This window comes from Haemophilus haemolyticus, assembly GCF_003493605.1.
GTDB classification, from domain to species: Bacteria; Pseudomonadota; Gammaproteobacteria; order Enterobacterales; family Pasteurellaceae; genus Haemophilus; species Haemophilus haemolyticus_J.
Map to the genome: position 1 here is coordinate 1 of NZ_QQKA01000010.1, position 57,671 is coordinate 57,671.

The window sequence follows — 57,671 nt, forward strand, 5'->3', positions numbered from 1 at the left end:
ACCACCGTAGTGTTTTGCTAATACGGTTGTGATTGCTGCTGTTAAAGTTGTTTTACCGTGGTCAACGTGGCCGATTGTACCCACGTTTACGTGCGGTTTTGTACGTTCAAATTTTTCTTTAGACATTGCTAATGTTTCCTAAGAAGTGCGGTCTAAAACAATCATGTTTTACACCGCTGGTTTACAAAAATTATTTTTTACGCGCTTCAATTACTGCAGCAGCAACACTTGTTGGAGCTTCAGCATATTTTAACGGTTCCATTGAGTATGATGCACGACCTTGAGTTTGTGAACGTAAGTCTGTTGCATAACCGAACATCTCAGAAAGTGGAACTTCTGCATCGATTTTAACAACGAATTCGTTCGCTTCTTGACCGTTAACCATAGCACGACGACGGCTTAAGTCACCAATTACATCACCAACGTATTCAGGTGGAGTTTCAACTTCAACTTTCATAATTGGCTCAAGTAATACTGGGTTTGCTTTTGCGAATGCTGCTTTAAATGCTAAAGATGCAGCAAGTTTAAACGCTAATTCAGATGAGTCAACATCATGGTATGAACCGAAGTGTAAACGTACACCAAGATCAACTACTGGGTAACCAGCTAATGGACCAGATTTAAGTTGTTCTTGAATACCTTTATCAACCGCAGGAATGTATTCACCAGGAATTACACCGCCTTTGATTTCGTTTACAAATTCATAACCCGGACCTTCTGGATCTAATGGATATAAGTCGATAACAACGTGACCATATTGACCGCGACCACCAGATTGTTTTGCGTGTTTACCTTCCACATCATTAACACGAGTGCGGATAGTTTCACGGTAAGATACTTGTGGTTTACCAATGTTTGCTTCCACTTTGAACTCACGTTTCATACGGTCAACGATGATATCTAAGTGTAATTCACCCATACCAGAGATGATGGTTTCACCAGATTCTTCATCAGTGTGAACACGGAATGAAGGGTCTTCTTGTGCTAAACGACCTAATGCTAAGCCCATTTTTTCTTGGTCAGCTTTAGTTTTTGGTTCTACCGCAACAGAGATTACTGGCTCTGGGAATTCCATACGCTCAAGGATAATTGGTGCTTCAATTGCACATAATGTATCACCAGTAGTTACATCTTTTAAGCCGATAGCAGCTGCGATGTCACCTGCACGAACTTCTTTAATTTCTTCACGTTTGTTAGCGTGCATCTGTACGATACGACCAAAACGTTCACGTTTTTGACGTACAGAGTTTAATACTGTATCACCAGAATTAATAACACCAGAATACACACGGAAGAATGTTAAGTTACCTACGAACGGGTCAGTTGCAATTTTAAATGCTAATGAAGAGAATGGTTCTTCATCACTTGCATGACGTTCGCCTTCAGTTTCATCTGGATTGATACCTTTAATAGCTGGAATATCTGTTGGCGCTGGTAAATATTCAACAACGGCATCTAGCATAGCTTGAACACCTTTGTTTTTGAACGCAGAACCACAGGTTACTAAGATAATTTCACTTGCTAATACACGCTGACGTAATGCAGACTTAATTTCTTCTTCAGTTAAGTCTTCACCGCCTAAGTATTTCTCCATTAACTCCTCAGATGCTTCAGCTGCTGCTTCTACAAGGTTTTGACGCCATTCTTCACAGTCCGCTTGCATATTTGCAGGCACATCTTCATAAGTGAAAGTCATACCTTGGTCTGCTTCATTCCAGTTAATCGCTTTCATTTTGATTAGGTCAACGACACCTGTGAAGTTTTCTTCTGCACCAATTGGAAGTTGAAGTGGAACCGCATTAGCACCTAAGCGAGTTTTTAATTGTTCAACAACACGTAAGAAGTTAGCACCAGTACGGTCCATTTTGTTTACGAACGCAATACGCGGAACTTCATATTTGTTAGCTTGACGCCATACGGTTTCAGATTGTGGTTGAACACCACCAACCGCACAGTACACCATTACCGCACCATCAAGAACACGCATAGAACGTTCTACTTCAACAGTAAAGTCCACGTGTCCCGGAGTATCAATAACATTGATACGATGTTGTGGGAATTGTTGTGACATACCAGACCAGAATGCAGTTGTTGCTGCAGAGGTAATGGTGATACCACGCTCTTGTTCTTGTTCCATCCAGTCCATCGTTGCAGCACCATCGTGCACTTCACCGATTTTGTGGCTAACACCAGTATAGAATAAGATACGCTCAGTAGTAGTAGTTTTACCCGCATCAATATGCGCACTGATACCGATATTACGATATCTTTCAATAGGGGTTGTACGAGCCATTATTATAACCTTGTTTATTTAATATCAGTTTATATAAGGGTAAGGCTTCATCAACGATGAAGCCCTTTAAATTCAAAAACTTATTACCAACGGTAGTGAGCAAATGCTTTGTTAGCTTCAGCCATACGGTGAACGTCTTCACGTTTTTTCACTGCTGCACCTTTATTATCTGAAGCATCAGATAATTCGTTTGCAAGGCGTAAAGCCATTGATTTATCACCACGTTTACGTGCTGCTTCAACGATCCAACGCATACCTAATGCGTTACGACGTACAGGGCGCACTTCAACTGGTACTTGGTAAGTAGAACCACCAACACGACGAGATTTAACCTCAACAGTTGGACGTACGTTTTCAAGTGCAACTTCAAACGCTTCTAAAGGCTCTTTACCTGTGCGTTGTGCTAAAGTTTCTAAAGCACCATAAACGATTGATTCAGCAACGGATTTTTTACCGTCTACCATGATTACATTAATAAATTTTGCAAGTAATTCTGAACCGAACTTCGGATCTGGAAGAATCTTGCGTGCTTCAACACTACGACGACGTGGCATTGCGAATTTCTCCGTATTTTAATCTTCAGGATATCCAAAACCCATCAGCAATATTTCTCATTGAGAAAATTTGCAGCGCAAAGCGCTTTTGACTGGAGTTTATGGTTTAAATTGTTTTGCTAATTTAGACGTTTGGCCTTACTTAACGGAGAACCATTAAGCTTTAGGACGTTTAACGCCGTATTTAGAACGACCTTGTTTACGATCTTTAACGCCTGCACAGTCTAATGCACCGCGTACTGTGTGGTAACGCACACCTGGTAAGTCTTTAACACGACCACCACGGATTAATACAACACTGTGTTCTTGAAGGTTGTGACCTTCACCACCAATATAAGAAGTTACTTCAAAACCGTTAGTTAAGCGGATACGACATACTTTACGTAACGCTGAGTTTGGTTTTTTAGGAGTTGTAGTATATACACGGGTACATACACCACGTTTCTGCGGGCAAGCCTCTAATGCAGGAACGTTGCTTTTTACAACCTTTTTCACACGCGGTTTGCGTACTAGCTGGTTGATAGTTGCCATTAAAAAAGCTCCAGTTTAAATGTTATTCAATAATAGAATGTTGTTCAAAAAATCTACTTCCATACAGAAATAGACGGCGAATTTTAATCGTTCTGAGGTTTATTGTCAATAATTAAACAGAGCCAAAGATCCGTGAAAGGATCTTTAGTTGCGTACAAAAAAACTCTTACAAAATTCACCGCACTTTTTATTCAAAATGCCAAACCAATTGCCCCAGCAAAATGACAGTTTTATAATTTCTACTTAATTAGTATTAAATTAATATGATTATGTTACGCTCGCTCAAATTTCACTTACGCTATTTCTTCCATAAAAAGCTACGCCAAACACACAGAATTTCCCACAAAAGTTTAGAATTTATCTGCCTAATTATAGGTGCGACATTTGTCTCACTCTTTTCATTTGGCTTTGCTAAATTGTCCGATCTTGGTCTAGAACTAAACGCTCACTGGTCATCTAAATATCCTATTGCAGTTTGGTTTATGTTACCCCTAGGCATGGCTTGCCTGAGTTGGTTTACGAAAAAATATACTCCCTATGTAGGAGGAAGCGGTATTCCGCAAGTCATTGCATCAATTAATCTTCCTCATAGTAGCTATAAAACCAAATTAGTTGAATTCAACCAAACTATTTGGAAAATTCCTCTTACCTTTCTGGCTATGCTTATCGGTGCCTCTGTTGGGCGTGAAGGTCCATCAGTACAAGTTGGTGCGGCTGTCATGCTTGCATGGGGTAATTATTGTAGAAAACATAATTTAGCGTTTAGAGGATTAAGCACCAATGAATTACTTGCTACAGGTGCAGCGGGTGGGCTTGCTGCTGCCTTTAATGCACCTTTGGCTGGAGTGATATTTGCGATTGAAGAACTTGGACGTGGCGTAATGTTACGTTGGGAACGGCGCGTATTGATGGGGGTATTAGCCGCTGGTTTTATTCTTGTCGCGATTCAAGGAAACAGCCCTTATTTTCCACGTTATCAAGGGGTAACATCTGTTTCTTATCTCTATCTTTGGCTTGCAATTTGTGGGGTGGTTTGTGGCATTCTAGGTGGCATATTCGGACGATTATTAGCAAAAGGTATCGCAGGATTATCACCTGAAAAATGGCGTGGCTGGGTTCGCCAACATCCTATTTGTATTGCTTTATTATTGGGTTTAGCGCTTGCCGCATTCGGCAGTTACACTCGCGGACAAACCTATGGCACTGGCTATGAGGTTGTTGCACGCGTCTTAGAAGGGCAAGCCATAGATCCTGAAATTGGTATCCTTAAACTTTTAGCAACGGTGACCACTTATTGGAATGGTATTGCCGGTGGTATCTTTACCCCATCACTGACAACAGGCGCAGGCATTGGCGCAATGCTATGGGATCTCAGTGGTGGTATGGTCGATCAACGTTTTTTGGTGATTTTATGTATGGCGGCATTTTTAGCTGGCGGCACACAATCACCAGTTACCGCCAGTGTTGTTGTAATGGAAATGACAGGCGCACAACCCGTTCTCATTTGGCTCTTGATTTCCAGCATTATTGCCTCCATAATCTCGCGCCAATTTAGCCCAAAACCATTTTACCACTTTGCTGCAGGCCGTTTTCGCCAGCAAATGCAAGCTCGCCAAGCCGAAGAATTACGCAGCAAAACAGAACAAGAGAAATAAAAATGCCTCAAAATCTACCGCACTTTTACCGCGGCCGTTTTTCTGTTGCGCCAATGTTAGATTGGACAACACGCCATTGTCGTTATTTTCATCGCCAATTTTCAAAGCATGCGTTACTTTACACTGAAATGGTCACCGCACCTGCGATTATTCATGCCAAATACGATCACTTGGATTTTGATTTACAAGAAAATCCCGTTGCGTTACAGTTGGGAGGAAGCGATCCTGAGCAACTCAAACATTGTGCAAAACTTGCTGAGGAACGAGGTTATCACGAAATTAATCTCAATGTAGGATGCCCTTCTGATCGCGTACAAAATGGAATGTTTGGCGCGTGCTTAATGGCGAAAGCAGATTTAGTGGCAGACTGTGTAGCACAAATGCAAAGTGCGGTCAAAATTCCAGTCACTGTGAAAACACGTATTGGTATTGATGAATTAGACAGCTATGAATTTTTATGTGATTTTATTGAAAAAGTTCAAGGAAAAGGTTGCCAAGAGTTTATTATCCATGCACGAAAAGCTTGGCTTTCAGGGTTAAGTCCCAAAGAAAATCGAGAAATTCCGCCATTAGATTATGCTCGTGTGTATCAACTAAAACGTGATTTTCCACATCTAACTATCGCAATTAATGGCGGCATAAAAACCATTGAAGAAATGAAACAACATTTGCAATATGTGGACGGCGTGATGGTTGGGCGAGAGGCCTATCAAAATCCAAGTTTACTTGGGCAAATTGACCAAGCCTTATTTGATCCTAACGCACCAATTGTTACCGCTCATGAAGCGGTACAGTCAATGCTTCCTTATATTGAACAACAACTTAGCCAAGGCATACACCTTAATCATATCGTCCGTCATATGTTAGGTGCATTTCAAAATTGCAAAGGTGCTCGTCAATGGCGACGCTATTTAAGTGAAAATGCGTTTAAACAAGGTGCGGGAGTTGAAGTAATTGAAACCGCCTTAAGCTTTGTAGAACACTAATCACAAAACAAGCCGCAAAAGTGCGGCTTATTTTTAGCTGTTTTTCTTACGCAATACGCATTTGAAAAATCACCAATTCAGCTTGGCAACAGAAAGTGAAATCTGCCTTTAATAAATAACCATCATCCACTTTTGTAATTTCAGATTTAATTTCACAAGGTTCACTTTCTACATCACGCGCTTTCTGAGTAAAAAATGCGAGTGCTTCTTGCGCTTGTTCTTCACTGTCATAAATATATTCAATAACCTGACTACAATCACGATTATCGAAAAGTGATTTCATATCAAATGTGTTACAACCTACACATTCAATCGGTTTTTCAGTTTGAATTGCCATAATATTATCCCTTTTATTCAGATTATTTTGCAGCAACAAAACCCACTGCTTCATACACTTTCGCCAAGGTTTCTTGTGCTTTTGCACGCGCTTTTTCTGCACCTTGTCGTAAGATATTATCTAATAAAGCTTCATCATTACGATATTGATGGAAACGTTCTTGTAAACCAGCAAGTAGGGTTGAGACTTCATCCGCTACAGCTGTTTTTAAATGTCCGTACATTTTACCTTCAAATTCTTTTTCAAGATCAGCAATTGGCTTATCCGTAACCGCAGAAAGAATATCTAAAAGATTGGATACACCCGCTTTATTTTGCACATCATAACGAACAACAGGCGGCTCATCTGAATCTGTTACAGCACGTTTAATTTTCTTCGCCACAGATTTTGGATCTTCCAAAAGTGTCACTACATTGTTGCGGTTATCATCTGATTTTGACATTTTCTTTTCAGGATCTTGCAATGACATAATACGCGCACCTGCTTTTCCAATGAAAATTTCAGGAATGGTGAAAATATTGCCATAAAGCGCATTAAAGCGGTTTGCAATATCACGCGTAATTTCTAAGTGTTGTTTTTGGTCATCGCCAACAGGCACGCTTTTTGCTTGATAAAGTAAAATATCCGCCGCCATTAACACTGGATAATCAAACAAACCCACGTTAATATTTTCTGCATAACGTGCGGATTTATCTTTGAATTGGGTCATTCGGCTCATTTCACCGAAATAGGTGTAGCAGTTTAACACCCAGCTTAATTGTGTGTGTTCTGGAACGTGAGATTGAACAAAAATAGTACTTTTATTTGAATCAATTCCGCATGCCAAATAAAGTGCAAGCACATCAAGCGTTGCTTTACGAAGGGCAACAGGATCTTGACGCACAGTGATCGCATGTAAATCAACTACGCAGAAAATACATTCATAATCCTCTTGCATTTTTACCCAGTTGCGCAACGCGCCCAAATAATTTCCAATAGTTAATTCACCAGAAGGCTGCACGCCACTAAAAACAATTGGTTTTGCCATAATCAATCCTTAATACCTTAAAACTGTTCTCACATCATACCAGAAACTCTAGGCTTTTTTAATGTTCGAGTTCAAAAGCTAGGTTAAAAATGCTATATTTAACGGAAACGTTTTCCTAATATTTTCTAATGAAAAACTACCACGATATTGTTCTTGCCCTTGCTGGAGTGTGCCAATCAGCAAAATTGGTTCATCAACTTGCAACAGAAAGTCGAGCAGATTCAGATACATTTTTAACCGCACTTAATAGCCTTTTCATTACCCAACCACAACGAATCGAAGATGTTTTTGGTGGGGAAGTTCGTCATTTAAAATTAGGTCTAGAAACCTTAATTCATCAGCTCAATGCACAAGGCGATCAAAATTTAACTCGCTATTGGCTAAGCCTTTTGGCATTAGAAGGGAAATTATCGAAAAATCCCGATGCCAAACAAACATTAGGCAATCGAATTTCTCGCCTAAAAGAACAGGAAATTCATTACGCTCGCGATAGTGAAACAATGCTATCTATTATGGCAAATATTTACAGCGACGTTATTAGCCCATTGGGCAAAAAAATTCACATACTAGGTTCGCCTGATTATTTGCGACAAGAACTCGTGCAAAATAAAATTCGTGCAGTGCTACTTGCAGGCATTCGCTCTGCTGTGCTATGGAAACAAATGGGCGGAACAAAATGGCAAATTTTATTTTTCCGCAGAAAATTACTTGCCACCGCAAAACAGATTTATTCTTCTATTTATTAATACAATTCTGGAGCAAACATTTATGCAACTCTCTACACTGACCGCACTTTCCCCTCTTGATGGTCGTTATCAAGATAAAGTAACGCCATTACGCGCTATTTTTAGCGAATTCGGGTTAATGAAATTCCGTGTAGCTGTGGAAGTTCGTTGGTTACAAAAATTAGCTTCAACGGCAGACATTACCGAAGTACCGCCATTTTCTACTCAAGCAAATGCTTTTTTAGATGGAATTGTGGCTAATTTTAATGAAACAGATGCTGCGCGTATTAAAGAAATTGAACGCACAACCAATCACGATGTGAAAGCCGTTGAGTATTTTCTGAAAGAAAAAATTCAAAATGAAGTGGAACTAGTGAATGTTTCCGAATTTATTCACTTCGCTTGCACCTCAGAAGATATTAACAACCTCTCTCACTCATTAATGTTAAGCACCGCTCGTGACGAAGTTATTTTACCAGAATGGCAAAAACTGATTGATGAAATCACTCGTCTTGCAGAAGAATATAAAACGATTCCATTACTTTCTCGCACACATGGTCAGCCAGCTTCACCAAGCACAGTGGGCAAAGAAATGGCGAATGTCGTTTATCGCCTAAAACGTCAATTTAAACAACTTCAGAATGCGGAAATCTTAGGTAAAATCAATGGTGCGGTAGGTAACTACAATGCGCATTTATCGGCATATCCTAATATTGATTGGCATAAATTCAGCGAAGAATTTGTCACTTCATTAGGTATTCAATGGAATCCTTATACCACGCAAATTGAGCCGCACGATTACATCGCTGAATTTTTTGATGCCGTAGTCCGCTTTAATACTATTATCATTGATTTTGATCGGGATTTATGGGGATACATTGCATTAAATCACTTTAAACAACGAACGATTGCAGGCGAAATTGGTTCTTCTACCATGCCACATAAAGTCAATCCAATTGATTTTGAAAACTCAGAGGGCAATCTAGGATTAGCCAATGCAGTGATGACCCATTTAGGTCAAAAATTACCAATTTCTCGCTGGCAGCGTGACTTAACAGATTCAACCGTATTACGTAATTTAGGCGTAGGATTAGGTTATTGTTTGATCGCTTATGCTTCAACACGCAAAGGCATGAGTAAACTTGAAGTAAATCAACCGCACTTATTAGAAGAACTCAATCAAAACTGGGAAGTTTTGGCTGAACCAATTCAAACCGTAATGCGTCGCTACGGAATAGAAAAACCTTACGAAAAATTAAAAGAATTAACGCGAGGTAAACGAGTGACAGAACAGGCTATGCGTGAATTTATTGATAAGTTGGATATTCCACAAGAAGAAAAATTACGTTTACAAAAATTAACACCCACTACTTATATTGGGGCTGCAGTGGAATTAGTAGAGAAGCTATCATAGGAATTTGGCTCTTTTTTCAACAATATTCTTTACAAGAACATAGCTTTTCTCTATAATCCTGCGCCTGTGTTAGTCAATCTAACAAATTTCTGGTTGGTGCTTGACCTATTCAAGCCCCATCCAAGACCGTAGGGGAGTAATCTTAATTATCCTACGTAGATGGTGAACAGAATAAGAATTTTTCTTGCTTCTGGGCGCCGAAGTCATCCTAGTCTTAGGATTAGGTAAATTAATTCCGAGTAATCGGAGTGTATTCAGGAGCTAAAAGCCAATGGCATTAAATCTTCAAGACAAACAAGCAATTGTTGCTGAAGTAAATGAAGCAGCCAAAGGTGCACTTTCAGCAGTAATCGCGGACTCTCGCGGTGTAACTGTTGAGAAAATGACTGAATTACGTAAATCAGCACGTGAAGCTGGCGTTACAATGCGTGTAGTTCGTAATACTTTATTACGTCGCGCAGTTGAAGGCACAGATTACGAATGCTTAAAAGATACGTTTGTAGGTCCAACACTTATCGCGTTCTCTAACGAACATCCGGGCGCAGCTGCTCGTTTGTTCAAAGAGTTTGCTAAAGCAAACGATAAGTTTGAAATTAAAGGTGCAGCCTTTGAAGGTAAAATCCAAGATGTTGAATTCTTGGCAACATTACCAACTTACGAAGAAGCGATTGCACGTTTAATGGGCACAATGAAAGAAGCTGCAGCAGGCAAACTTGCTCGCACCTTCGCGGCATTACGCGACAAATTACAAGAAGCTGCTTAATCATTAAGCGTTTCTTACTTCATCTAACTTTATTTATTTTAGGAATTGATTGTTATGTCATTAACTAACGAACAAATCATTGAAGCGATTGCTTCAAAAACTGTAACTGAAATCGTTGAATTAATCGCAGCGATGGAAGAAAAATTCGGTGTTTCAGCAGCGGCAGCAGTAGCAGCAGCTCCAGCAGCAGGCGGCGCAGCGGCAGCAGAAGAAAAAACTGAATTCGACGTAATTCTTGCAGCAGCTGGTGCTAACAAAGTAGCAGTAATCAAAGCAGTACGTGGTGCAACTGGTTTAGGCTTAAAAGAAGCTAAAGATTTAGTTGAATCTGCTCCAGCAGCATTAAAAGAAGGTGTTTCTAAAGAAGAAGCTGAAGCACTTAAGAAAGAATTAGAAGAAGCTGGTGCACAAGTAGAAATTAAATAATTTCTCTTTTAACCACTTTAAAATTCAGAAAACCGATGGGAAGCCATCGGTTTTTTCCTATCTAAAAAGCCATAACTTCCTTAATTTAAAAACTTATCATCTTCTCCTTTCTACGATAAAATATCTCCCATTATTATTGATAAATAAAGAGAAAATCTATGACTACAAAAGCATTAAGTGCGGTAATTTTAGCAGCTGGAAAAGGAACGCGCATGTATTCCGATTTACCTAAAGTTCTACATACAATAGCTGGTAAACCAATGGTAAAACATGTAATTGATACTGCTCATCAATTAGGCGCAGAAAATATTCATTTAATCTATGGCCATGGTGGAGACTTAATGCGTTCCCATCTTGCAAATGAACAAGTAAATTGGGTATTACAAACAGAACAACTTGGCACAGCACATGCAGTTCAACAAGCGGCACCTTTCTTTAAAGATAACGAAAATATTGTTGTACTTTACGGCGATGCACCATTAATAACTAAAGAAACATTAGAAAAATTAATTGAAGCGAAACCAGAAAATGGCATTGCATTACTTACCGTAAATTTAGATAACCCAACAGGCTATGGACGAATTATCCGTGAAAATGGGAATGTTGTGGCAATTGTAGAACAAAAAGATGCAAATGCAGATCAACTAAATATTAAAGAAGTAAATACTGGTGTTATGGTATCCGATGGCGCAAGTTTCAAAAAATGGCTAGCTCGTGTAGGCAATAATAATGCTCAAGGCGAATATTACTTAACGGATCTTATTGCTCTCGCAAACCAAGATAATTGCCAAGTTGTTGCGGTACAAGCAACAGATGTCATGGAAGTTGAAGGTGCAAATAATCGCTTACAATTAGCCGCACTTGAACGTTATTTCCAAAATAAACAATCCTCCAAATTATTACTTGAAGGCGTAATGATCTACGATCCAGCTCGTTTTGACCTACGTGGAACATTAGAGCATGGAAAAGATGTGGAAATCGACGTTAATGTTATTATCGAAGGTAGTGTTAAACTCGGCGATCGCGTAAAAATTGGCGCAGGTTGCGTATTGAAAAATGTTGTTATTGGCAATGATGTAGAAATAAAACCCTATTCAGTACTAGAGGATGCTGTAGTGGGAGAAAAATCCGCAATTGGTCCATTTTCTCGTTTACGCCCAGGTGCAGAACTCGCAGCTGAAACGCATGTCGGTAACTTTGTAGAAATTAAAAAATCTACCGTTGGTAAAGGTTCTAAAGTAAATCACCTGACCTATGTTGGCGATTCAGAAATCGGCTCAAATTGTAATATTGGTGCGGGTGTCATCACCTGTAACTACGATGGCGCAAATAAATTTAAAACGATCATCGGTGATGATGTGTTTGTTGGATCGGATACACAATTAGTCGCGCCAGTAAAAGTCGCAAATGGCGCAACTATTGGTGCTGGGACAACAATTACACGCGATGTAGGTGAAAATGAATTAGTGATTACACGAGTTCCTCAACGCCATATTCAAGATTGGCAACGACCAACAAAGAAAAAATAAAATAGCATAAAAAAATCCTACGTTTTATCGTAGGATTTTTTATAAACCGATTTTACAAATCGTAATTAAAGCTATATAAAAAATGACCGCACTTAATACCAATAATTTAAAAGCCAATTTTGGTTTTCTCTGATGTAGGCGATATAACATTCGAGCTACCACCGCAAGAATAATAGGATAAATCCAAAAAAATATTGAGAATAAATTAACTTGCCAAGTTTCTAAGTTTGAATTTTTCTCAAATGTAGTGGAAAGCAACAGCGCCATCGGACATAACAATACTGGGGCACAAAAAATAGCTAATCCCCAAGAAAATAAACTAAAGCCATGAGGCAAAGATTGTCTTGTCATAATTTAAAATTTTACAAATAAAAGATAATTACAATATAGCAAATACTGTGATTATTAGAAAGTAAGTGGAAATCAATAGACTTGAATAAAATGAAATGGCGCACCCGAAAGGATTCGAACCTTTGACCGCTCGGTTCGTAGCCGAGTACTCTATCCAGCTGAGCTACGGGTGCGTAGATGATGCTTTAATTATTCATGACCATTTTTAGAAGATAGAGCCGTTTTAAAATGGCGCACCCGAGAGGATTCGAACCTCTGACCGCTCGGTTCGTAGCCGAGTACTCTATCCAGCTGAGCTACGGGTGCAGAATAAATAAAACAACAATGGCGGTGAGAGAGGGATTCGAACCCTCGATGGAGCTTTTTAACCCCATACTCCCTTAGCAGGGGAGCGCCTTCAGCCTGCTCGGCCATCTCACCACAATCGGTGTGAGCGGTATAATACGTTTTTTAGAAAATATGTCAAACCATTTTTTGAAAAACACACCTGTTTGAATATTTTATCTACACATTAAATATATTATTGAATAAAAATCTACTCATTATTCAAAAATACTAAAATCTTAGATATTGTTTCCTGTCTCAATTCATCTTGCTCAAATAACACCTCATGTTTAGCATTGAATACAACTTTACATTGAGCATTAGGAAAAAGTGCGGTTAATTTATCGAGGGTATTGTTATCTACTATTTTTTCTTTTTCGGCTTGTAAAATTAGGATTGGAATTTCAATCTTAGGAATAACTTTCGGCAAGCGTTTAATTGCATTTAAACACAAATGTACCCAACAGAACGTTGGTCCGCCAAGATGAATTGCTGGATTCTTACGATTTACACGATTCATCCATTTCATTCTAGTTTTACAGAAACTTAGTTCATTGTATTCCAAGTTGGCTTGTTGGTAAGGCCCTTTACCAAAAACATAACGCTCTCCCTGCCCTAACATATTCATCAGGGCAATAATCAGTTCATCTCTAATAGGGTGTTTTAAAGAAATACCGTAAAAAGGCGAAGAAAGTACTGCTTTATTAATGCGATGCTCACAATTTGCCAAATAATAGGTTGCAATCAATGCGCCCATCGAATGAGCAAGCAAATGCTGCGTGGAATAATTGAAAAGTGTGGTCACTTTTTCGATGATTTTCGCCATGTCATCGACATAGAAACGAAATTCGTCTAAATGCCCTTTTTCAGAATCCTTCAAAAAATGGGTTGAATAGCCTTGACCACGGTGATCAAATAGCAACACATCATAGCCTTGATGATAAAAATCATAAGCTGACTCCGACCATTTCAACATATTTTCAGCACGGCCATTCACTAAAATCATCAATTTTCTATCCGCACTTTTTGCGTGGATTAAATGACGATAAGCGATTTGAACATTATTTTTGCCAGTGAAATATTTCGTTGGAAATTGATTGAAAAAAGGTAACAGTTCGGTAAAGACAAATTGAGTAAAGTTGGATTCTCGATTCATAAGTTTTTAGATGGGATACATCAACGCATACAAAAGAAAGAAAAAGTGCGTGAGATTTTACTTCACGCACTCTGCCAATTATGCTACCAATTGTTTTAAAATACGGCGAACTGGCTCTGCAGCACCCCATAATAATTGGTCACCCACAGTAAAGGCTGCCAAATATTCAGGCCCCATAGCCAATTTACGCAAACGCCCAACAGGCACACTTAATGTACCCGTTACTTTCGCTGGGGTTAATTCACGTAATGTGGTTTCTTTGTCATTTGGAATCACTTTCACCCATTCGTTGTGAGACGATAAAATTTGTTCAATTTCTTCTAATGGTAAGTCTTTTTTCAGTTTGATGGTGAATACTTGGCTATGGCAGCGTAATGCACCGATACGCACACATAAACCATCAACAGGAATTGGATTGTCGCTTAAACCTAAGATTTTATTGGTTTCTGCATAGCCTTTCCATTCTTCTTTAGTTTGTCCCGTTTCTGGAAGAAGTTTGTCAATCCAAGGGATTAAACTACCACCTAATGCTGCACCGAAGTTATCGGTTGGGAAGCGATCAGAACGCATTTCTGCAGTCACTTTACGTTCAATATCTAAAATAGAAGAAGCTGGGTCTTTTAATTCACTCGAAACCGCTTGTTCTAATAAACCCATTTGTGAAAGTAATTCACGCATATTTTTTGCGCCAGCACCTGAAGCCGCTTGGTAAGTTGCCACAGAAATCCATTCCACTAAATCTTTTTCAAATAAACCACCGATAGCCATCAACATTAAGCTCACGGTACAGTTACCGCCCACGAAAGTTTTAATACCTTTTTTCAAGCCTTCTGAAATCACGTGCTGGTTTACTGGATCAAGTACGATAATTGCATCATCTTTCATACGTAATGCAGATGCGGCATCAACCCAATAGCCATCCCAACCTGTTGCTTTTAATTTTGGATAAACTTCATTGGTGTAATCGCCACCTTGGCAAGTCACGATAATGTCTAATTTTTTGAGTTCTTCAATATCGAATGCATTTTTAAGTTCGCCTGCATCTTTGCCACCAAAAACAGGTGCTTTTTGACCTGCTTGTGAAGTTGTAAAAAATACCGGATTAAGATTTGCAAAATCATTTTCCTGCGACATACGATCCATTAATACGGAACCCACCATTCCGCGCCAGCCGATAAAGCCTACATTTTTCATTGTTGTTTCCTTAGTTTGTTGTGTTTGAATAGAATTATTAATTACAAGATAGCGTTAGCAAAATCAAGTATTTTTCATGGAAATTTACATTTTGCGAAAGAAATTAAATAAGAAATAGAAAAGAGCGGTCAATTTAAAATAAAATTTAACTCGACCGCTCTTTTTCTAGTTATCTACTTCGACACTCATCACCCCTTCTTCCGCTTTCAACAATGCATACGCATCTTTCAACATTGTGGAATCAATGGAAAAACAGCGAATTTGCAACCGCACTTCACCACTACTTTGATCTTTCACCTGTATATGTTCAATACGATACTGATTGTTTACTAACAATTGGGTGACTTTTCCAATGCTTTCCGCACCATTGACAAGAATATTGAATTTTGTCCGACGACGTTGTGATTTACGATGCACCCAACGTTGAACCAACGGACTTAATCGAATAGACACCAAAATCATCACAGTGGCGATGACCGCATCGAATACGAAACCTGCCCCAGCAGCAATACCGATCCCCGCAGAAGCCCAAATAATCGCTGCAGTGGTTAAACCTGAAATCGCATCATTTTTCTTATGTAAAATCACACCTGCACCTAAAAAACCGATGCCGCTAATCACTTGAGCCGCAAGACGCATTGGATCTGTGCGAATATTGTCTGAAACTTGCGCATAATGCTCTGCGGCTTGAATCGAAACAATGGTTAGCACACAAGTGGTGACAGCAATAATAGCGCAAGTTTTCACGCCCACAGGTTTGCGCTTAAGCTCACGCTCTAAGCCGATAACGCTACCAAGCACCATCGCTAATAGCATTTTGCTAAAAATAATTAAGTGATAAGGATCGAAAAGTGCGGTTAAAGGTAAAGATGAATTTTCCATAATGATAAAAATGAGTCCGACATAATCGTCTATTCTACATCACTTAGCTTAAAATCTTTACCCTTCCAAGCCTTTAATTTATCGCCTTTCTTGCGAAAATTGAGTAAAATCTTGCGTTTGAAATTTTATAGAGCGAAAAACGGTTATTTTTATGCAAAATTCAACCCCAAGCATTGGCTTTGTAAGCCTTGGTTGCCCAAAAAACTTAGTAGATTCTGAACGAATCTTAACGGAACTACGCACCGATGGTTACAACATTGTGCCAAGCTATGAAAATGTTGATTTAGTGATTGTGAACACTTGTGGCTTTATTGATAGTGCCGTGCAGGAATCACTGGAAGCGATTGGTGAAGCATTGGAAGAAAATGGACGCGTCATTGTAACTGGCTGTTTGGGGGCAAAAGAAGACCAAATTCGTGAAGTGCATCCTAAAGTTTTGGAAGTCAGCGGCCCACATAGTTATGAAACAGTGATGGCTCAAGTTCACAAATACGTGCCAAAACCGACACATAACCCTTACACCAGCTTAGTACCAAAACAAGGCGTAAAACTGACACCAAAACATTATGCCTATTTGAAAATCTCTGAAGGTTGTGATCACCGTTGTACGTTCTGCATTATTCCATCTATGCGTGGTGATTTGGAAAGCCGTTCTATTACGCAAGTTTTAGACGAAGCAAAACGTTTAGCTGAAGCAGGCGTAAAAGAATTGCTTGTGGTATCACAAGACACTTCCGCTTATTCCATGGACTTAAAACGCCAAGAGGGCGGTGTAAAAACAGCTTTCTGGAATGGCATGCCAATTAAAAATGATTTAATGACCCTTTGTAAACAGCTTGGCAAACTTGGCATTTGGGTTCGCTTACATTATGTGTATCCCTATCCGCATGTAGATGATTTAATTCCATTAATGGCTGACGGCACACTCTTACCGTATTTAGACATTCCATTACAACACGCCAGCCCGAAAATCTTAAAAGCAATGAAAAGACCGGGCAGTATTGACCGCACTTTAGAACGCATTAAACAATGGCGTGAAATTTGCCCAGATTTAACATTGCGCTCCACCTTTATTGTCGGTTTCCCAGGCGAAACAGAAGAAGATTTCCAATTATTGCTCGATTTCTTAAAAGAAGCCCAACTTGATCGCGTAGGCTGTTTCAAATTCAGCCCCGTTGAAGGCGCACCTGCAACAGAGATGGCTGACCAAGTACCAGAAGATGTGAAAGAAGAACGTTTCCATCGTTTCATGCAATTACAACAAGAAATTTCTGCAAATCGTTTGAAACAAAAAATCGGCAAAACTCTTGATGTATTAGTGGATAAAATTGACGAAGAAGGCATTATTGGTCGCTCAAAAGCCGATGCTCCCGAAGTTGACGGGTTAGTTTATGTAGATAATTTAAGCGGAATCAATGTAAAAGTCGGTGATGTGATTAAAGTAACCATCACAAATTCTGATGAATATGATTTGTGGGGAAGTTGTTAAATAACAACAATCTCAAGGAAATAAACAAAAAATCCATCTTCGTATTGAAGATGGATTTTTTATTAGCCGAACACTTTTTCCAAGTGTGTCTGGTAGTCTGCTAAGTATTGTTCTACTTGTGGATTTTTAATCACATCGTTACATAAGAATGTCGGCAGACGGGTCAAGCCGATGAACTCATTGAGTTTGTGGAAGTGCATATACAACGCATCCACGCCTTTGCCTTCGAAGAAGTCGCCTTCACGAGTGAAGGCTTCAATCGGTGCATTCCAAGTCAGTGAAAGCATGTGTTTTTTGCCTTGCAATAAACCACCTGTGCCATAACCTTCAGTCGGGCTGACGCTGTGTCTGCCATCACTGTGATATAACTTGCCGTGTCCGCTGGTTAATACTTCGTCTATGTATTTTTTTACTGTCCAAGGCTCGTGCATCCACCAGCTCGGCATTTGCCAAATCACAGCATCCATCCACAAAAATTTTTCGATTTCTGCCTCAACATCATAGCCGGCATCAATCACAGTTTCTTTTACATTGTATCCAAGTGCGGTCAAAACTTCTTTCGCTTTTTTGTGAAGTGTGTGGTTCAATTCGCCGTTAGAATGACCAAACGCCTTACCGCAGTCTAATAATAAAATATTCATCTTTTTGCTCCTAAAACAAATAATTATAAAAAATGGGGTTGCCATTATGCCTTTTTACGTTAATTTTTAAAAGTATATTTGCCTGCCACATTATTTCCAGACTATAAGGAAGATTACAGACCGTAGAGTGGGCGTAAGCCCACGAAAAAAGAATATTATTAATAATACGCGTGGGCTTACGCCCACCCTACATTAGCTGGAATTGAAAGTGCGGTTAAAAATTGGTGGAAATCAAACGAAAAATGACCGCACTTTTAAAATAAAAAATCGGCAGAAAATTTTCCTGCCGATTTTATTGTTACTACTAAACTTAAAACGTCCACTGTAAATTCAACGCACCTTGTTTAGCGTGGTGATGTTTGCCTGTTTGGCGATTGAATGTGGCTTGTAAAGTTAAGTGAGATTTAATTTTCAATGCTACACCTAATTGACTTTCAATTGCCGTTTTATTGTTTATCACTCGACGTTCATTGTCTATTTCCACACCGAAAGGCTTTTGTTGGTAAATTGAATTGACGGCAACAAATGCTTGGAAGATGACACCATTAGTAAAAGTAAATTGCGCTTTAGCTTGAACGCCCACTCGGCTTTGTAATTGGCGAGAGCCAAGTAGATTCACTTGGGAATTTTCGCTATCGCTGAATTTTCCGTTTACCCCCAAATAAGTCAATTGTGCCTGTGGTTGTAGGTAAAAACGAATTTGAGTGCCTTTTCTAGTTACGTGTTTTGCTAATAACGCGTTGTAACCCGCTTCAATTGAGGCGGTGATACCTTTTGAAGTAAAGCGTTCTGTGCCATCTTCAGTGTTAATGCGGTGGCGGAAACGTTGATATTGTACCCAGCTATCAATATACGCACCTGTCTGTTTGTCCTGAAGTTGATGCCAAGTGGCATAAACGCCTGCGCCCAAGCCTTTCATACTTCCTGTTGTAAGATTGTCTGTATCTGGATTACGGAAAGTACTACGCTGTTCTGCCTGTCCGCCCATTAAGCCAAAGGAAAGTTGGTAGTCTTGATGCTGTAAGGATAAAACATCGCCACCAAGTTGTATGCCTTTACGATTTCCTTCTACTGGTGCGGTCTTGCCTTGAACATCTTGACTTAAGTGACCACTAATTAAACGCAACCACAAGCCTTTGCGTGGCAAAGTGCGGTCAAAAATATCGCTGTTTTTGTCGTTCAAACGCAAGGCGAATAAGGTATTGGCGGCTTGAGCCTGTTGTGCATAAATCGCAATATCATCGCGTTCTTGCACTTTGGTAAAAAAGCCCTCTGGGCGTTGTTGTAAAGAGAGCGTATAAATTCCCTTTTGGTGTTTGCCAGAAAGTCTAAATGCATTTTTATCTGCGTTGCCATTTACTTTAACAATTTGATGCCCATCTAGGCTTTTTAAATCGTCTATTGGATTTTCGAAGATGATGTCGGAGGTGCCAGTAACATTTTTCTCAAAAATTAATGCAGTATTTGTCGCTTCTTTAGGATCGTAAGCAAAACGAAAACGTGCCCCACCAGAGTAGTTCTCATGCACAACTAATTCCTCTTTCTTTGTATTGAAGCGAATATCGGCATTATGCGTTTCCAAGGTGTACACATCTGAATCCAAACGAGGCTCCCAAACAGAATCGGAAATTTTCATCTTATTTAAATACAGCACAGCTCCACGTGCATGACTATTATTATTAATATCTAAAGTCATGTATTCATAATGAGTGCTAGGTTGTGCATAGGCATCAGGGAATCTAATTCGATAATTATTTATTGCCAAAATTTTTGAATCAATATTTGAATTAGAAACCTCTGCGTTGAGTACCCTACGATCGTATATTACTGAACTGTCAAAGGATGGTGCACTTGCAAAAACTATATAGTAAGTACTAGCAGTAAAGTAGTTATTTTCATTAAAAGGAAGTAATTTTTGATGGATATTTTTATATGATATTGTCGGTGTTAGTATATGTATACACCCCGTTATCCTCCCTTCCCATATAATACAACCATTTGATGGTTGATTGTAATTATGAGGATCATGAAGTCGTTCGGCAAATGATAAAGAAGAAAATAAAAAGATTATACTAATGAAAAAGAAATAGCTAAACTTCTGCTTGCTTGCTTGCTTGCTTGCTTGCTTGCTTGCTTGCTTGCTTGCTTGCTTGCTTGCTTGCTTGCTTGCTTGCTTGCTTGCTTGCTTGCTTGCTTGCTTGCTTGCTTGCTTGCTTCGAGTTTCATAATAAATTTTCCTTTGTCAAGTAAAAATAAATAGGGGCGTGAATTCTAGTATAAAACTGAACAAAAAAATACCATTTGGTTCAAATTTTCTCTATTTATTTCTTATTTATTGAAAGTAAACGTTTGCTTGGCTAGTTCTTAGTGATAAATCCAGATAACGTATCTCAAAGTAATAAAAAATCAATTGAGATAAAATTGTAATTACATCTTTTAATCTATATTTAAAAAGTCATTTTATTAACTTTTCAAAATCGCCCTCAATCTATCAAGTTGGTTTTGTGTTTTTTCTTGTTTTTGCTCGGTGGTTAGTTTTGGTTTATCGCGTTCCCACAGTACATCATCATTGGGTAATTCAGCTAAAAATCGGCTCGGTTCTGGGCGAACTAATTCACCATATTGATGGCGCTCACGGCATAAAGAAAAAGTGAGTTCTTTTTGCGCTCTTGTGATACCCACATAAGCCAAGCGACGTTCTTCTTCCACGTTGTCTTCATCAATACTGGTTTGGTGGGGCAAAATGCCCTCTTCCATACCAATCAAATAAACATAAGGAAATTCCAATCCTTTAGATGCGTGTAATGTCATCAGTTGAACTTGATCGCTGTCGTCATCGTCTTCGCCTCGCTCCAACATATCACGTAATGTCAGGCGGGTTACTACTTGATTAAGGTTCATTGGCTCATTGGTTTCATCGCCTTTTAACATATCTGCAACCCAGTCAAATAGCGTAGCGACATTCTTACTTTGCATTTCTGCCGCTTTAGGGCTTATTGCGTATTCGTACAAATATTCTTCATAATGAATCACAGATAACATTGAACGTACCGCACGTTCTGGTTCAGAACGTTGAATTTCATCATTAAGTTCTACAATCCAACGGCCAAATTTTTGCAATGAATCATAGGCTTTTGGCGTGATGCGTTGAATAAGTTCAAACTCAAAAATAGCATCAAATAAACTGATGTGTTTTTCTTGAGCCAACTCGCCAAGTTTTTGTAAGGTTGCGGTGCCAATTTCACGTTTCGGGGTATTCACAATACGTAAAAATGCGGCGTCATCATCTTGATTCACCACCAAGCGTAAATACGCCATCATATCTTTGATTTCTGCACGGGAGAAAAAAGAAGTACCGCCCGAAATTTTGTAAGGAATACGGTTTTGCATCAGTACTTTTTCGAGTAATCGGGATTGATGATTGCCTCGATACAAAATCGCATAATCTTTATATTTGGTTTTACGGCTAAAACGATGGGCGATCAACTCAGCGACAATCCGTTCTGCTTCGTGTTCTTCATTTTTTGCTTCGATAACAAGCAATTTTTCCCCTTCGCCAATGGTTGAAAAGAGTTTCTTATCAAACACGTGGTCATTGTTATCAATCAAAATATTGGCACAATGCAAAATACGTTGGGTTGAACGATAATTTTGCTCTAGCTTAATCACGTTCAAACGAGGGAAATCATCGCGTAAACGCACCATATTTTCTGGTCGTGCGCCACGCCACGAATAAATAGATTGGTCATCATCGCCCACCACAGTAAAACAAGCACGATCCCCCACTAAAAGTTTAATCAGTTCATATTGGCTGGTGTTGGTATCTTGATATTCATCCACCAACAAATAACGAATTTTTGCCTGCCATTTTGCCCGCACTTCTTCATTTTGCTTGAACAACAATGTCGGCAACATAATTAAATCATCAAAATCAAGAGCATTGTAAGCTCGAATTTGTGTGGCGTAACGCTCATAACATTTTGCAAAAGTTTGATATTTTGCATCACGCGCCAACGCAAATGCCTGTTTTGGCGAAATCAAATCATTCTTCCAGTTAGAAATCACTGAAATTAACTCTCGCAATAAATCCTTATCTTCTTTTAACACATCAGCGGTTAGCTCTTTTAACAATGCAAATTGATCGTGTTCATCAAACAAAGTCATATTTGATTTAAAGCCCAACGCTTTATATTCACGCTTAATAATGTCAAAACCGAGCGTATGAAAAGTGGAAACGAGCAAGCCTTTAGATTGCTCTTTGCCAATGGAATGTGCCACACGCTCTTTCATCTCGCGTGCGGCTTTGTTAGTGAAAGTAACAGCAGCAATTTGTTTCGGAGAATAACCGCACTTTTCAATTAAATGGGCAATTTTATTAATGATTACGCGAGTTTTGCCAGAGCCTGCGCCAGCAAGCACAAGACAAGAGCCTGTTACATATTCAACGGCTTGTTGTTGTTGAGGATTAAGTTTCATAAGAATTATTGAGCCCACGCATAGGGCAGTAATACGGTGTCTAATAAAAATGAGAGGGGCAAATCTAAGATTGGCAATCCCCATTGTTGAGCCATTTCAAGATCATAAGCAGCCCCTGCATAGGCGGTATATTTTTCTGTTGGATCGATAAGTTTGACCACGGAACCACAACCAGATAAAGCGATAAGTGCGGTTAAAAAAATAAAGGTTTTTATCATCGTGCTTTTAACGCATTGAACACAGACACAGGAACTAGCTCAGCGACATCTCCGCCATGCAAATAAATTTCACGCACAATGGTGGAAGAAACAAACACCCATTTTTCTGCTGGTGGGAAAAACAAGCTCTCTACGCCTTTTGTGAGTAAACGATTAAGAGCAGCCAATTGAAGTTCATATTCAAAATCTATTGTCGTGCGTACGCCACGAATAATAGCGGAAATATTGTGCTGCTTAATCACATTGGCTAACAAATCAGAAAAGCCAAACACCTCAACATTGGATAAATGCGCAACAGATTGACGAACAAGTTCTACGCGTTCCTCCAAAGAAAATAGCGTTTTTTTGCTTGGACTATTTGCCACCGCCACTAAAACACGAGGAAAAATCACCGCACTTCTTTCAATAATGTCTAAATGACCGTTCGTAATCGGATCAAAAGTACCAGGATAAATCACGCTCGTCATACATTGCGCTCCAAATAAGGTTTTAATAAATCTAACAAACGCTGTAATGCCCCTCGGTTTTCCATCAGCACTTCATAGCCAGCATTGCCTAAACGTTCGCGGGCTTCTTTTGAGTTTAATAAGGCTTCTACGGCGCGTTCTAAGGAATCTGCGGTTGAATTAACTTCCAACACACCTTGCACTTCCACCAACATTCTAAATATCTCGGGAAAATTAAAAGTATGCTTGCCAGTAATTACAGGCATTTTAAACGCAAGAGGTTCCAGTGGATTATGCCCCCCGTGTTTCACAAGGCTTCCACCCACAAAAGCAATATCGGAAATGCCATACATCAACATCAGTTCGCCCATACTATCGCCCAAAATCACTTGGGTATTTTCATTTGGTAATTCATTTGTGGAACGACGAATAAATTGAAATTTTTCCTTTTTAAGTAAATCAGCCACCACATTAAAACGCTCTGGATGGCGCGGAACGAGCAATAACAATAAATTTGGGTATTTTGCTAACAAAGCGCGGTGAGATTTTAAAATGATTTCATCTTCTCCATTATGCGTGCTGGCAGCAATCCATATTGGGCGATCTTGTTTCCAAAGCGTTCGCAATGAATCAATTTTACGTAATAGTTCATCATTCGTATTGAGATCATATTTAATATTGCCCGTGATATTCAATTTTTCCTTTGGATAGCCCAAAGTGGCATAGCGTTTTCCACTAATGTTATCCTGCGCTGCAATCAAGCTAATTTGCGACCACATTGTTTGTAAGTGCGCTTTTATTTTTCCGTAACGATGTGCAGAACGTGCGGATAAACGAGCATTAGCGATGACAAATGGGATATTGCGTAAAAATAATTGATGAATAAGATTAGGCCAAAGTTCTGTTTCCATCACGATACATAATTTAGGTTGTACAAAATTAATAAAACGATGGATCGAAAAAGGCAAATCAAAGGGTAAATAATAATGAAAAACACTGTCTCCAAAAGTGGCTTTGACGCGTTCTGAACCTGTGGGAGTAAAAGTCGTAAAAGTAATGGATAAATGCGGATAATCTTGTTGCAATTGGCGAACTAGCGGTGTCGCAGCAATCACTTCTCCAACGGAGGCTGCGTGGATAAAGATCCCTTGTGGTGGTGGGCAAGACGCATTACCATAAAAACCATAACGTTCAGTCAAACGCTGACGATAACGTGGAGATTTAACACTGAGCAAGCCAATAAAACACAATATCAACGGCTGGCAAATTAAAAGCAAGCTGGTATAAAAAAAACGCCACATAAATGAAATTCGGTTATACTTGAAAAAATTTCGGCTAGTATAGCAAAAAAAGGATTGAAAATATGCCTACAATTAGCGTTGCAATGATTGTAAAAAATGAAGCACAAGATCTAGCGAATTGCTTAGATACCGTAAAAGATTGGGTGGATGAAATTATTATTCTAGATTCTGGCAGCACAGATAACACTAAAGAAATTGCGCTCAGTTATGGGGCGAAATTCTATGAAAATAGAGACTGGCAAGGGTTTGGAAAACAACGCCAATTAGCCCAACAATATGTAACCAGTGATTATGTACTTTGGTTAGATGCAGACGAACGCGTTACCCCCAAGCTGAAACAGGCTATCTTAAGTGCGGTTAAAAATGATCGAGAAAATACCGTTTATGAAATTCCACGAGTCAGTGAAGTCTTTGGACGTGAAATTCGTCATTCAGGCTGGTATCCTGATTATGTGGTTCGTCTCTATCGCACAAACTATGCGCAATATAACGACTCACTTGTACATGAAAAAGTGGAATTTCCAGCTGGCACAAAAGTAGAAAAATTAACAGGGGATTTAGAGCATTTCACTTATAAAAGCATCCATCATTATCTAGTGAAATCCGCAGGTTATGCCAAAGCATGGGCAGACCAACGCCAAGCTAAAGGAAAAAAAGCGACACTTTGGCAAGGAATTACCCACGCGATCGGTTGTTTTATGAAGATGTATTTGTTAAAAGCGGGTTTTTTAGATGGCAAACAAGGATTTTTATTAGCAGTGTTATCGGCGCATTCAACCTTTGTAAAATACGCCGATTTATGGGAGCGAGATCAACATAAACACTAGCGAGTTTTGCAAGGACAATCATTTAAATGATCGTCCACCAATCCCATAGACTGCATAAACGCGTAGCACGTGGTTTCGCCAACAAAGACGAAACCACGTTTTTTTAAGGCTTTAGAAAGAGCTTTCGATGCTTCTGTTTTAGCTGGTACAGATCGCAAATCAGGCACATCATTGACAATCGGTTTATGATTTACAAATGACCAAATAAAATCACTGAAATTTTCACCGCACTTTTCCATCTCTAAATAAGCTTTCGCATTTTTGACAATGGCTTCTAACTTGGCTCGATGGCGAATTAATCCTGTATTTTGCATGCAAGCATCAATATCAAGTGCGGTCATTTTTGCGATTTTTTTCGGATCAAATTGATGAAAGGCTGCACGGTAAGATTCACGTTTTTTCAAAACCGTAATCCACGAAAGCCCCGCTTGCTGCCCTTCCAAACAAATTTTTTCAAATAGCTTTTGGCTGTCGAATTCAGGCTTTCCCCATTCCTTGTCATGATAATCAATATAAATAGGTTGTTCGCCAACCCAAGGGCATCTGGTTATTTGTTGCATATTAAAACTTGACAAAATAAAACATTTTGATATATTCCGAGCCAAGTGGATCGAGGGTGCTTGGTCGGCGTTATAGCTTCAGTGAGTTTCATTGAGGCTTTTCGCTTTTTAGGGCTAAGGGAAATGTTTCAGTCCTTTTTGATCAAAATTTTCCCCCAGTATTTTTCTTCCACCTTCACAATAAAATTTCTTTTTAAGGATCTCAAAGGCTCGATTTGGTTGATTACTATCTAAAATATGTCTCCCGATAGGTCTTGCCACTAAATCCGCAACTTGCAACCCCACAGAATTAATTTGTTTTGGCACAATCTTTACTTGAAAAGGCAAGGACTTTTTAAATTTATTTTGTCCATCACAAATACGTAAAAATTCCAGCTCTAACTCTCTATCCTCATTACGTCCACGGCTTTCCACGGCAACAAAAGTGATTTTATCTTCTTGATGCTTTTCACAAACAAATTCGTATAGGGTTTCTAAACAATGTTTGAGTGAAAAATGATAAGGGTGTGTTGTTTCATTTTGTGGCGTTTTTCGCTTATCAATCACACAGGCAGCAAGAATAAAATTAGTATTTTCAATAATAGATGAAATACGTTCCATAAAACCTTCACGCTGTTCACGAGAAGTGAAAATATTAAAATCGCCTTTTTCTTTGCGGATTTCATGCTCATGCAATATCACCATATCATGACCAAAATAATCAAATTTTATCTTCTGTATCTGTGGAACAATATTATTTCGATAATGGTCTTTATAAAAAATACAGAATGCAAGTACAAACACAGGATAGTTTTTATCAATTGACTGTAAACTGTGATCTCCACTTTCATCGACATACACCATAAAATCGCTGTATTTATTTTCCATTGCCAATTACCTTATTTTAATTGCTCATAAACCGCGACAAAATCTGGCATTACGCCTCGCCATAAATGGAAAGAATGTGCTGCTTGCGCGACTAACATTCCAAAGCCATCGCTAACATTGGTTAAACCTAAACTTTTGCATAATGCGATAAATGGCGTGTCTGTGCCTTTCGCATATTGCATATCGTAAAAAGCTAAGCCTAATTTTAAAATTTCAACATCAACTGGAGCAGTTCCACCACTTAATCCAGCGGAAGTTGCATTAATCACTACATCATAGGTTTGTAGTGGAATCGAATCCATAGAGACAGCTTGAATATTGCCGTAAGGCTGAAATCTTTCAGCTAATTCTTTGGTTTTCGAAAAAGTGCGGTTAGCAAGCACAATGTTTTGTTGAGCTTGTAAAAGTGGCAATAATACGCCTTTTGTTGCTCCGCCTGCCCCCAAGATTAATACGTGTTGATTTGGACGAAGCCAATTTAAACGCTCCAAATCCGTCACTAAACCAATCCCATCGGTGTTATCCGCATAAAGTTTTCCATCATCGAGTTTTTTTAGCGTATTACAGGCTTCCGCCAGTTTTGCTCGTTGGCTATATTCGTCTGCCAGCTGATAAGCGCGTTCTTTAAAAGGCGAAGTAATATTGCAACCTTTCGCACCCTCCTCAAAAAATGCCAAAAGCTGTTGTTCAAAAGCATCAAGATCGCCTAATTTTGCAATGTATTCCATGGTTTGATGGGTTTGCGCTGCTAACTTACTTTGAATCAATGGCGATTTACTTTGCACAATCGGGTTGCCCCACACGGCATAAAGATCCATAAATTATCCCTGTCTAAAAAGTTGATTTGTACGTAAGTCTCGAATTTCAGATGGATTGCGTGCATCTCCCACAATTTCATCCAATACAGGAAAATCTACACCGAATTGTAACCGCACTTCATCAGCGATGCGACAAGGTGGATCTCCTGTTAGGTTTGCACTCGTTGAAGTTAATGCAAAACCTGTGAGTTCACATAAGGCTTTCACAGACGGATGATTACACAAACGTATCGCAATGCTATCAAATTTGCCTGTGAGAAAATGCGGGGTGGTGGATTTAGCTGGCACAATCCAAGTCGTTGGACGTTCATATTTACCTTGCAGGCGAGAAAGCTGTTCATCGTTAATCTGCTCAAAATTGACAAAAGGACGGAAAAAATCCAAGCTCGGTGCTACTAAAATCAGCCCTTTTTCCACTGGACGTTGCTTTAAATCAAGTAATTTTTTTACCGCACTTTCACTTTGCGGATTACAGCCTAAGCCAAACACAGCTTCAGTGGGATAAGCAACCACTTGATTTTGTCGAAGTGCTTCGGCGATTTGTTCTCTATTCATTTCACTCTTTTACGTTTATTGCTAAAAAATATGACGGCAAGTTTTATTTGCACATTGGAAAATTTGTTTTTCCCCATCTTCACTTTTTAACAAAGAAAGTGGGAAATGGCAGGTTGGGCAAGGCACGGCATAAGGCTTGGCAGGCAAAGAAAATTTACATTTAGGGAAATTATCACAGCCGTAAAAAATTTTTCCTTGGCGACCCCGACGAGAAATCAAATGCCCCGTTTTACATTCAGGACAAGCAATTTTTTCCTCAGATCCAGATTCTTCTCGCACCACAAAATCGCATTCAGGATAATGGCTACAACCAATAAACATCCCAAAACTGCCTTGTTTCAATTGCAATAAATTACCGCACTTCGGGCAAATTTCATCAAGTGTTTTTAATACTTTATGCTCCGATCGTTGCAAAGGACGCAAATAATCACATTCAGGATAAGCAGAGCAACCTAAAAACAGCCCTTTTTTGCCTTGTTTAATTTGCAAAGACGCACCACATTGAGGGCAATATTCCTGTTGTTTGCTATGATGAAAAAGGCTTTGATTCATAATCTGTCCTTATGCTTGAAGCATTTCTTCCAATTCTTCCTGTGCGGTCATCCATTCCGTTTCCACATCATCTAATGCTTTCTTCACATCCACTTGTTGAGCCAAAAGTGCGGTCAATTTTTCTTTATTTTCGGCATTATATAATTCGGCATCTGCCAGTTGATTTTCTATGTTCGCAAGCTCAGAAGAAAATTTATTCATTTTTTCTTCTAATTGCGTGATTTTTTTACGCAATGGCGAAGTTTGTTGGCGTAACTCTGCTTCACGGCGTTTTTGTTCCTTACGATTTTGAACCGAATTTTCATTATCGCCAACTTTTTCTGAGACTTTATTTTCAGACGTACTGTTTTGTTCATTCAGCCATTTTTGATAGTCTTCTAAATCGCCTTTAAATTCTTCCACTTTTTTATCGTGAACCAAATAAAATTCTTCCACGGTATTGCGTAATAAATGACGATCGTGCGACACCACCACCAAAGAACCTTCGTAATCCACCAACGCTTCCGTTAATGCCTGACGCATATCCAAATCCAAATGGTTAGTTGGTTCATCAAGTAGTAGCAAATTCGGGCGTTGCCAAACAATCAAAGCCAACACCAAGCGGGCTTTTTCACCACCAGAAAAGGATTTCACTGCTTGATTTACTTTATCGCCGTGGAACGCAAAACTGCCCAAATAATCCCTAACTTGTTGCTCCGTTTGCTCTGGTGCGAGTTTTTGCATATGCCATAGGGCGGATTCGTCTGCGCGCAAAGTATCTAATTGATGCTGGGCAAAATAGCCAAGCTGCACGCCTTTTGCCAACTGCACGGTGCCTGAAAGTGCGGTCAGTTCTCCCGCTAAAAGTTTAATCAAGGTTGATTTTCCCGCACCATTTTTTCCGAGCAAACCAATCCGCGAACCTGGCACCAAATTCAGTTTAATTTTACTTAAAATTTCTACCGCACTTTTTCCGCAACCATAACCTGCACTCGCCTGCTCAATCATCACTAAGGGATTTGGCAAAGATTGCGACGGACGAAATTCAAAGGTAAAAGGATTATCCACATAAGCAGGCGCAATCAGCTCCATTCTTTCCAATGCTTTCATACGGCTTTGTGCTTGTTTGGCTTTGGTGGCTTTGGCTTTAAAGCGATCAATATATTTTTGTAAATGGGAAATCTTTTGTTGTTGCTGACGATACATGGCTGTTTGTTGTGCCAATTTAGTGGCTCGTTGCACCTCAAAAGAAGAATAATCGCCCGTGTATTCGTTGAGCTTCTGATTTTCGATATGGAGGATTTTTGTCACAATTGGATCGAGAAAATCACGGTCGTGAGAAATTAATACTAAGGTGCCTTGATATTGCACTAACCAACGCTCCAACCAAATAACCGCATCCAAATCCAAATGGTTGGTCGGTTCATCAAGTAACAATAAATCTGATGGACAAAGCAATGCTTGTGCCAAATTTAAACGCATCCGCCAACCGCCCGAAAAAGCCTTCACTGGCTGGCTTGTTTCTTCTTGGCTAAATCCTAAACCATGCAATAAAGAAGCTGCACGAGATTGAATTGTCCACGCATCCAAGGTTTCTAATTGTCCATGAATACGCGCAATGGCGTTACCGTCATTGCGTTCATTTGCTTGTTCAAGCTCTTGTTGCAAACGGCAATATTCACGATCCCCTTGAATTACATAATCAATCGCAGAAATATCCAATGCAGGCGTTTCTTGATTCACCCAAGACACCCGCCAATTTGACGGATAATTTACCTCGCCTCCCTCTGGCGTTAATTCTTTTTTTAATAAGGCAAAAAGCGAAGATTTTCCACAACCATTCTTCCCCACCAAACCGACTTTTTGCTTAGGATTAATGGAAGCAGAAGCATTTTCGAGAAGTTCCGTTTGCCCTCGTTTTAAGGACAGATTACTAAGTACAATCATGAATAAAATTCTTAATTCAATATATTTTTATAATTTCAATTAATATTCTCTTTCTACTGGTAAATTTGCTTTCTCCCAACCATCAAATCCACCAATAATACTAAACACATTTTCATAGCCTTGTTCCACTAGAAAGGTCGCTACATTTTTACTGCTTACGCCATGATAGCAGCTCACAATGATAGGTGAATCAAAATCTACTAACTCTTCAAATTGCAAAAAACTTTGATTCGTTAAATGAAAAGCACCTTTAGGATGTGAGTGGGTAAAGCGGGCATCATCGCGAATATCGGCTAACATCACTCCCTGCTGGACCATTTCCCACGCTTGTTGTGGCGTAATTTCTTTAAATGACATTTATAAACTTCCTTTTGCGTGCTGTTTGTACACACCATCAATCACAACAAGAATCATAGCGAGCACTAAACAAATAAAAAGCGGGTAACTTTCGGCGTCAATTTGTTCACCGATAAAAAACGATACAAAAATCATCATAATGGTTTCCACATAGCCAAGTAGGCCAAGCAAATTCATTGGTAGCATATTGCTAGCGATCACATAAGCAATCAATGCCGTACCGCTAATTAATCCAAGCAATACAAGCAGCCCCCAAATATTAGGATTGCTTTGTTCAACCACAGCGAAATCTGTTTGCAAGGCAAAATAAATGCTAATTGGGATTAGGCTCAACATCTCTAAACAAAAAGAAGCGAGATCACTATTTTTTAATGCTTTTCGAACGGAAAAATAGGTAGTATAGCCAACACAAATCACAATAGCTTCCCAAGAAAGCCCACCTTTTAGCACGATATTAGAAATCACCCCCAACGCGGCAATCACGACTGCAATAAATTTGAATGTTGAAATACGTTCTTTAAAAATTAAGCGACCTGCTGCCACCATCACAATTGGCAAAAGCAAATAACCAAAAGACACACTCAACGAACTGCCATTATTCGGCGCCCAAAGAAAAAGCCACATCTGAAACCCCATCAATAAGCCGCAAAAAAGATAGGGCAATGCCAAGTACGGTTGTTTTTTGATGAGTTTTAAGCGATGAATCAACGCATGTTTCTGCTTAAACATAAACACGGAAAGGACAACAAAGGGAAACGTAAAAATCATCCGATAACCAAAAATATCCGTGCCACTCAAAGGTTTCAGCAGCGTAGAAAAATAATACATATAGCCAAATAAAAATGAGGCAAGTAATGAAATGAGAATACCTTTAAACATAAGAAATCCTTATTCTAAACAGCCAATCATTCTATTCTAACATCGCCCAAAATGCACGGATTAAGGGTTGTTCGAGATTCCTTTTTTGGGTACAAATAACCAATTCAAAAGGCTCGATAGGCTTATCGAGATTAAGTCTGGAAATTTGGTTATTCATTGGGCTATTGTCAATGACCACATCAGGCAACATCGCTAATCCGAACCCCAATCCTACCATCGGAACAATCCCTTCATGCCCTGCAACGGTAGCATAAATTTTCGGATGTTTAATATGTTTCTCCCGTAGCCATTGCTCAATCCGCTGCCGAGCATGCCCTTCAACAGGGAAAATAAAAGGCATTTGCTGCCAATTAATGGTTTTTTCTTGCAGTAATTGTGTCGCCAAACAAGCCACACGCGGTGCAATTAAAGACAAGCTAATATCATCAATTTTATGGAATGCCACACTGGATGGCAGATTATTCGGCTTACCTGCAATAGCGAGGTCAACCTGTTGTGTTTGAATCAACTCTAATGCAAGCGCTGGATCGCCCGTCGTCAATTGAATTTCCACTTTAGGATAACGCTGGCGAAATTCTTTAAGTACCTGCGGAAGATGGCTATAAGATGCGGTTACAGAGCAAAAAAGTTTAATTTCACCGCAAAGTTCATCGGATTCATCTTTGAGCTGTTGTTTAAATTGTTGCCAGCTCTGCCATTCTGTTTTAGCAAATTTCAAAAATTTCTCGCCATGTTCAGTGAGTTTGACTTGGCGATTATCACGAATAAAAAGTGTTTTCCCTAACTCGTCTTCCAACCGTTGAATTTGACGGGAAAGGGTGGAAGGAGACATGTGGTTTTGGGTGGAGGTTTTAGCAAAGTTTTTTGTATCACTAAGGTGGATGAATATTTGTAGGTCGTTAAAGTCCATAATTTCTTCTTTTATTTAATATCGGGTTTCGCCGATGGCGACCTACTTTTTCTTTGCTCGTGCAAAGCAAAAGTAGGCAAAAAGAAAACACGCCCTGCTTTGCCTTATTTCCTGAGAAATTGAAAACTTGCTTAACGGAAATTTTCTGAACTCGCTACGCTCAAACAGACGAAAATTTCCTACAAGTTTCCAATTTCTCAGGCGGCAAAGAAGGGAACTAATTTGTTCTTTCTTCAATTTAAAGTGCGGGTAAAATTTAGCGTATTTTGAAAAATACCAGAAAACTAACCGCACTTTTTAATAACGCTCTGATATATTCTGAGCCCCATATAAATCGCCTTTGCGACTTTCAATTTTCAGGCAATTTGCGTCTGTTTGAGCGTAGCGAGTTCAGCAAATTGCCGTTAAGAAAATTGAAACAAAGCAAAGAGCTGCGATTTAATTGGGGCGTGTTTTCTTTGCCTACTTTCTTTTACACGAGTAAAAGAAAGTAGGTCGCTCATCGAGCGAAATACGATGCAATCCACAAAAAACAAAACGATTGCACAAATTGCAACATTACATTCCCATAATATCACTTTACGCAACAACAAAAAATCCTATAATCAAACCACAACAAAAAAATATGCAAACACAACATCATACAATTATTCACCTTACACAATTAAGGACAAAAAATGGCTAACTATTTCAACACATTAAATTTACGTCAAAAATTAGACCAATTAGGTCGTTGTCGTTTTATGGATCGCGAAGAATTTGCAGATGAAGCAAACTTCTTAAAAGGCAAAAAAATCGTTATCGTGGGCTGTGGTGCGCAAGGTTTAAACCAAGGTTTGAATATGCGTGATTCTGGCTTAGATATTAGCTATGCCTTACGCCCTGAAGCGATTGCTGAAAAACGTGCGTCATTCCAACGCTCAACCGAAAATGGTTTTAAAGTTGGTACTTATGAAGAATTAATTCCAACTGCAGATTTAGTCGTAAACTTAACACCAGATAAACAGCACTCTAAAGTAGTTGCTGATGTGATGCCTTTAATGAAAAAAGACTCTGCATTTGGTTATTCACACGGTTTCAACATTGTTGAAGTTGGCGAAGAAATCCGTAAAGACATTACGGTTGTGATGGTTGCGCCAAAATGTCCGGGTACTGAAGTACGTGAAGAATACAAACGTGGTTTCGGTGTGCCAACATTAATCGCGGTTCACCCTGAAAATGACCCGAAAGGCGAAGGCATGGCAATCGCAAAAGCATGGGCTGCCGCAACTGGCGGTCATAAAGCGGGTGTTTTAGAATCTTCATTCGTGGCAGAAGTAAAATCTGACTTAATGGGTGAACAAACTATCCTTTGCGGTATGTTACAAGCTGGTTCTATCGTATGTTATGACAAATTAGTGGCAGATGGTAAAGATCCAGCATACGCAGGTAAATTAATCCAATACGGTTGGGAAACCATTACCGAGGCATTAAAACAAGGCGGTATCACATTAATGATGGATCGCCTATCAAACAGTGCAAAATTACGTGCATTTGAACTAGCTGAACAAATCAAAGAAAGCCTTGGTTTCTTATATTACAAACACATGGATGACATCATTAGCGGCCACTTCTCTGCAACAATGATGGCTGACTGGGCAAATGGCGATAAAGACTTATTCGCATGGCGTGAAGCTACAGGTAAAACAGCCTTTGAAAATGCACCAAAATATGATGGCAAAATTAGCGAACAAGAATACTTTGATAACGGCGTATTAATGATCGCAATGGTGAAAGCGGGTGTGGAATTAGCTTTTGAAGCAATGGTTGCAAGCGGTATTTATGAAGAATCAGCTTACTATGAATCACTTCACGAATTACCATTAATTGCGAACACCATCGCACGTAAACGCTTATATGAAATGAACGTGGTCATTTCTGATACTGCAGAATATGGTAACTACTTATTCTCTAACATAGCGACTCCAATTCTTGCAAAAGAAATTATCCCTAACCTTCAAAAAGGCGACTTAGGCGAACCTACTCCAGCAGTGGAAATCGATAACATCACCTTGCGCGATGTAAACGATGCGATTCGCAACCACCCGGTTGAATTAATCGGTCAAGAATTACGTGGTTATATGACCGATATGAAACGTATCGCAGTTGCGGGTTAATACTGAATTAAGCCAAATTGAAAACCGACTTTGTGAATGCAAAGTCGTTTTTTTTATTTTTAAACCCAAAGTGCGGTGAATTTTCACCGCACTTTTGTTTGCTCTAACTAAATATTCAAAATCTTATAAATTTCAGAATCTTTACGATCTAGGTAATGGATGGATTGGATTTTACGAATTGTGCGAGATTTTCCACGAATTAAAATTGTTTCAGTGCTGGCTAAATTGCCCTTTCTAGAGATACCTTTAAGCAAATCGCCATTGGTGATACCCGTTGCGGTAAATACAAGGTTGTCATCACGCACAAGATCTTCAAGTTTTAACACTTCATTGATTTTTACGCCTAATGTTTCACAACGCTGAATTTCATCGGCAGCAATTTTTTTATTTTCTTCGGTATCACCTTTTACTTCGTTACGAGGAAGCAAACGAGCTTGCATATCGCCACCTAATGCACGAATTGCAGCTGCAGCTGCCACACCTTCTGGTGCGCCACCGATTCCGTAAAGAAGATCGACTTCGGCATCAGGCAAACAGCACAATACGGAACCTGCCACATCACCATCAGGAATTGCCATCACTCTCACGCCCAAGTTATGCATTTGTTTAATTACCGCATCATGACGAGGTTTTGCCAATACCATTACGGTGAGATCAGAAAGGGATTTTCCTAGCTTAGATGCGACACGGCGAAGATTTTGTTCTAGTGGTAAAGTTAAATCAATCATGCCTTTAACATCTGGGCCAACCACCAATTTTTCCATATACATATCTGGTGCTTTTAAAAAGGTATTTCTGCCACCAGCAGCCAAGACAGAAATAGCATTAGACTGACCCATTGCGGTCATACGCGTGCCATCAATAGGATCAACGGCGATAGAAACCAATTCTCCCATACCAGAACCGACTTTTTCGCCAATATAAAGCATTGGCGCTTCATCAATTTCCCCTTCACCAATCACGATTTCAGCATCCATATGAATTAAGTTCAGCATATAACGCATGGCTTTCACTGCGGCATCGTCAGCTGCATTTTTATCCCCTCGACCAAGCCACATATGAGCCGCTAACGCAGCTGCCTCAGTCACTCGTGAAAATTCAATCGCCAATGCACGATTCATCATTATTCTCCTTCTGCTTACTTTTCTAGATCATGGCAAAATGACGTTATTTTATCACCGCGTAATCGTTTGCATAATAATTTTTTCTCCAACGCTTTAAAAAGGCAAATTTACTGGGTAAAATACTCTCAAACTTACCCATATTTAAAAGGAAATCATTATGTCTTTAGAAATTTTAGACCAGCTTGAAGAAAAAATTAAACAAGCGGTAGAAACTATCCAATTACTTCAATTAGAAGTTGAAGAATTAAAAGAGAAAAACGCAGAATCGCATAGAAATATCGAAAGTTTACAAACTGAAAACGAACAACTGAAAAATGAACACCGCAACTGGCAAGAACATATTCGTTCATTGCTTGGCAAATTCGATAACGTTTAATCGTAATAAAAGGCTTAGAGAATCTAAGCCTTTTTATTTTCATCATTTCAAAAATATTCTTTTACTTTTCCCTGTGTTAGGGAAGCAAATAAATACAGGATAATCAAATGCACATTTGCATTCTCTCTGGCAGCACTTTAGGTGGCGCAGAATATGTTGCCGAACATTTAAACGATGTTTTAGAAACTCAAGGTTTTTCCACCGCTCTTTTTCATGGACCAAGTTTATCCGACATCGAAAATGAAAAAATTTGGCTTGTTGTGACTTCAACTCATGGTGCAGGCGAGTTGCCGGATAATTTAAAACCTCTATTTGATGAATTAGCTAAAAATCAAAGCGATTTTTCAGATGTTCGTTTTGCGGTCGTTGGATTAGGTAATTCTGATTATGATACTTTTTGCTATGCAGCGGACAAAGTGGAGCAAACTCTCCAAGAAAAAAGTGCGGTAAAAATTTGCGAAACTTTAAAAATTGACGTTTTAAACGTGGATGATCAAGAAGGCTATGCTGAAACATGGTTACCGAGCTTTATCGAGGGATTAAAATGATTGCCTTAATCCAGCGTGTAACCCAAGCGAAAGTTGATGTAAACGGTGAAACAATAGGACAAATTGGCAAAGGTTTACTGGTTTTGCTTGGTGTAGAAAAAGAAGATAATCAAGAGAAAGCGGATAAACTTGCTGAAAAAGTGCTTAATTATCGAATTTTCAGTGATGAAAATGACAAAATGAACTTAAATGTTCAACAAGCAAAAGGGGAATTACTTATTGTTTCTCAATTTACATTAGCGGCGGATACACAAAAAGGTTTGCGTCCAAGTTTTTCAAAAGGTGCGCCCCCTGCATTGGCTAATGAATTATATGAATACTTTATTCAAAAGTGTGGCGAGAAATTACCTGTTTCAACAGGGCAATTTGCAGTGGATATGCAAGTGAGTTTAACAAACGATGGCCCAGTCACATTTTGGTTAAATGTATAAATAAGGACGGTTGATTTAGTTATAAGATTCTTAAGACTTTTAGAAAATTAAGCACGCTAAATAGCTTAACTAATGGAATATCTGCGTTGAACGTACATATTCCATTAGTCAACGTCAACTAACAACATAGCACCTAACAACAAGGTTGGTGAGCAAAAAGGCGAACTGAAGCCCTCCATTGCTCCCTCGTCCATAAATGGACGTTTCCTCTCACCAATGGCCACTTTAATAACAAAGGTGAATTATCACCCACTGCCATTATCACTGATTAGGGACAATCGGGAATGTCAGACAACAGCCCGCCAAACCCAATAGGCAAAGTGCACAGCGCAATGCCAAATGGCACAAACATCCATTCTTGCGCCTAAATCTTTTCATTTATAGTCTGTGTTATCAGCTACAAACTCACTGTACAAGAATATGGTATGCCTTTTCCTAGGTTAAAACCGTGATCTGGATCACAAAAATAAAAATGCGGTGAAATTCTTTTAAAAATTTCACCGCACTTTTAAGAATAAACAATTATTGTCGGATTAAAAGGGCAACGGCTTCACAAGCAATTCCTTCTTGTCTTCCTGTAAAGCCTAGTTTTTCAGTAGTTGTTGCTTTCACATTGACTTGCTCAATATCGCATTGTAGGTCTTCAGCTATTTTGGTACGCATAGCATCAATATGTGGGCGCATTTTAGGTGCTTGTGCAATGATAGTGACATCGACATTACCTATTTTATATCCCTTTTCTTGTACTTGACGAAATGCTTCACGCAATAGCCCACGACTATCGGCATTTTTATATTGCATATCCGTATCAGGGAAAAGCTTTCCGATATCACCTAAAGCGGCGGCTCCCAAGATTGCATCGGTTAAAGCATGTAATGCCACATCACCATCAGAGTGCGCAATAAACCCAGTATGATAAGGCACTTCTACGCCACCAATAATTAATGGGCGATCTTCACCAAACGCATGAACATCAAAACCATGTCCAATTCTGATCATAATTTATTCCTTGTTAAATAAAATTCTGCTAATGCTAAATCTTCTGGACGAGTCACTTTTAAATTATCACTACGCCCAGCCACCAAGTGCGGTCGAAATCCTGCCAGTTCCATTGCTGATGCTTCATCCGTTATATTCGCACCTTGTTGAATCCCTGTGGAAAGCGCATTTCTTAATATATCTACTGGGAAAAATTGTGGTGTCATCGCTTGCCAAAGTTGACGACGATCTTCTGTTTTCACAATGCATTGCTGATGATCCGCCCGTTTAATCGTATCCGTTGCTGGGATTGCCAAAATAGCACCATGTTCATCTTCAATGGCTAGCAATTTATCAATGTCGGCGTGTTGTAAACAAGGACGAGCAGCATCATGAACAAGCACCCACGCATTTTTTTCCTTAATTGCATTTAAACCATTTAAGACAGATTCAGCTCGCGTTGCGCCACCTTCCACTAACTGAATTTTACTAGGGAGTGATAGCTTAGCAATATAAGGATCATCTTTGCTCACCGCCAAAATAATTTTAGATACGGCAGGATGAGAAAGCATGACATCAAGTGTGTGTTCGAGCAGTGTTTTGCCAAGTAGCGTTAAATATTGTTTAGGTTTATCCGCTTGCATTCGTGAGCCCACACCAGCAGCAGGCAATACCGCAATAATTGAACGAGCCATTATTTATTCTCTTTCACAATGTGATAAAACACTTCGTTTTCTTTTACCATGCCATGTTGCATTCGCGCACGTTCTTCAATAGCTTCAAAGCCTTTAGTTAGCCCTTGAATCTCCGCATTAATACGCTGGTTGCGCTGAGACAGTTTTTCATTTTCCGCTTGGTTTTCTACAATCTTTGCGGCAGTGTCACGGTAATCGAAGAAACCATTACGGCCAAACCATAAATCATATTGAAACAAAGCTAATACGGCAAAAAGAATGAGAATAAGAAGTCGCATAAAAATGTTGGTGATGAATAAAATTGCAGTTAGTTTACCGTGAAAAGGGGGGAAAGGCGATAGGATAAAAAAGAAAGTACGGTAAGTTTTACATCTAAATTTCGCGTTAAAAATGTGACGAACATCACAAATTTAATAGAATTACCAAGAAAGCGCCCCAAAAAATAAAAAGGCTTGCTATACTCTCTCCGTTTTTACTAACCCTAAAGTTAAAAGGAATATAACATGAAAACAACGTTAAAAATGACCGCACTTACTGCTCTTTCTGCTCTTGTCTTAGCTGGCTGTGGTGCACACCAAATGAAATCAGAAGAACACGCAAAAATGCAATTGCAACAACAAGCTGTTCTTGGCTTAAACTGGATGCAAGATTCTGGCGAATATAAAGCATTGGCTTATCAAGCCTACAATGCGGCAAAAGTTGCATTTGACCACGCAAAAGTGGCAAAAGGTAAGAAAAAAGCGGTTGTGGTTGATTTAGATGAAACTATGTTAGATAACAGCCCTTATGCTGGCTGGCAAGTTCAAAATAATAAACCATTCGATGGTAAAGATTGGACTCGTTGGGTAGACGCGCGTCAATCTCGTGCAGTTCCAGGTGCGGTAGAATTTAATAATTACGTAAACAGCCACAAAGGTAAAATGTTCTATGTAACAAACCGCAAAGATAGCTCTGAAAAAGCAGGCACTATCGATGATATGAAACGCTTAGGTTTCAATGGTGTGGAAGAATCTGCATTTTATTTGAAAAAAGACAAATCAGCTAAAGCAGCTCGTTTTGCAGAAATTGAAAAACAAGGCTATGAAATCGTACTTTATGTAGGCGATAACTTAGATGACTTCGGTGATACCGTATATGGCAAATTAAACGCAGACCGTCGTGCATTCGTTGATCAAAACCAAGGCAAATTTGGTAAAACTTTCATCATGTTACCTAACGCAAACTACGGTGGCTGGGAAGGTGGTTTAGCTGATAGCTACTTCAAAAAAGATACCAAAGGCAAAATCAAAGCTCGTTTAGATGCAGTACAAGCTTGGGATGGTAAATAATTTTCCATTAAAAAGATCGATTTAAATATCGATTCTAAAAAATTTAGTTGGGGGCTAAGCTCAGTTTTACTGGCTTAGCCTTTTTAGTTTTTTAGATTAACTAAAGTAATCATCATTACTACAGCTTGAAGTTTTGCTATGATGTTGCAAATCTTTCAAAATAGAAATCTAATTCAATGAAGAAGAATTTTTCGGCAGGAAAATTGCCCGCTAAAGGAAAAAGTGCGGTTAATTTTCACCGCACTTTTAAGCCAAAATCAAAACCTAAAATGCTGTCGTTGGATGAAACCAAAGTTGTGTTATTCAATAAACCTTTTGATATGCTCACTCAGTTTACCGACGAAGAAGGACGCGCTACCTTAAAAGATTTTATTTCAATCCCAAATGTTTATGCGGCAGGTCGATTAGATAGAGACAGTGAGGGATTACTGATTTTAACCAATAATGGCGAATTACAACATCGTTTGGCCGATCCCAAATTTAAAACAGAAAAAACCTATTGGGTGCAAGTGGAAGGCATCCCTGAAGAAACCGATTTAGCACAACTCAGAAAAGGTGTAGAACTCAAAGATGGCATGACTAAACCCGCTAAAGTGCGGTTAATTTCAGCGCCAAATTTATGGGAGCGCAATCCACCTATCCGAGAACGGAAAAATATTCCCACAAGCTGGTTAGAAATTAAAATTAGTGAAGGGCGCAACCGCCAAGTGCGAAGAATGACTGCGCATATTGGTTTCCCCACTTTACGATTAGTGAGAGTGCGCATGGGCTCATTATCTATTAATGGATTAGAAAATGGCTCATTTAGATTATTATCATTGGATGAAATAAAAGCATTATTTCAGACCGTCAAATTATAAAAATAGGGTAAGTATTTAGCTTGCCCTAAATTTTTCGCTCATAAACATTAAGCAGAAAGATAATTAATAAAAAACTAAACTGCTTTCAAACTCTTTCAAAAGATTACTTTCAGCTCGCAATTCATTCCAAATTAACGGGTTACGGTCTAAGTATCCGCTTTCAAAATTCAATGTCCAATCATTCAAAGTGTGATGCATTTCAAGGGTGAAATTTTTTGCAGTTTCTGTTGCTTGACGGGATTTATTGAGAATAACTGCAAGCCGAAGCAATCGCATTAAAGCCATCACATCTTGCTCGCTATAACGTGCAAATTTAAAAAATTCAGCAGGTTTAAGCGTGCCAATATGCCAACGCACTAACGCGGTAAGCAAACGTTGCTGTTCACGATCAAACCCAGGTAATTCCATATTTTGTAAGATATACGCCGAATGTTTTTGTAAACCTTTGTGATTAATTACAATGCCAACTTCATGCAAGCGCGCTGCCCAAAGCAGGATTTCGCGCATTTCTTCAATAAACTCTGTCGATTGCCAATCTTTATATTGTGCACTGAGTAAATTAGCACTATCCGCAACGCGATGAGCTTGAGCTTGGTCAATATTGAATTGTTCGCTTAATCCCCAAGCAGTGCGTGCTCGAATATCTGCAACTTGGAAGTTTTTTTCTAGGCTATAAATCACGCCTTCGCGCAATGCGCCGTCAGAATAGCGCATTTGTTGAATATGAAAAACTTCAAACACCGCACTTAAAATCGCTAAACCGGGTACAAAAACATCCACGCGGTCTTGGTTTAAACCGTTAATATTTAGCTCGGTAAAATGCTTGGCTTGTAGTGTTTGTTCAATTAGAGCATTTAATCGCTCGGCTGTAATGGTTCCATTTGGATCAAGATTAGTCGCAATGACTTGCGCCACAGTTTTAATTGTCCCCGATGAGCCGAGCACAGATTGCCAACCTAATTTGCGATATTCAAAGCCTAAATCTTCGATTTTATTGACCGCACTTTGGCGCGCTCGTTGAAAGTTTTCTGTGGAAATGACACCATCGGTAAAAAATTGAGTCGCAAAACTCACGCACCCCATGTGACGACTTTCCGCCACAAGCGGTGTGAAATCATCGCCGATGATCATTTCTGTCGAGCCACCACCAATATCCACAACGAGCTTACGACCTTTTTCTGGTTGCGTGTGGCATACGCCAGCGTAGATAGTTTTAGCTTCAGTTTGTCCACTAATAATATTAATGGGATAGGGGAAAACTTTAGCTGCTTGACGTAAAAATTCGTCATTATTCATCGCTCTTCGTAAGGTATAAGTACCAACTACATTGACATTTTCAACAGGAAACCCTTGTAAACGTTCGGCAAATAAGGCTAAGCAATTTACACCACGCGTGATGGCCTCTTGATTAAGCACCGCATTTTCATCTAAGCCCTCTGCGAGTTTCACTTTTTGTTTTAAGCGAGAAAGTACTTGGATTGAGCCGTTCACAATACGTGCCACAATCATGTGGAAACTGTTTGAACCAAGATCAATCGCGGCAATTTCACGTACATTGCCACGATGCTTGGGTTCTAAAATAGCGTCATTCATAACATTCCTAAAATTCAAATTTATAAAGCAAATCAAACACTTGGTTTGTGCTAGAAACGGATTGAAAATAAAGCTGTGGCATTAGGCGATAACGTAATGTGACTTCTGCTAAGCCATCAAATAAACCTACGCCATATTTTATTTGTAAGCGATTGGTAATATTACCACTTACCGTCACTTTGGATTTATCGCCCACGCCAGATGTACCAAGGTTTAAGTCTTGAATACCAAAAACTTCACCAATACTGCCCACTAATTTACCGCTCTTTGAAATGCCTAAACCAATTAATGCTGCGCCAATCGAACCACTGGAGCCAGCTTCACCGCTACTTTCTAACGAACGACCTGTTAATAAATAAGAAAGTGCTTGATCTTGTGGTTTGCTTGGTTCACTGAAAATAGTGACTTCTGGGCTATCGGCTATGCCAATCACTCTCACGCCAGCAGTAATTTTGCTGTCTTCCATTGCTTCAGGATTACGAATAGCCTCAATATTCAACGTAGGTTGTGTCGCTTGGCCAGAAAAACTAATAAGCCCTTTACGAATGAGTAAATCTTGCCCGAAAGAAGCATAGCGACCTTTGGTTAAATTGATTTGACCGAATAAACCTAAATTGCCTTTATCTTGTTTCACTGAAAGTAAACCATCAAGATTGGTTTTTAAGCCATAAGCATCAAGGCTGACGTCTTTACCAATATTGATGCGTAAATCAGAGCGAATATCCATGCCTGATTTTGTTTTTGCGGCAAATTCACGTTTAATCAGTTCTTCTTTGCTCTTATGAGGGCCATTTAAAATAACTTCATCTTCGCTCACTGGCTCAGCTGTGTCTGGTAAGCTATCAATTCTAATTCGCGCCCAAGGAATATCCACTGTTCCGCTTAAATTCAAATCTTTCGGATTCGCTTTCACCGTGATATTTGGACTGAAACGTAGTTTCGCCATAGAAGGAATATCCACGTTGAAATTATTTGCCTGAGCATTTAATTCTGTCGTCCAATGTTCAATATTCGCCCAGTTTGCTCGGCCGGTTAAATTCAAACGACTATCGCTAGTTTCAATTTTTCCCTGTAAGGTGGAATTATTACCGTGGAAATGTACGGCAATATCGCCATCAGTAATATTGACTGGCATGGATTTTAATTTGGTACGAATATTACGAATATTGAAGTTGCCATTTAATAATGGTTTCTCTAAATTCCCGCCAAAACTCAACTTCGAGACTACCTCACCATTCACTGATTCACCACTAGTAAGTAGCTGATTTGCGATCGACAAGTTTAGTCGTTCTATTGCAAGAGTTCCGCCAAGTTGACGATTTTTAGCCAGATCATTTAAATGAATATCACCTACAATCCTGCCTTGGTTATGCACATTGATATCTGTTTTTAAAACCAAATTGTTATTTTGAATGTCGGCGTTAAGGGTTAATTTTGGAATATCCAATTTAAACGTACGGTAATCTAATTTTTGAGAGAAGGCTAAATGATTGCCATCTACTTTGGCGGTAAATTGGAATGGTTTGTCCGTAAACCAAGCAACATTACCTTGCGCTTGTAAATTGCCTTTGAGGCTATCTTGTTCGATAAGTTTATTCACTAAATCCAAATTAACACGTTTAAATTGGAAAGGAATATTCCCTTGCTTGCCTACATTGAATGCTTGGGGGAAACATAATTCTAGATCTATGTTTTGCCAGCAATGTGAAGCAATATTGGCTTGTGTTTGTTTGTGATCGTAAGACACCGTAATAGCTTGGTTAGATTTTACATCGCCAATCGGGGTTTCAAATTTTACCTGTGAAATTGTGCCTTTCCACTGCTCCAAAGTGCGGTCAAAATGACCGTTAATTTGTAAATTTGCAGCAACAGGCTCACCTTGGGATTTAAGCGTTAACAGATGATTTTGTTCATCGCCAGATAAGGCAAGATTAAGTAAACGGAGTTTAACACTTTCACCATAATGAAGTTGCTCCGCCTTAATATTGAATTGCCCTTTAGCTAAAGGATCGCTTTTGATATTCCCTTTCGCACTCGCTTTAAATAATTGGAAACCTTGCAAGTGTAAATTAGACGATACTAAATCAAGAGCAAGGTTTGGACTGGTGAACTGACCAGAAATAGCCGCATGCCCTTTCACATTACCGTTTAAATCAGACCATAAACCACGTAAATTTGGTGCATTTATATCTAGTGCAAAATCAGAATGATCATCTAATACGCCACTGGCTTTAAGATAATTTTCACCATATCTCACCTGCAAATCAGGTACTGTTAGAAGTACATTTTGATTAAGTGTTGCAGAGCCTTTTAAACTGATGGGGTTTGAAGACAGCGTCCCATTTAAATCGGCTACTGGCACTTCCACTTGCCAGACTTGAGAGCCTGCAAAACCACGCGAATGCAATTTGCCAGATAGTGTTGCAGGCATGACAGGTACATAAAAACCGATATTCATTTTTTCTAAATCGGCTTGTATATCCCAGTTTGCCCCCTCTTTCCAGCTTACAGCCCCTACAAATTCACTTTTACCATCTAACGAAGCTATCCCTAATTTATTGACGGTTACTTCATAAAGTTTGCCATCGGCATTAAGGTCCACTTTAGATGCGGGAATATAATCCATTCCATCTACGCCACCCTTAAGCTCAGCATGATAATTCAGTAAATCCCCCGTGAGCTTAAGCGTCACATTATTAATTTTGAGTGGTGCCATTGTGTTTACAAAAGCGTATTGTCCTTTTGCCACATTTAATGTGAGGTTTAATGGCATTTTGTTTTGTGCTAATTGCACGTCGCCATTCAGTTCAGCATCTAATACGCCTTTTGTTTTTAAAGAAAGTGCGGTGGCTTTTTTCAATGATCCCAAAAGCGTAAGATCGACATCACTCGCTGGTAAAATTTCTTTTCCATCGGATTTCAACGGCTCTAAATGGGATTTTAAAGTTAAATCGAGAGGCATATCGCCATCAAGTTGTAATTTACCTTGTGAATAAAGATTACCCAACGAGCTTTCTACCGCTAATTTTTGTAATTGCAGTTGGTTATCGACAGTATCCGCTTGTGCAATCAGGCTTGGGATTTCAATAGATTGAAGTGTTTCACCTTTTTCATTCACCGCTTGATAATGCCAGTTTTTGCCTTTAACCACGGGGACGTGTAAATCAAAAGGAAGAATTATTTCTGATACATTGCCTAAAAAAGCAGGCGTTAAAGATTGCTCAATCGCATCCCAATCTACAGGCTTATTCGGCTGTTCGGCTTTCGACTCTGATTTAACTTCAGGCAATTTTTTTGAAATAACTGAAATATCGTTAATTTCAGTCGGCGCAAGAGTTAAGCCTTTTTCATTATTTAAACTTACCGCACTTTTAAAATGACTGAGAGTAAGATGAGTCTGATCAATATTTACAGATAAATCTTGCACCACCAAATTTTCTGCATTGATACTAATTGGCAAGGAAATACGCTTCATCGGGCCAGACTTTGAATCATCAGGCGTAGATGGAGGCAATAATGCAGTATTAATCGCAATCGTCGGTTTATTTAGAGTGAAATCACGTAAACAAACCTCACGTGAAAGCAAACAACCGAAATCAAGCTGTAAACGTGCTTGTGCAATATGAGTATCAATCCCAGCAGTTTGGTATTGAACATTATTTAACACCAAGCCATTTTGTAATCCGCCTTCAATTTGCTCAACGGAAAAACTATCGAGCATTTTATCGACTAGTTGAATTAAACCTCTTTGCCCCGCATCGAAAGAAAGCACTCCAGCAACACCTAAAACAGGTATAAAAATGACCGCACTTCCGATACAAATAGCCTTGCGTACCCAGTGTTTTTTATTAGGTTTCTCAGGTGATTTTGGTGAAGTTTCTGATGGTTGTATTTGTTCTGTCATAAATTCACCTTAAATTTCTGTACCAAGTCCGATGTAAAATTGAATATTTTTGCTGTTATCTTTATCACGAATCGGGGTGGCAATATCAAATTTAATCGCGCCCACTGGTGATGCCCAACGGACACCAACGCCTGCGCCATAACGTAATTCTTTAGTCGTGTAATCATTGGCTGCTAATCCACTATCTGCGAAGGTCGCTGCCCACCAATTCGGATAAACTTGATATTGATATTCTAAAGAACCCGCAAGTAATCGTGAGCCACCAACCAATTTTCCATTTTTATTTTTAGGCGCAATTTTTTTATAACCATAACCTCGCACACTGCGATCGCCACCAGCAAAGAAACGAAGTGCGGGCGGAATTTTTTCAATATCTTTTGTATGTAAATACCCAACTTCAGCACGAGCAACGATACGGTGATTTTCTGCATAAGTACGAATCCATGCGCTAGAGGCTTGCACTTTTACGAAAGACGCTTCCGATAACCAAACTTTGTTACCTACATCAAAAGTGATTTTTTGTACGTCGCCCCAAGTTGCAAAAGAACCGCCACGTAATCGGGTGCGAGTAAATCCGACCGTTGGATAAAGGAAGAATGTTTTATCGGTTATATCGGCTTGTGTAAAACTGTCGTATCGCGCACGAAGTCCGCCAAAATATTGCCAGCCATGCGCGTTGTTCCAATAACGTAACGCGGACAACGTAAGCGCTCTCGTATTGGTATCATTCTCTTTTTCACCTTCCCAACCGACAGAGTAATCATAGTAATAATTTAATGGATTTTTAAGTAAAGGCTGTCGATAAGTTGCCTCTAGAGTTTGTTTTGGTGCTGAGAGATAAAGATTGGTACGGAAACTATGTCCACGGCTATTAATCCACGGCTTTGTCCAACCAATTTGAGTGTGCAGGCCACCATCAGTTGCAAAGCCCACCCCTAGTTCCATCGCATTTTTTTTACGTGGATAAAGAATAATCTCCACATCTACAGTTTTGCTTTTATGATTAACATTAGGTTGAACTAATACTGAGCTAAACCAATTTGAAGATGAAAAATCGCTGGTTAAATCCGATAAGTTATTCATTAAATACGGATCGCCAGATTTGATGTTAAGAATATTATTTAAGTAATCATCCCGAATTTGTGAATGGCTAAAAGTAATATTGCCATAATGATAACGAACGCCGCTATCAAATAACATTCGCCACCATGCTTGGTGGGTCTCAGGGCTGATTTCTAAACGTGAAATTTTAAATTCCCCATCAAAATATCCACGATTTAATGCTAAACGTGAGATCGCTGTTTTGTAATCATCGTAAGTTTGGTGTTCAACCAAAATGCCTTCTTTCGGCAAATTTTTACGTAACGCATCAAAATTTTCATCTTGTGCGGCTTCCCCTTCAATTTGCACATCAGTGCCCGCAATTTTTGTTGGCTCGCCAGGGGTAACATGAGCAATCAACAAATCGCGTCTGCCTTGACGCTGTTTTCGTTCAAAACGCACGGAAGATTCATAATAACCAAACACACGCAAACCACGATCTACAGCTTTAGCCACCAAATGTTGATAGCGTTCGGAGCCATCCATTTCTTCTTTATTAATCAGATGAACATTGAGATCCGTATTACGAACAGCACGAAAACCACGGATACCTTGAACTTCAATATCAACGGTTTGTTCAGCAAATGCGGGAAAGCAACTTAATGCTAAAAAAAGTGCGGTGAGTTTTAGCGATTTTTTCTTCATTTTAAGGGGCTAAAATTTTCTAAGTAAATTGCGCTATAGTCTACCGAGAAGTTAGTCAGGATCCAATATTTTCAACGTATTTTGTCGGATTTTTAATAAAAAAATACCGCACTTCATTGCTAAAGTGCGGTAATGTTTTCGGCAGTTTTTAATTAATGACCACCGCAGCCACAGCTGCCGTGACCATGTCCGTGCCCGTGACCACCGCCGCAGCATCCGCTGTGTTCGTGATCATGGTCATGATGGTGGTGATGACCACCACAGCCACAACCGTGACCTTCTTCGTCATCATCGTGGTGGTGGCTATGCGCACCGTGAACGTGGCCGTGTGCGATTTCTTCTAACGTTGCCTCACGCGTTGCAACAACTTCAACCGTAAAGTGTAATTCTTGACCCGCTAACATGTGATTTCCATCAACCACAACTTCATCGCCATCGATTTCAGTAATCACCACTGGAACAGGACCAATGTCAGTATCAGCTAAGAAACGCATGCCGACTTCAAGTTCATCAACACCTTGGAATACATCTTTTGGTACACGTTGAACCATATTTTCGCTGTATGCACCGTAACCTTCTTCAGGTTGTACACGTACTTCAAATTTGTCGCCTACTTCTTTGCCTTCAAGCGCTTTTTCAAGACCGATCACTAAATTATTGTGGCCTTGTAAATATTCTAGTGGTTGATTCGCTGGAGCTTCATCTACCAATACGCCATCTTGTGTGCGAACTTGGTAAGCAATGCTCACCACTACATTTTTTGCTACTTTCATTATGTTTTCCTTATAAAAAATCGGTTAAAAAAGCCGTATCATTGTAACGAAAATTATTCCGTGCGCAAGGCTTTACGGATTAATGCACACGAGGTTCTTCTTCATCCTCATCATCAAAAAATTCCCCATCATCACCGTATTCATCGTCATCGGCATTCGGGTCTTCAAAATAGGTGCCCCAGCCATCATAAATGCCTTTATGTTTTTCTAATAACGGAAGGATTTCTTTTTGTTGCGCATCAATAATTTCCGCTTTTAATTCTACTTCACTGATAATGTCAAAACAGAAAATTGGTTTACCATCATCATCTTCAAATTCTTCTGCTTCGGAAACTTCATAACCGGCTTTAAATGCATCTACCGCGATTTTTTCTAACAAATCAAAATCGTGATGAGCAATGTGATGCTCAATAATATAAAGCGCGTCCGGGTCACTACCATCGTTAAGTAAATCAGTGATAATTTCACGGGTTTCTGCTTGTAATTCAGCCAATTTTGACATAATAAAATCCTTCAACAAGAATAAAAGTGCGGTTATTTTAGTGGATAAATCACCAAAAGTCGCATAAAATTTCGCGCAATTATTTTCTATAAAAAAGAACCCTAAACCATGCTCGAGCAACTCCCTTATTTGGCATTAAAAACACCGCCAAAAACCACCGCACTTTTAAAGGCTGAATGTGTGGATTTTATTGTAAAAGAGCATTTAGGCTATGAAATGTCAGGTGACGGTGAGTTTGTTGCCTTGTATGTACGCAAAACAGATTGCAACACCTTATTTGTTGGCGAAAAATTAGCTAAATTTGCCGGTGTTTCTGAACGCAATATGGGATATGCGGGGTTGAAAGATCGTCGAGCGGTGACAGAACAATGGTTTTGTTTACAAATGCCAGGAATGGAAACGCCCGATTTCAGTCAATTTGAATTAGATGGCGTAGAGATTTTAACGGTTACTCGACATAACCGAAAAATTCGCACGGGTAGCCTTGAGGGAAATTATTTCGATATTTTATTACGCGGTGCAGAAGAATCTGATGAGCTTAAAGCGCGGTTGGATTTTGTAGCAAATTTTGGTTTCCCAAATTATTTTACGGAACAACGTTTTGGTCGAGATGGTCATAACCTCACGCAAGCATTGCGTTGGGCGCAAGGGGAAATCAAGGTAAAAGATCGCAAAAAACGCAGTTTTTATCTTTCCGCCGCGCGCAGTGAGATTTTCAATCTGGTTGTGGCTGCGCGTATTGCAAAGGGCACAACAAATCAAGTTTTACCAAATGATATTGTGCAATTAGCCGGTTCGCATAGCTGGTTCAAAGCGGATGAAAAAGAAGACTTAAATGCCTTACAAGTGCGGTTAGAAAATCAAGATATTTTACTCACCGCCCCTTTAATTGGAGAAGATGTGTTGGCCGCAAGCGATATTGAAAATGAAATTGTGAGCCAGCATTCAGTCTTCGATCCTTTAATGAAACAAGAAAGAATGAAGGCAGCGCGTCGTCCATTATTAATGAAAGCAAAAGCGTTTTCTTGGGCATTTGAGCCAGAAGGCTTGCGGTTGAAATTTTATTTGCCAGCAGGCAGTTATGCCACGGCATTGGTTCGTGAGTTAGTAAATTATACAGAAGCATAAGGAAGTACAATGCGAATTTTAGTCAGTAATGATGACGGTTTTCACGTGGAAGGCATTCAAGTTTTAGCAACAGAATTAAGAAAAATTGCAGAAGTCATTGTTGTTGCACCCGATCGTAATCGAAGTGCAGCATCAAGCTCGCTCACATTAGTGGAGCCACTGCGCCCACGCCATTTAGACAATGGCGATTATTGTGTGAATGGTACACCAGCAGATTGTGTACATTTAGCGTTAAATGGATTTTTATCTGGCCAAGTAGATTTAGTGGTATCGGGCATTAATGCGGGTTGTAATATGGGCGATGATACGATTTATTCAGGCACATTAGCTGCAGCTCTTGAAGGTCGCCATTTAGGGTTACCTGCTATTGCGGTTTCGTTAGATGGTCGTCAACATTATGAAACAGCAGCACGAGTGGTGTGTGATCTCATTCCAAAATTACATCATCAATTATTAAATCCTCGTGAAATTATTAATATTAATGTGCCGGATTTACCTTTTGAAGAATTAAAAGGTTACAAGGTGTGTCGCTTGGGTTACCGAGCTTCGTCTGCAGAAGTCATTAAACAAAGGGATCCTCGTGATGAAACCATTTATTGGATTGGCCCTTCAGCATTACCTGAGGATGAAAGCGAGGGAACAGATTTCCATGCAGTAAAAAATGGTTATGTGTCTATCACGCCAATTCAGGCAGATCTTACTGCACATCATTCACTTTCGGCTTTACAAGATTGGTTAGAGCAGGAATAATGGCGCGTTTTACTAACTAGAGAAGAAATATGAAAATTTTCGGCACGATGTACGATAAAACTATGCAATGGTCAACGCACCGTTTTGCGACTTTCTGGCTTTCTTTTGTTAGTTTTATCGAGGCGATATTTTTTCCTATTCCACCCGATGTGATGTTGATCCCAATGTCTATGTCAAAGCCAAAAAGTGCGGTGAAATTTGCATTTTATACGGCAATTGCTTCTGTCATCGGTGGGGTTATCGGTTACGCTATTGGTTATTATGCAACGGATTGGGTAGAAAACATTGTGCAACAATGGGGATATGGTGCGCATTGGGCAAAAGCCATAAATTGGTTTGAGCAATGGGGCGTATTAGTTGTGTTTGTGGCAGGTTTTAGCCCAATTCCTTACAAGGTGTTTACGCTCTGCTCTGGGGTAATGCAAATGGCATTTTTCCCTTTTGCCATCACCGCATTTGTTTCACGTTTAGCGCGCTTCTTGCTGGTGGCAAAATTAGCCGCATGGGGCGGTGAAAAATTCGCAGCAAAATTGCGAAAATCTATTGAAATTATTGGTTGGTCAGTGGTGGCACTGGCTGTCATAGCTTACTTTATATTGAAAAACTAGGATAGAAAAATGAATAAATTAGGTCTTATTTTAATGGCTGGATTCGTATTAGTTGGATGTGCATCAGAACCAGTTAAAGATCCAGATGCGTTGCCAAACGGCATCATGCAACCAGTAGAAGGCACAGGCGCTGTTGCTGGCGGTAGCTTTATGCCGGAAATTAAAAAAAATACAATGCCAGCGCAAACGAAATAATAAAAGAACAATAAGGAATTACTATGAAAAAATCATTTCTCTTACTCCCTTTGAGTCTTGTTGTATTATCGGCTTGTACCTCTAATTCTCCTGCGCCAATTACCAATGCAGATAACACCCTTTCACCTGGTATTATGCAACCTGTAAATGGCGAGAGCACGGGCGGTTCTTGGCAACCTGAAATTCAAAAAAACACCGTACCACCAATGGGTGGTATTCCAACAGGTGTACAAACGCCACAGCCAAATTTCCAACCAACCTATCAACAGCCTGCTATGCCAGCAGCGCCTATTCAACCGGCATTCAAACCTGCACAGCCAGCATTTCAGCCAGCTCAAAAAACAGCTATGCCAGCGCCAGCTGTACAAACAAAAACAATCACTAAAACTGTTTCTGATTGCGTAGATTCGCAACATATTAATGTTCCACGCAATCCAAATACCAATGCCCCAGATTATAGCCAAATTGAAAAAGGATCTTACAAAGGCAATACCTATAAAGTAAACAAAGGCGATACGATGTTCTTAATCGCTTACTTGGCGGGGATTGATGTAAAAGAGTTAGCCGCATTGAATAACATGACCGAGCCTTATAGCTTGAGCCTAGGTCAAACTTTAAAAATTTCTAATTGTGGTACAAAAACAGTGACAACAACGGTTCCAGTAAAACAACCTGCGGCAGCAACGACAACAACTACTGCGGCTGCACCGACAGCACCTGCAGAACCAGCAGTCACCTATACGCCAGGTGCAAATGGTACGCAAATGGGATCTGATGGCACAATCATTGGACCAATTAAATCTGGCGCAGGTGTAGCGAATAGCGCACCTGCAATGGTACCGGTTGCAACTGCACCAGTTGCCCCTGCGACAACACCATCAGTACCAACAACACCAGTAGAGAACACTAATAGCACACCGATTAATGCCAATGTTGTTGCACCAATCGCATCGAATGTGGCATGGCAATGGCCGACTTCAGGTAATATCATTCAAGGTTTCTCCAATACTGATGGCGGAAATAAAGGGATTGATATTAGTGGTTCTCGTGGACAAGCGGTAAAAGCGGCTGCATCAGGTCGCGTCGTGTATGCTGGCAATGCTTTACGTGGTTATGGTAATTTAATCATCATCAAACATAATGATGATTTCCTAAGTGCTTATGCGCATAACGACAAAATTCTTGTAACCGATCAACAAGAAGTCAAAGCTGGTCAAGAAATCGCAAAAATGGGTAGCTCTGGTACAAATACCGTGAAACTCCACTTTGAAATTCGCTATAAAGGTAAATCAGTGGATCCAGTACGTTACCTACCAAGACGTTAATCTTTTTCTAACAAAGAGCGGTGAAAAATCTCAATAAATTTTCACCGCTCTTTTTTTATTAAAAATATTCTGTGAGGAGTATCACAAAATAAAAAAATAATAGATGACAATATTAAATTTTATATTATTCTGATAATGCTTCGTAGTTAGAAGTCAGTGTTAAGTTTTATTAAGTTTCTCTTCTCTTAAAAGGAGTTTAATATGCTCAACTTGCTCTCTCCTAACCAAACTTGGGTTCTTGTTGATCCAAGATTATCTTTTTATTTTCCCATAATTCGTTAATCCTTTCTTATTAACCATCAACGTGTTTTCATTTTAGAAAATAATTTTTTATTTAAACTAAGCAAATTAATTTTTGGGGATTTTGCTATGGAAAATTTTAAACATTTACCTGAACCTTTCCGCATTCGTGTTATTGAACCAGTAAAAAGAACTACTCGTGAGTATCGTGAACAAGCGATCTTAAAATCAGGCATGAATCCATTTTTATTGGATAGTGAAGATATTTTCATTGACTTACTCACAGATAGCGGTACTGGCGCTGTTACACAAGATATGCAAGCTGCAATGTTACGTGGCGATGAAGCCTATAGTGGCAGTCGCAGTTATTATGCGCTAGCTAAAGCAGTGAAAGATATTTTTGGTTATGAATATACAATCCCTACTCACCAAGGCCGTGGTGCTGAACAAATTTATATTCCAGTATTGATTGCTAAACGTGAACGTGAGAAAGGTTTAGATCGCAGCAAAATGGTGGTTTTCTCTAACTATTTCTTTGATACCACACAAGGACATAGCCAAATTAATGGGGCAACGGTTCGCAATGTTTATATCAAAGAGGCATTTGATACAACAGCAAAACATCCATTTAAGGGTAATTTCGATTTAGAAAAATTAGAAAAAGGCATTCAAGAAGTGGGAGCACATAATGTACCTTACATTGTATGTACCATTACTTGTAACTCTGCGGGTGGTCAGCCAGTTTCTATTGCAAACTTAAAAGGCATGTATGAAATTGCGCGTAAATACGATATTCCAGTTATCATGGATTCAGCTCGTTTTGCAGAAAACGCCTATTTTGTTCAACAACGTGAAGAAGCTTATAAAGACTGGACTATTGAACAAATTACTTACGAAAGTTATCGCTATGCTGACGGTTTAGCGATGTCCGCCAAAAAAGATGCTATGGTACCAATGGGCGGTATTTTAGCGTTTAAAGATCAATCAATGGAGGATGTTTATCACGAGTGTAGAACGCTTTGTGTTGTGCAAGAAGGGTTCCCTACTTATGGTGGTTTAGAAGGTGGTGCAATGGAACGCTTGGCTGTTGGCTTGCATGATGGTATGCGCCAAGAATGGCTGGCTTATCGTATTGCGCAAATTGAATATTTGGTTGCAGGCTTAGAAAAAATTGGTGTGCCTTGTCAACAACCGGGTGGCCACGCAGCGTTCGTAGATGCAGGTAAATTATTACCACATATTCCAGCCGACCAATTCCCAGCACAAGCACTTTCTTGCGAACTTTATAAAGTTGCAGGTATAAGAGCGGTAGAAATTGGCTCATTTTTATTAGGACGAGATCCGAAGACGGGTAAACAACTACCGTGTCCAGCTGAGCTTTTACGCTTAACTGTACCACGTGCAACTTATACGCAAACTCATATGGATTTCATTATTGAGGCGTTCCAAAAAGTGAAAGAAAATGCAGAGAATATTAAGGGTTTAACCTTTACTTATGAACCAAAAGTTCTCCGCCACTTTACGGCACGTTTAAAAGAAGTTGAATAATATCACGAAAAATGCAGTTCATTTTGAACTGCATTTTTTTATCAACAGCTAACTCAATAATTTGTTATTGATAAGGATGTTCTATGAAAAAACAACCTTCCATTTTTGGTGGTGCCTGTATTATTGCTAGTGTTTGCGTCGGAGCTGGAATGCTTGGTTTACCAACATCTGGTGCTGGAGCTTGGACAATATGGTCAGCATTAGCAATTTGCTTAACGATGATAATCATGACATTATCAGGCTGGTTATTACTTGAGGCCTATTCTACTTATGATTTAAGAGCATCATTTAGTACCGTAACTAAAGATATGCTCGGTTCAACTATCAATTCTATTAATAATCTTGCGGTGTATTTTGTCGGGGGTATTTTACTTTATGCTTATACCACTGCATCTGGAGGTATACTAGAAAACCTTATTAAACCGTGGATTGATTTTGGTTCATCTACATTGGCAATTTGCTCCACTGTATTTGTATTAGTCTTTTCCTTCTTTGTTTGGCATTCCACTCGCATTGTAGACAGAATATCTGTTTTATTGATTGTATTCATGGGGTTTGCTTTTATTTTTAGTACTTATGGATTAGCAACTAATATTAGTTTAGATACTTTATTAGATATTGGTGGAAAAGATACAAACTATGCAAAATATGCGGTAGGGATGTTTCCTGTTGCGTTAACATCTTTCGGTTACCATCATTCTGTTTGTACGATGCGAGCCTACTATGGGGAAGAGAAAAAAGCGAAATACGCTATTTTAGGCGGAACAGCAATTGCTCTTACTCTTTATTTACTTTGGATTTTTTCAATTTTTGGAAATTTGCCTCGCGATCAATTTGCACCTGTAATAGCTAGTGATGGCAATCTAGATATATTACTTAACGCTTTAGGTGGGGTAATAGAATCTAACATGGTTAAACAAATGATTAATGCCTTTTCTATCGCCGCAATTTTGTCATCTTTTATTGGCGTAGGGTTAGGCGTATTCGATTATCTCGCTGATTTCTTCAAATTTGATAATGGCAAAATTGGACGAACAAAGTCATGGGCAGTGACTTTCCTACCTCCACTAATTATGTCAATTTTATTTCCATTGGGTTTCTTAAAAGCCATTGGGTATGCCGGCGCAGTAGCGACAATTTGGACTTGCATAATTCCAGCGCTTCTTGCTTATAAATCTCGCAAAATAAATGCAGCAGCAACAACATTCCGAGTTTTTGGTGGAAATGGATTAATAATCTTCATTGCATTATTTGGTGTTTTTGTGGCTATTTTCCATTTTCTAGCAATGTTTGACTACTTGCCTGTCTTTAAAGGATAAATATCAACTGAAAGAGCGGTGAAAAAACTCAACAAATTTTCACCGCTCTTTTTTATCTGGCTTTTTCCCCTTTCGGCACCTAAAATAGCCGCCACAAAATCTCTCTTTATTCAGTTTCCAAAACAGGTAATGACATGACTTCTGAAGAAAATTTCCAACAGCACACGCCAATGATGCAACAATATCTAAAACTCAAAGCAGAGAATCCAGATATTTTGTTGTTTTATCGCATGGGGGATTTTTACGAGTTGTTTTATGACGATGCGAAAAAAGCGGCCGCATTGTTGGATATTTCTTTGACGAAACGAGGTCAATCAGCAGGGCAACCCATTCCAATGGCTGGGGTGCCTTATCATGCAGTAGAAGGTTATTTAGCAAAATTGGTTCAGTTGGGTGAGCCTGTGGCGATTTGCGAACAAATTGGTGATCCAGCGACAAGCAAAGGGCCGGTGGAGCGCCAAATTGTGCGAATTGTTACACCCGGTACGGTGAGTGATGAAGCGCTTTTGCCAGAGCGCCAAGACAATCTGATTGCTGCGGTATATCAAGAAAAAGAAAAATTTGGATTAGCCACT

59 protein-coding genes and 3 tRNA genes (1 of these 62 running past the window's edge) are annotated in these 57,671 nt (G+C 39.4%); 24 read left to right on the forward strand and 38 right to left on the reverse strand.

The features are described from left to right. The 4 genes from DV424_RS07240 to rpsL all read right to left on the reverse strand — a co-directional run. Positions 1–126 (reverse strand): GTP-binding protein (locus tag DV424_RS07240; protein ID WP_230589789.1); only part of this gene is annotated, 126 nt, incomplete at its 3' end. A 64-nt stretch (positions 127–190) separates the two neighbouring features. Then, positions 191–2,293, reverse strand: coding sequence for an elongation factor G (gene fusA, locus DV424_RS07245; protein WP_005643407.1), 2,103 nt, complete (start codon positions 2,291–2,293; stop codon positions 191–193). Positions 2,294–2,376: 83 nt separating this feature from the next. Then, positions 2,377–2,847: a 30S ribosomal protein S7 gene (gene rpsG / locus DV424_RS07250; RefSeq protein WP_005626581.1), complete on the reverse strand. Its 471-nt coding sequence runs from the start codon at positions 2,845–2,847 to the stop codon at positions 2,377–2,379. 156 nt (positions 2,848–3,003) lie between these two features. Then, positions 3,004–3,378 (reverse strand): 30S ribosomal protein S12, encoded by a 375-nt coding sequence (rpsL, locus tag DV424_RS07255; protein WP_005543325.1) that lies wholly within the window; start codon positions 3,376–3,378, stop codon positions 3,004–3,006. 269 nt (positions 3,379–3,647) lie between these two features. Between rpsL and DV424_RS07260 the strand changes: the two genes are divergently transcribed. Further along, complete coding sequence (locus DV424_RS07260) at positions 3,648–5,033, forward strand: chloride channel protein (RefSeq protein WP_192880667.1); 1,386 nt, start codon at positions 3,648–3,650, stop codon at positions 5,031–5,033. A gap of 2 nt (positions 5,034–5,035) precedes the next feature. Next, complete coding sequence (dusA, locus tag DV424_RS07265) at positions 5,036–6,019, forward strand: tRNA dihydrouridine(20/20a) synthase DusA (RefSeq protein ID WP_118859570.1); 984 nt, start codon at positions 5,036–5,038, stop codon at positions 6,017–6,019. A gap of 46 nt (positions 6,020–6,065) precedes the next feature. Here dusA and DV424_RS07270 read toward each other — a convergent pair whose 3' ends face one another. Continuing rightward, positions 6,066–6,356 (reverse strand): YfcZ/YiiS family protein, encoded by a 291-nt coding sequence (locus DV424_RS07270; RefSeq protein WP_040034176.1) that lies wholly within the window; start codon positions 6,354–6,356, stop codon positions 6,066–6,068. Positions 6,357–6,378: 22 nt separating this feature from the next. Beyond that, a complete protein-coding gene (gene trpS / locus DV424_RS07275; protein WP_105887959.1) occupies positions 6,379–7,383 on the reverse strand; it encodes a tryptophan--tRNA ligase in 1,005 nt (334 codons plus the stop codon). A 128-nt stretch (positions 7,384–7,511) separates the two neighbouring features. Here trpS and hflD point away from each other — a divergent pair, with 128 nt between their 5' ends. The 5 genes from hflD to glmU all read left to right on the forward strand — a co-directional run bounded on the left by hflD (position 7,512) and on the right by glmU (position 12,240). Beyond that, entirely contained in the window at positions 7,512–8,129 is a 618-nt protein-coding gene (gene hflD, locus DV424_RS07280; RefSeq protein WP_005638526.1) for a high frequency lysogenization protein HflD, read from the forward strand. 22 nt (positions 8,130–8,151) lie between these two features. Continuing rightward, positions 8,152–9,522, forward strand: a complete 1,371-nt coding sequence (gene purB / locus DV424_RS07285; protein ID WP_118859571.1) for an adenylosuccinate lyase — start codon at positions 8,152–8,154, stop codon at positions 9,520–9,522. Between the two features lie 271 nt (positions 9,523–9,793). After that, positions 9,794–10,285, forward strand: a complete 492-nt coding sequence (rplJ, locus tag DV424_RS07290; RefSeq protein WP_005626605.1) for a 50S ribosomal protein L10 — start codon at positions 9,794–9,796, stop codon at positions 10,283–10,285. A 54-nt stretch (positions 10,286–10,339) separates the two neighbouring features. After that, positions 10,340–10,711, forward strand: a complete 372-nt coding sequence (rplL, locus tag DV424_RS07295) for a 50S ribosomal protein L7/L12 (RefSeq protein ID WP_009501111.1) — start codon at positions 10,340–10,342, stop codon at positions 10,709–10,711. Positions 10,712–10,869: 158 nt separating this feature from the next. Beyond that, positions 10,870–12,240 (forward strand): bifunctional UDP-N-acetylglucosamine diphosphorylase/glucosamine-1-phosphate N-acetyltransferase GlmU, encoded by a 1,371-nt coding sequence (glmU, locus tag DV424_RS07300; RefSeq protein WP_118859572.1) that lies wholly within the window; start codon positions 10,870–10,872, stop codon positions 12,238–12,240. A gap of 39 nt (positions 12,241–12,279) precedes the next feature. Here the strand turns inward: glmU and DV424_RS07305 are convergent, their stop codons facing one another. The 7 genes from DV424_RS07305 to DV424_RS07335 form a co-directional block, all read right to left on the reverse strand. Then, a complete protein-coding gene (locus DV424_RS07305; RefSeq protein ID WP_118859573.1) occupies positions 12,280–12,591 on the reverse strand; it encodes a DUF5389 family protein in 312 nt (103 codons plus the stop codon). A 96-nt stretch (positions 12,592–12,687) separates the two neighbouring features. Continuing rightward, a tRNA-Arg gene (locus tag DV424_RS07310) sits at positions 12,688–12,764 on the reverse strand. A gap of 56 nt (positions 12,765–12,820) precedes the next feature. Then, positions 12,821–12,897 (reverse strand) — tRNA-Arg (locus DV424_RS07315). Between the two features lie 19 nt (positions 12,898–12,916). Continuing rightward, positions 12,917–13,011: transfer RNA gene (locus DV424_RS07320), tRNA-Ser, on the reverse strand. A gap of 115 nt (positions 13,012–13,126) precedes the next feature. Further along, complete coding sequence (locus DV424_RS07325) at positions 13,127–14,071, reverse strand: alpha/beta fold hydrolase (RefSeq protein WP_118859574.1); 945 nt, start codon at positions 14,069–14,071, stop codon at positions 13,127–13,129. 78 nt (positions 14,072–14,149) lie between these two features. Further along, entirely contained in the window at positions 14,150–15,265 is a 1,116-nt protein-coding gene (asd, locus tag DV424_RS07330) for an aspartate-semialdehyde dehydrogenase (RefSeq protein ID WP_118859575.1), read from the reverse strand. A gap of 165 nt (positions 15,266–15,430) precedes the next feature. Continuing rightward, entirely contained in the window at positions 15,431–16,147 is a 717-nt protein-coding gene (locus tag DV424_RS07335) for an MgtC/SapB family protein (protein WP_118859576.1), read from the reverse strand. A 151-nt stretch (positions 16,148–16,298) separates the two neighbouring features. On the opposite strand from DV424_RS07335, the gene rimO reads away from it, so the two are divergent. Continuing rightward, positions 16,299–17,636, forward strand: coding sequence for a 30S ribosomal protein S12 methylthiotransferase RimO (rimO, locus tag DV424_RS07340; protein WP_118859577.1), 1,338 nt, complete (start codon positions 16,299–16,301; stop codon positions 17,634–17,636). Positions 17,637–17,698: 62 nt separating this feature from the next. Here rimO and DV424_RS07345 read toward each other — a convergent pair whose 3' ends face one another. From DV424_RS07345 to waaA, 7 genes are all read right to left on the reverse strand, one after another. After that, a complete protein-coding gene (locus DV424_RS07345; RefSeq protein WP_118859578.1) occupies positions 17,699–18,277 on the reverse strand; it encodes an NAD(P)H-dependent oxidoreductase in 579 nt (192 codons plus the stop codon). A 310-nt stretch (positions 18,278–18,587) separates the two neighbouring features. Beyond that, complete coding sequence (locus tag DV424_RS07350) at positions 18,588–20,042, reverse strand: autotransporter outer membrane beta-barrel domain-containing protein (RefSeq protein WP_275045365.1); 1,455 nt, start codon at positions 20,040–20,042, stop codon at positions 18,588–18,590. 302 nt (positions 20,043–20,344) lie between these two features. Then, positions 20,345–20,503, reverse strand: a complete 159-nt coding sequence (locus DV424_RS08910; RefSeq protein WP_192880668.1) for a hypothetical protein — start codon at positions 20,501–20,503, stop codon at positions 20,345–20,347. A 237-nt stretch (positions 20,504–20,740) separates the two neighbouring features. Next, complete coding sequence (gene rep / locus DV424_RS07355; RefSeq protein WP_118859580.1) at positions 20,741–22,753, reverse strand: DNA helicase Rep; 2,013 nt, start codon at positions 22,751–22,753, stop codon at positions 20,741–20,743. Between the two features lie 5 nt (positions 22,754–22,758). Then, positions 22,759–22,971: a YceK/YidQ family lipoprotein gene (locus tag DV424_RS07360; RefSeq protein WP_005644190.1), complete on the reverse strand. Its 213-nt coding sequence runs from the start codon at positions 22,969–22,971 to the stop codon at positions 22,759–22,761. Then, positions 22,968–23,438 (reverse strand): pantetheine-phosphate adenylyltransferase, encoded by a 471-nt coding sequence (gene coaD, locus DV424_RS07365; RefSeq protein WP_005688139.1) that lies wholly within the window; start codon positions 23,436–23,438, stop codon positions 22,968–22,970. Before coaD ends, DV424_RS07360 begins: the two co-directional genes overlap by 4 nt. Then, entirely contained in the window at positions 23,435–24,718 is a 1,284-nt protein-coding gene (gene waaA / locus DV424_RS07370) for a lipid IV(A) 3-deoxy-D-manno-octulosonic acid transferase (protein WP_042593995.1), read from the reverse strand. Before waaA ends, coaD begins: the two co-directional genes overlap by 4 nt. Positions 24,719–24,780: 62 nt before the next feature. Here waaA and DV424_RS07375 point away from each other — a divergent pair, with 62 nt between their 5' ends. Beyond that, positions 24,781–25,545: a glycosyltransferase family 2 protein gene (locus tag DV424_RS07375; protein WP_042599376.1), complete on the forward strand. Its 765-nt coding sequence runs from the start codon at positions 24,781–24,783 to the stop codon at positions 25,543–25,545. On the opposite strand, the gene DV424_RS07380 is transcribed toward DV424_RS07375, so the two are convergent. The 9 genes from DV424_RS07380 to ilvY all read right to left on the reverse strand — a co-directional run bounded on the left by DV424_RS07380 (position 25,542) and on the right by ilvY (position 32,969). Then, on the reverse strand, positions 25,542–26,105 hold the full coding sequence (locus tag DV424_RS07380; RefSeq protein ID WP_042599375.1) for a DNA-3-methyladenine glycosylase I: 564 nt from the start codon (positions 26,103–26,105) through the stop codon (positions 25,542–25,544). The two genes, DV424_RS07375 and DV424_RS07380, sit on opposite strands and share 4 nt — an antisense overlap. A 114-nt stretch (positions 26,106–26,219) precedes the next feature. Beyond that, positions 26,220–26,972, reverse strand: a complete 753-nt coding sequence (locus DV424_RS07385; RefSeq protein ID WP_011272149.1) for a DUF3800 domain-containing protein — start codon at positions 26,970–26,972, stop codon at positions 26,220–26,222. An 11-nt stretch (positions 26,973–26,983) separates the two neighbouring features. Beyond that, positions 26,984–27,790, reverse strand: a complete 807-nt coding sequence (aroE, locus tag DV424_RS07390) for a shikimate dehydrogenase (RefSeq protein ID WP_118859581.1) — start codon at positions 27,788–27,790, stop codon at positions 26,984–26,986. Positions 27,791–27,793: 3 nt separating this feature from the next. Continuing rightward, positions 27,794–28,345: an L-threonylcarbamoyladenylate synthase type 1 TsaC gene (tsaC, locus tag DV424_RS07395; protein WP_105887942.1), complete on the reverse strand. Its 552-nt coding sequence runs from the start codon at positions 28,343–28,345 to the stop codon at positions 27,794–27,796. A gap of 21 nt (positions 28,346–28,366) precedes the next feature. After that, positions 28,367–28,897, reverse strand: coding sequence for a DNA topoisomerase family protein (locus DV424_RS07400; RefSeq protein WP_105887941.1), 531 nt, complete (start codon positions 28,895–28,897; stop codon positions 28,367–28,369). 9 nt (positions 28,898–28,906) lie between these two features. Further along, positions 28,907–30,823 carry an ABC transporter ATP-binding protein gene (locus DV424_RS07405; protein ID WP_118859582.1) on the reverse strand — a complete coding sequence of 639 codons (1,917 nt, stop codon included), beginning with the start codon at positions 30,821–30,823 and terminating at the stop codon, positions 28,907–28,909. 39 nt (positions 30,824–30,862) lie between these two features. Beyond that, positions 30,863–31,180, reverse strand: a complete 318-nt coding sequence (glpE, locus tag DV424_RS07410) for a thiosulfate sulfurtransferase GlpE (protein WP_118859583.1) — start codon at positions 31,178–31,180, stop codon at positions 30,863–30,865. Further along, on the reverse strand, positions 31,181–32,059 hold the full coding sequence (gene rarD, locus DV424_RS07415) for an EamA family transporter RarD (RefSeq protein WP_118859584.1): 879 nt from the start codon (positions 32,057–32,059) through the stop codon (positions 31,181–31,183). Between the two features lie 31 nt (positions 32,060–32,090). After that, positions 32,091–32,969 carry an HTH-type transcriptional activator IlvY gene (gene ilvY / locus DV424_RS07420; RefSeq protein ID WP_118859585.1) on the reverse strand — a complete coding sequence of 293 codons (879 nt, stop codon included), beginning with the start codon at positions 32,967–32,969 and terminating at the stop codon, positions 32,091–32,093. 677 nt (positions 32,970–33,646) lie between these two features. On the opposite strand from ilvY, the gene ilvC reads away from it, so the two are divergent. After that, entirely contained in the window at positions 33,647–35,125 is a 1,479-nt protein-coding gene (ilvC, locus tag DV424_RS07440) for a ketol-acid reductoisomerase (RefSeq protein WP_118859587.1), read from the forward strand. A 107-nt stretch (positions 35,126–35,232) separates the two neighbouring features. Here the strand turns inward: ilvC and glpX are convergent, their stop codons facing one another. Then, complete coding sequence (glpX, locus tag DV424_RS07445) at positions 35,233–36,246, reverse strand: class II fructose-bisphosphatase (RefSeq protein WP_118790310.1); 1,014 nt, start codon at positions 36,244–36,246, stop codon at positions 35,233–35,235. A gap of 160 nt (positions 36,247–36,406) precedes the next feature. On the opposite strand from glpX, the gene DV424_RS07450 reads away from it, so the two are divergent. From DV424_RS07450 to dtd, 3 genes are all read left to right on the forward strand, one after another. Then, entirely contained in the window at positions 36,407–36,625 is a 219-nt protein-coding gene (locus tag DV424_RS07450) for a cell division protein ZapB (protein ID WP_005627167.1), read from the forward strand. Positions 36,626–36,732: 107 nt separating this feature from the next. Further along, complete coding sequence (mioC, locus tag DV424_RS07455; RefSeq protein WP_118790311.1) at positions 36,733–37,173, forward strand: FMN-binding protein MioC; 441 nt, start codon at positions 36,733–36,735, stop codon at positions 37,171–37,173. Next, positions 37,170–37,604: a D-aminoacyl-tRNA deacylase gene (gene dtd / locus DV424_RS07460; protein ID WP_118859588.1), complete on the forward strand. Its 435-nt coding sequence runs from the start codon at positions 37,170–37,172 to the stop codon at positions 37,602–37,604. Before mioC ends, dtd begins: the two co-directional genes overlap by 4 nt. A gap of 522 nt (positions 37,605–38,126) precedes the next feature. On the opposite strand, the gene ispF is transcribed toward dtd, so the two are convergent. The 3 genes from ispF to ftsB are packed head-to-tail and all read right to left on the reverse strand — an operon-like array spanning position 38,127 to position 39,555. After that, a complete protein-coding gene (gene ispF / locus DV424_RS07465; RefSeq protein WP_118859589.1) occupies positions 38,127–38,603 on the reverse strand; it encodes a 2-C-methyl-D-erythritol 2,4-cyclodiphosphate synthase in 477 nt (158 codons plus the stop codon). After that, positions 38,600–39,277 carry a 2-C-methyl-D-erythritol 4-phosphate cytidylyltransferase gene (gene ispD / locus DV424_RS07470; RefSeq protein ID WP_118859590.1) on the reverse strand — a complete coding sequence of 226 codons (678 nt, stop codon included), beginning with the start codon at positions 39,275–39,277 and terminating at the stop codon, positions 38,600–38,602. The genes ispF and ispD overlap by 4 nt, the downstream gene beginning before the upstream one ends. Then, positions 39,277–39,555 (reverse strand): cell division protein FtsB, encoded by a 279-nt coding sequence (ftsB, locus tag DV424_RS07475; protein WP_005627159.1) that lies wholly within the window; start codon positions 39,553–39,555, stop codon positions 39,277–39,279. The genes ispD and ftsB overlap by 1 nt, the downstream gene beginning before the upstream one ends. 225 nt (positions 39,556–39,780) lie before the next feature. On the opposite strand from ftsB, the gene hel reads away from it, so the two are divergent. After that, positions 39,781–40,605 (forward strand): lipoprotein e(P4), encoded by an 825-nt coding sequence (gene hel, locus DV424_RS07480; protein ID WP_005629913.1) that lies wholly within the window; start codon positions 39,781–39,783, stop codon positions 40,603–40,605. Positions 40,606–40,781: 176 nt separating this feature from the next. Further along, positions 40,782–41,465: an rRNA large subunit pseudouridine synthase E gene (locus DV424_RS07485; RefSeq protein ID WP_005629912.1), complete on the forward strand. Its 684-nt coding sequence runs from the start codon at positions 40,782–40,784 to the stop codon at positions 41,463–41,465. 63 nt (positions 41,466–41,528) lie between these two features. Here DV424_RS07485 and ppx read toward each other — a convergent pair whose 3' ends face one another. From ppx to rraB, 5 genes are all read right to left on the reverse strand, one after another. Continuing rightward, a complete protein-coding gene (gene ppx / locus DV424_RS07490) occupies positions 41,529–43,058 on the reverse strand; it encodes an exopolyphosphatase (protein WP_005629911.1) in 1,530 nt (509 codons plus the stop codon). A 7-nt stretch (positions 43,059–43,065) separates the two neighbouring features. Beyond that, on the reverse strand, positions 43,066–46,962 hold the full coding sequence (tamB, locus tag DV424_RS07495; RefSeq protein ID WP_005629910.1) for an autotransporter assembly complex protein TamB: 3,897 nt from the start codon (positions 46,960–46,962) through the stop codon (positions 43,066–43,068). 9 nt (positions 46,963–46,971) lie between these two features. Next, the gene (tamA, locus tag DV424_RS07500; RefSeq protein WP_118859591.1) at positions 46,972–48,708 is read right to left on the reverse strand and encodes an autotransporter assembly complex protein TamA; all 1,737 of its coding nucleotides are present in this window, start codon (positions 48,706–48,708) and stop codon (positions 46,972–46,974) included. Positions 48,709–48,860: 152 nt separating this feature from the next. After that, a complete protein-coding gene (gene slyD, locus DV424_RS07505) occupies positions 48,861–49,481 on the reverse strand; it encodes a peptidylprolyl isomerase (protein WP_005644067.1) in 621 nt (206 codons plus the stop codon). Positions 49,482–49,560: 79 nt separating this feature from the next. Further along, positions 49,561–49,983 carry a ribonuclease E inhibitor RraB gene (rraB, locus tag DV424_RS07510; RefSeq protein WP_005629906.1) on the reverse strand — a complete coding sequence of 141 codons (423 nt, stop codon included), beginning with the start codon at positions 49,981–49,983 and terminating at the stop codon, positions 49,561–49,563. Between the two features lie 108 nt (positions 49,984–50,091). Here rraB and truD point away from each other — a divergent pair, with 108 nt between their 5' ends. The 9 genes from truD to mutS all read left to right on the forward strand — a co-directional run. After that, entirely contained in the window at positions 50,092–51,111 is a 1,020-nt protein-coding gene (gene truD, locus DV424_RS07515; RefSeq protein WP_118859592.1) for a tRNA pseudouridine(13) synthase TruD, read from the forward strand. 9 nt (positions 51,112–51,120) lie between these two features. Then, the gene (surE, locus tag DV424_RS07520; RefSeq protein WP_118859593.1) at positions 51,121–51,861 is read left to right on the forward strand and encodes a 5'/3'-nucleotidase SurE; all 741 of its coding nucleotides are present in this window, start codon (positions 51,121–51,123) and stop codon (positions 51,859–51,861) included. 29 nt (positions 51,862–51,890) lie between these two features. Further along, on the forward strand, positions 51,891–52,469 hold the full coding sequence (locus DV424_RS07525) for a YqaA family protein (RefSeq protein WP_065246487.1): 579 nt from the start codon (positions 51,891–51,893) through the stop codon (positions 52,467–52,469). Positions 52,470–52,478: 9 nt separating this feature from the next. Then, positions 52,479–52,664 (forward strand): hypothetical protein, encoded by a 186-nt coding sequence (locus tag DV424_RS07530; protein WP_118859594.1) that lies wholly within the window; start codon positions 52,479–52,481, stop codon positions 52,662–52,664. A 23-nt stretch (positions 52,665–52,687) separates the two neighbouring features. Then, positions 52,688–53,989 carry a murein hydrolase activator NlpD gene (gene nlpD / locus DV424_RS07535; protein WP_118859595.1) on the forward strand — a complete coding sequence of 434 codons (1,302 nt, stop codon included), beginning with the start codon at positions 52,688–52,690 and terminating at the stop codon, positions 53,987–53,989. A gap of 201 nt (positions 53,990–54,190) precedes the next feature. Next, positions 54,191–54,271 carry a tryptophanase leader peptide gene (gene tnaC, locus DV424_RS09070; RefSeq protein ID WP_111696190.1) on the forward strand — a complete coding sequence of 27 codons (81 nt, stop codon included), beginning with the start codon at positions 54,191–54,193 and terminating at the stop codon, positions 54,269–54,271. Positions 54,272–54,358: 87 nt separating this feature from the next. Then, entirely contained in the window at positions 54,359–55,777 is a 1,419-nt protein-coding gene (tnaA, locus tag DV424_RS07545) for a tryptophanase (protein WP_118790320.1), read from the forward strand. Between the two features lie 83 nt (positions 55,778–55,860). Beyond that, the gene (locus DV424_RS07550) at positions 55,861–57,096 is read left to right on the forward strand and encodes an aromatic amino acid transporter (protein WP_118859596.1); all 1,236 of its coding nucleotides are present in this window, start codon (positions 55,861–55,863) and stop codon (positions 57,094–57,096) included. A 134-nt stretch (positions 57,097–57,230) separates the two neighbouring features. Continuing rightward, on the forward strand, positions 57,231–57,671 hold the beginning of the coding sequence (mutS, locus tag DV424_RS07555) for a DNA mismatch repair protein MutS (protein ID WP_118859597.1). 2,145 nt of this gene lie beyond the right edge of the window; only the first 441 of its 2,586 coding nucleotides appear in the window; its start codon is at positions 57,231–57,233; the stop codon falls past the right edge of the window.

Excerpts from the sequence above, each read along its gene's own strand:
- fusA (WP_005643407.1), bottom strand. The coding sequence starts at position 2,293 with ATGGCTCGTACAACCCCTATTGAAAGATATCGTAATATCGGTATCAGT.
- rpsG (WP_005626581.1), bottom strand. The coding sequence starts at position 2,847 with ATGCCACGTCGTCGTAGTGTTGAAGCACGCAAGATTCTTCCAGATCCG.
- rpsL (WP_005543325.1), bottom strand. The coding sequence starts at position 3,378 with ATGGCAACTATCAACCAGCTAGTACGCAAACCGCGTGTGAAAAAGGTT.
- DV424_RS07260 (WP_192880667.1), top strand. The coding sequence starts at position 3,648 with ATGTTACGCTCGCTCAAATTTCACTTACGCTATTTCTTCCATAAAAAG.
- dusA (WP_118859570.1), top strand. The coding sequence starts at position 5,036 with ATGCCTCAAAATCTACCGCACTTTTACCGCGGCCGTTTTTCTGTTGCG.
- DV424_RS07270 (WP_040034176.1), bottom strand. The coding sequence starts at position 6,356 with ATGGCAATTCAAACTGAAAAACCGATTGAATGTGTAGGTTGTAACACA.
- trpS (WP_105887959.1), bottom strand. The coding sequence starts at position 7,383 with ATGGCAAAACCAATTGTTTTTAGTGGCGTGCAGCCTTCTGGTGAATTA.
- hflD (WP_005638526.1), top strand. The coding sequence starts at position 7,512 with ATGAAAAACTACCACGATATTGTTCTTGCCCTTGCTGGAGTGTGCCAA.
- purB (WP_118859571.1), top strand. The coding sequence starts at position 8,152 with ATGCAACTCTCTACACTGACCGCACTTTCCCCTCTTGATGGTCGTTAT.
- rplJ (WP_005626605.1), top strand. The coding sequence starts at position 9,794 with ATGGCATTAAATCTTCAAGACAAACAAGCAATTGTTGCTGAAGTAAAT.
- rplL (WP_009501111.1), top strand. The coding sequence starts at position 10,340 with ATGTCATTAACTAACGAACAAATCATTGAAGCGATTGCTTCAAAAACT.
- glmU (WP_118859572.1), top strand. The coding sequence starts at position 10,870 with ATGACTACAAAAGCATTAAGTGCGGTAATTTTAGCAGCTGGAAAAGGA.
- DV424_RS07305 (WP_118859573.1), bottom strand. The coding sequence starts at position 12,591 with ATGACAAGACAATCTTTGCCTCATGGCTTTAGTTTATTTTCTTGGGGA.
- DV424_RS07325 (WP_118859574.1), bottom strand. The coding sequence starts at position 14,071 with ATGAATCGAGAATCCAACTTTACTCAATTTGTCTTTACCGAACTGTTA.
- asd (WP_118859575.1), bottom strand. The coding sequence starts at position 15,265 with ATGAAAAATGTAGGCTTTATCGGCTGGCGCGGAATGGTGGGTTCCGTA.
- DV424_RS07335 (WP_118859576.1), bottom strand. The coding sequence starts at position 16,147 with ATGGAAAATTCATCTTTACCTTTAACCGCACTTTTCGATCCTTATCAC.
- rimO (WP_118859577.1), top strand. The coding sequence starts at position 16,299 with ATGCAAAATTCAACCCCAAGCATTGGCTTTGTAAGCCTTGGTTGCCCA.
- DV424_RS07345 (WP_118859578.1), bottom strand. The coding sequence starts at position 18,277 with ATGAATATTTTATTATTAGACTGCGGTAAGGCGTTTGGTCATTCTAAC.
- DV424_RS08910 (WP_192880668.1), bottom strand. The coding sequence starts at position 20,503 with ATGAAACTCGAAGCAAGCAAGCAAGCAAGCAAGCAAGCAAGCAAGCAA.
- rep (WP_118859580.1), bottom strand. The coding sequence starts at position 22,753 with ATGAAACTTAATCCTCAACAACAACAAGCCGTTGAATATGTAACAGGC.
- DV424_RS07360 (WP_005644190.1), bottom strand. The coding sequence starts at position 22,971 with ATGATAAAAACCTTTATTTTTTTAACCGCACTTATCGCTTTATCTGGT.
- coaD (WP_005688139.1), bottom strand. The coding sequence starts at position 23,438 with ATGACGAGCGTGATTTATCCTGGTACTTTTGATCCGATTACGAACGGT.
- waaA (WP_042593995.1), bottom strand. The coding sequence starts at position 24,718 with ATGTGGCGTTTTTTTTATACCAGCTTGCTTTTAATTTGCCAGCCGTTG.
- DV424_RS07375 (WP_042599376.1), top strand. The coding sequence starts at position 24,781 with ATGCCTACAATTAGCGTTGCAATGATTGTAAAAAATGAAGCACAAGAT.
- DV424_RS07380 (WP_042599375.1), bottom strand. The coding sequence starts at position 26,105 with ATGCAACAAATAACCAGATGCCCTTGGGTTGGCGAACAACCTATTTAT.
- DV424_RS07385 (WP_011272149.1), bottom strand. The coding sequence starts at position 26,972 with ATGGAAAATAAATACAGCGATTTTATGGTGTATGTCGATGAAAGTGGA.
- aroE (WP_118859581.1), bottom strand. The coding sequence starts at position 27,790 with ATGGATCTTTATGCCGTGTGGGGCAACCCGATTGTGCAAAGTAAATCG.
- tsaC (WP_105887942.1), bottom strand. The coding sequence starts at position 28,345 with ATGAATAGAGAACAAATCGCCGAAGCACTTCGACAAAATCAAGTGGTT.
- DV424_RS07400 (WP_105887941.1), bottom strand. The coding sequence starts at position 28,897 with ATGAATCAAAGCCTTTTTCATCATAGCAAACAACAGGAATATTGCCCT.
- DV424_RS07405 (WP_118859582.1), bottom strand. The coding sequence starts at position 30,823 with ATGATTGTACTTAGTAATCTGTCCTTAAAACGAGGGCAAACGGAACTT.
- glpE (WP_118859583.1), bottom strand. The coding sequence starts at position 31,180 with ATGTCATTTAAAGAAATTACGCCACAACAAGCGTGGGAAATGGTCCAG.
- rarD (WP_118859584.1), bottom strand. The coding sequence starts at position 32,059 with ATGTTTAAAGGTATTCTCATTTCATTACTTGCCTCATTTTTATTTGGC.
- ilvY (WP_118859585.1), bottom strand. The coding sequence starts at position 32,969 with ATGGACTTTAACGACCTACAAATATTCATCCACCTTAGTGATACAAAA.
- ilvC (WP_118859587.1), top strand. The coding sequence starts at position 33,647 with ATGGCTAACTATTTCAACACATTAAATTTACGTCAAAAATTAGACCAA.
- glpX (WP_118790310.1), bottom strand. The coding sequence starts at position 36,246 with ATGAATCGTGCATTGGCGATTGAATTTTCACGAGTGACTGAGGCAGCT.
- DV424_RS07450 (WP_005627167.1), top strand. The coding sequence starts at position 36,407 with ATGTCTTTAGAAATTTTAGACCAGCTTGAAGAAAAAATTAAACAAGCG.
- mioC (WP_118790311.1), top strand. The coding sequence starts at position 36,733 with ATGCACATTTGCATTCTCTCTGGCAGCACTTTAGGTGGCGCAGAATAT.
- dtd (WP_118859588.1), top strand. The coding sequence starts at position 37,170 with ATGATTGCCTTAATCCAGCGTGTAACCCAAGCGAAAGTTGATGTAAAC.
- ispF (WP_118859589.1), bottom strand. The coding sequence starts at position 38,603 with ATGATCAGAATTGGACATGGTTTTGATGTTCATGCGTTTGGTGAAGAT.
- ispD (WP_118859590.1), bottom strand. The coding sequence starts at position 39,277 with ATGGCTCGTTCAATTATTGCGGTATTGCCTGCTGCTGGTGTGGGCTCA.
- ftsB (WP_005627159.1), bottom strand. The coding sequence starts at position 39,555 with ATGCGACTTCTTATTCTCATTCTTTTTGCCGTATTAGCTTTGTTTCAA.
- hel (WP_005629913.1), top strand. The coding sequence starts at position 39,781 with ATGAAAACAACGTTAAAAATGACCGCACTTACTGCTCTTTCTGCTCTT.
- DV424_RS07485 (WP_005629912.1), top strand. The coding sequence starts at position 40,782 with ATGAAGAAGAATTTTTCGGCAGGAAAATTGCCCGCTAAAGGAAAAAGT.
- ppx (WP_005629911.1), bottom strand. The coding sequence starts at position 43,058 with ATGAATGACGCTATTTTAGAACCCAAGCATCGTGGCAATGTACGTGAA.
- tamB (WP_005629910.1), bottom strand. The coding sequence starts at position 46,962 with ATGACAGAACAAATACAACCATCAGAAACTTCACCAAAATCACCTGAG.
- tamA (WP_118859591.1), bottom strand. The coding sequence starts at position 48,708 with ATGAAGAAAAAATCGCTAAAACTCACCGCACTTTTTTTAGCATTAAGT.
- slyD (WP_005644067.1), bottom strand. The coding sequence starts at position 49,481 with ATGAAAGTAGCAAAAAATGTAGTGGTGAGCATTGCTTACCAAGTTCGC.
- rraB (WP_005629906.1), bottom strand. The coding sequence starts at position 49,983 with ATGTCAAAATTGGCTGAATTACAAGCAGAAACCCGTGAAATTATCACT.
- truD (WP_118859592.1), top strand. The coding sequence starts at position 50,092 with ATGCTCGAGCAACTCCCTTATTTGGCATTAAAAACACCGCCAAAAACC.
- surE (WP_118859593.1), top strand. The coding sequence starts at position 51,121 with ATGCGAATTTTAGTCAGTAATGATGACGGTTTTCACGTGGAAGGCATT.
- DV424_RS07525 (WP_065246487.1), top strand. The coding sequence starts at position 51,891 with ATGAAAATTTTCGGCACGATGTACGATAAAACTATGCAATGGTCAACG.
- DV424_RS07530 (WP_118859594.1), top strand. The coding sequence starts at position 52,479 with ATGAATAAATTAGGTCTTATTTTAATGGCTGGATTCGTATTAGTTGGA.
- nlpD (WP_118859595.1), top strand. The coding sequence starts at position 52,688 with ATGAAAAAATCATTTCTCTTACTCCCTTTGAGTCTTGTTGTATTATCG.
- tnaC (WP_111696190.1), top strand. The coding sequence starts at position 54,191 with ATGCTCAACTTGCTCTCTCCTAACCAAACTTGGGTTCTTGTTGATCCA.
- tnaA (WP_118790320.1), top strand. The coding sequence starts at position 54,359 with ATGGAAAATTTTAAACATTTACCTGAACCTTTCCGCATTCGTGTTATT.
- DV424_RS07550 (WP_118859596.1), top strand. The coding sequence starts at position 55,861 with ATGAAAAAACAACCTTCCATTTTTGGTGGTGCCTGTATTATTGCTAGT.